Annotated in this window: 54 protein-coding genes, 11 tRNA genes and 3 rRNA genes (1 of these 68 running past the window's edge); 63 read left to right on the forward strand and 5 right to left on the reverse strand. The window is 40.8% G+C overall.

From position 1 onward, the window contains the following. The first annotated feature begins 47 nt into the window (after positions 1–47). The 8 genes from UKS_RS00920 to pcp all read left to right on the forward strand — a co-directional run bounded on the left by UKS_RS00920 (position 48) and on the right by pcp (position 7,978). On the forward strand, positions 48–1,325 hold the full coding sequence (locus UKS_RS00920; protein ID WP_156011409.1) for a gamma-glutamylcysteine synthetase: 1,278 nt from the start codon (positions 48–50) through the stop codon (positions 1,323–1,325). 74 nt (positions 1,326–1,399) lie between these two features. Beyond that, positions 1,400–2,884: a threonine synthase gene (thrC, locus tag UKS_RS00925; protein ID WP_156011410.1), complete on the forward strand. Its 1,485-nt coding sequence runs from the start codon at positions 1,400–1,402 to the stop codon at positions 2,882–2,884. Positions 2,885–2,944: 60 nt separating this feature from the next. Further along, on the forward strand, positions 2,945–4,225 hold the full coding sequence (locus UKS_RS00930) for an MATE family efflux transporter (protein WP_156011411.1): 1,281 nt from the start codon (positions 2,945–2,947) through the stop codon (positions 4,223–4,225). Positions 4,226–4,228: 3 nt separating this feature from the next. After that, positions 4,229–4,849: an HAD family hydrolase gene (locus UKS_RS00935; RefSeq protein WP_156011412.1), complete on the forward strand. Its 621-nt coding sequence runs from the start codon at positions 4,229–4,231 to the stop codon at positions 4,847–4,849. A 165-nt stretch (positions 4,850–5,014) separates the two neighbouring features. Further along, the gene (locus UKS_RS00940; protein ID WP_156011413.1) at positions 5,015–6,217 is read left to right on the forward strand and encodes a LysM peptidoglycan-binding domain-containing protein; all 1,203 of its coding nucleotides are present in this window, start codon (positions 5,015–5,017) and stop codon (positions 6,215–6,217) included. Between the two features lie 205 nt (positions 6,218–6,422). Next, a complete protein-coding gene (locus tag UKS_RS00945) occupies positions 6,423–6,848 on the forward strand; it encodes a MarR family winged helix-turn-helix transcriptional regulator (RefSeq protein WP_173020427.1) in 426 nt (141 codons plus the stop codon). Positions 6,849–6,858: 10 nt separating this feature from the next. After that, the gene (locus UKS_RS00950) at positions 6,859–7,221 is read left to right on the forward strand and encodes a DUF1304 domain-containing protein (RefSeq protein WP_156011414.1); all 363 of its coding nucleotides are present in this window, start codon (positions 6,859–6,861) and stop codon (positions 7,219–7,221) included. Positions 7,222–7,333: 112 nt separating this feature from the next. After that, the gene (pcp, locus tag UKS_RS00955; protein ID WP_156011415.1) at positions 7,334–7,978 is read left to right on the forward strand and encodes a pyroglutamyl-peptidase I; all 645 of its coding nucleotides are present in this window, start codon (positions 7,334–7,336) and stop codon (positions 7,976–7,978) included. A 26-nt stretch (positions 7,979–8,004) separates the two neighbouring features. Here the strand turns inward: pcp and UKS_RS00960 are convergent, their stop codons facing one another. Beyond that, positions 8,005–8,862: a DUF975 family protein gene (locus UKS_RS00960; protein WP_156011416.1), complete on the reverse strand. Its 858-nt coding sequence runs from the start codon at positions 8,860–8,862 to the stop codon at positions 8,005–8,007. Positions 8,863–8,991: 129 nt separating this feature from the next. Here UKS_RS00960 and tgt point away from each other — a divergent pair, with 129 nt between their 5' ends. The 32 genes from tgt (at position 8,992) to adhE (ending at position 38,975) form a co-directional block, all read left to right on the forward strand. Next, a complete protein-coding gene (gene tgt / locus UKS_RS00965; RefSeq protein ID WP_001285237.1) occupies positions 8,992–10,134 on the forward strand; it encodes a tRNA guanosine(34) transglycosylase Tgt in 1,143 nt (380 codons plus the stop codon). Positions 10,135–10,234: 100 nt separating this feature from the next. Continuing rightward, positions 10,235–12,052 (forward strand): acyltransferase family protein, encoded by a 1,818-nt coding sequence (locus tag UKS_RS00970; RefSeq protein ID WP_156011417.1) that lies wholly within the window; start codon positions 10,235–10,237, stop codon positions 12,050–12,052. 265 nt (positions 12,053–12,317) lie between these two features. After that, a complete protein-coding gene (gene nagA, locus UKS_RS00975; RefSeq protein ID WP_156011418.1) occupies positions 12,318–13,469 on the forward strand; it encodes an N-acetylglucosamine-6-phosphate deacetylase in 1,152 nt (383 codons plus the stop codon). A gap of 162 nt (positions 13,470–13,631) precedes the next feature. Beyond that, a complete protein-coding gene (locus tag UKS_RS00980; RefSeq protein ID WP_000649461.1) occupies positions 13,632–14,690 on the forward strand; it encodes a zinc-dependent alcohol dehydrogenase family protein in 1,059 nt (352 codons plus the stop codon). Between the two features lie 151 nt (positions 14,691–14,841). Next, complete coding sequence (locus UKS_RS00985; protein ID WP_156011419.1) at positions 14,842–15,207, forward strand: DUF1033 family protein; 366 nt, start codon at positions 14,842–14,844, stop codon at positions 15,205–15,207. Positions 15,208–15,283: 76 nt separating this feature from the next. After that, on the forward strand, positions 15,284–16,225 hold the full coding sequence (gene comGA / locus UKS_RS00990) for a competence type IV pilus ATPase ComGA (protein ID WP_156011420.1): 942 nt from the start codon (positions 15,284–15,286) through the stop codon (positions 16,223–16,225). Further along, positions 16,173–17,189, forward strand: a complete 1,017-nt coding sequence (gene comGB, locus UKS_RS00995) for a competence type IV pilus assembly protein ComGB (RefSeq protein ID WP_156013011.1) — start codon at positions 16,173–16,175, stop codon at positions 17,187–17,189. Before comGA ends, comGB begins: the two co-directional genes overlap by 53 nt. 1 nt (position 17,190) lies before the next feature. After that, positions 17,191–17,514, forward strand: coding sequence for a comG operon protein ComGC (gene comGC, locus UKS_RS01000; RefSeq protein ID WP_049496909.1), 324 nt, complete (start codon positions 17,191–17,193; stop codon positions 17,512–17,514). Then, the gene (gene comGD / locus UKS_RS01005; RefSeq protein ID WP_049496906.1) at positions 17,477–17,911 is read left to right on the forward strand and encodes a competence type IV pilus minor pilin ComGD; all 435 of its coding nucleotides are present in this window, start codon (positions 17,477–17,479) and stop codon (positions 17,909–17,911) included. Before comGC ends, comGD begins: the two co-directional genes overlap by 38 nt. Continuing rightward, a complete protein-coding gene (gene comGE / locus UKS_RS01010) occupies positions 17,874–18,176 on the forward strand; it encodes a competence type IV pilus minor pilin ComGE (RefSeq protein WP_153197443.1) in 303 nt (100 codons plus the stop codon). Before comGD ends, comGE begins: the two co-directional genes overlap by 38 nt. Then, positions 18,139–18,600 carry a competence type IV pilus minor pilin ComGF gene (gene comGF, locus UKS_RS01015; RefSeq protein ID WP_049496903.1) on the forward strand — a complete coding sequence of 154 codons (462 nt, stop codon included), beginning with the start codon at positions 18,139–18,141 and terminating at the stop codon, positions 18,598–18,600. Before comGE ends, comGF begins: the two co-directional genes overlap by 38 nt. Continuing rightward, positions 18,578–18,991 (forward strand): competence type IV pilus minor pilin ComGG, encoded by a 414-nt coding sequence (gene comGG / locus UKS_RS01020; protein WP_156011421.1) that lies wholly within the window; start codon positions 18,578–18,580, stop codon positions 18,989–18,991. The genes comGF and comGG overlap by 23 nt, the downstream gene beginning before the upstream one ends. Before the next feature lie 32 nt (positions 18,992–19,023). After that, a complete protein-coding gene (locus tag UKS_RS01025; RefSeq protein ID WP_156011422.1) occupies positions 19,024–19,611 on the forward strand; it encodes a class I SAM-dependent methyltransferase in 588 nt (195 codons plus the stop codon). A 61-nt stretch (positions 19,612–19,672) separates the two neighbouring features. Continuing rightward, positions 19,673–20,626, forward strand: coding sequence for a class I SAM-dependent methyltransferase (locus tag UKS_RS01030; RefSeq protein ID WP_156011423.1), 954 nt, complete (start codon positions 19,673–19,675; stop codon positions 20,624–20,626). Positions 20,627–20,675: 49 nt separating this feature from the next. After that, entirely contained in the window at positions 20,676–21,866 is a 1,191-nt protein-coding gene (locus UKS_RS01035) for an acetate kinase (protein ID WP_156011424.1), read from the forward strand. A gap of 148 nt (positions 21,867–22,014) precedes the next feature. After that, a complete protein-coding gene (gene rnpA, locus UKS_RS01040; protein WP_117306632.1) occupies positions 22,015–22,386 on the forward strand; it encodes a ribonuclease P protein component in 372 nt (123 codons plus the stop codon). Then, entirely contained in the window at positions 22,361–23,185 is an 825-nt protein-coding gene (locus UKS_RS01045) for a membrane protein insertase YidC (protein WP_232049747.1), read from the forward strand. Before rnpA ends, UKS_RS01045 begins: the two co-directional genes overlap by 26 nt. Positions 23,186–23,202: 17 nt before the next feature. Beyond that, complete coding sequence (gene jag, locus UKS_RS01050; protein WP_156011426.1) at positions 23,203–24,189, forward strand: RNA-binding cell elongation regulator Jag/EloR; 987 nt, start codon at positions 23,203–23,205, stop codon at positions 24,187–24,189. A 50-nt stretch (positions 24,190–24,239) separates the two neighbouring features. Then, on the forward strand, positions 24,240–24,863 hold the full coding sequence (locus UKS_RS01055; protein ID WP_156011427.1) for a ribonuclease P: 624 nt from the start codon (positions 24,240–24,242) through the stop codon (positions 24,861–24,863). A gap of 130 nt (positions 24,864–24,993) precedes the next feature. After that, complete coding sequence (locus tag UKS_RS01060) at positions 24,994–26,451, forward strand: PTS ascorbate transporter subunit IIC (RefSeq protein WP_049496884.1); 1,458 nt, start codon at positions 24,994–24,996, stop codon at positions 26,449–26,451. 22 nt (positions 26,452–26,473) lie between these two features. Continuing rightward, positions 26,474–26,755, forward strand: coding sequence for a PTS sugar transporter subunit IIB (locus UKS_RS01065; RefSeq protein WP_000241466.1), 282 nt, complete (start codon positions 26,474–26,476; stop codon positions 26,753–26,755). Positions 26,756–26,831: 76 nt separating this feature from the next. Beyond that, positions 26,832–27,317 carry a PTS sugar transporter subunit IIA gene (locus UKS_RS01070; RefSeq protein WP_156011428.1) on the forward strand — a complete coding sequence of 162 codons (486 nt, stop codon included), beginning with the start codon at positions 26,832–26,834 and terminating at the stop codon, positions 27,315–27,317. A gap of 16 nt (positions 27,318–27,333) precedes the next feature. Then, positions 27,334–27,999 carry a 3-keto-L-gulonate-6-phosphate decarboxylase UlaD gene (locus UKS_RS01075; RefSeq protein ID WP_049548839.1) on the forward strand — a complete coding sequence of 222 codons (666 nt, stop codon included), beginning with the start codon at positions 27,334–27,336 and terminating at the stop codon, positions 27,997–27,999. 3 nt (positions 28,000–28,002) lie between these two features. Continuing rightward, on the forward strand, positions 28,003–28,866 hold the full coding sequence (locus tag UKS_RS01080) for an L-ribulose-5-phosphate 3-epimerase (protein WP_156011429.1): 864 nt from the start codon (positions 28,003–28,005) through the stop codon (positions 28,864–28,866). Position 28,867: 1 nt separating this feature from the next. Then, the gene (locus UKS_RS01085; protein WP_049496875.1) at positions 28,868–29,575 is read left to right on the forward strand and encodes an L-ribulose-5-phosphate 4-epimerase; all 708 of its coding nucleotides are present in this window, start codon (positions 28,868–28,870) and stop codon (positions 29,573–29,575) included. 166 nt (positions 29,576–29,741) lie between these two features. Beyond that, positions 29,742–31,415, forward strand: coding sequence for a BglG family transcription antiterminator (locus UKS_RS01090; RefSeq protein WP_156011430.1), 1,674 nt, complete (start codon positions 29,742–29,744; stop codon positions 31,413–31,415). Positions 31,416–31,526: 111 nt separating this feature from the next. Continuing rightward, positions 31,527–32,618: an L-ascorbate 6-phosphate lactonase gene (gene ulaG / locus UKS_RS01095; RefSeq protein ID WP_156011431.1), complete on the forward strand. Its 1,092-nt coding sequence runs from the start codon at positions 31,527–31,529 to the stop codon at positions 32,616–32,618. Between the two features lie 113 nt (positions 32,619–32,731). Continuing rightward, on the forward strand, positions 32,732–34,708 hold the full coding sequence (tkt, locus tag UKS_RS01100) for a transketolase (RefSeq protein ID WP_156011432.1): 1,977 nt from the start codon (positions 32,732–32,734) through the stop codon (positions 34,706–34,708). 128 nt (positions 34,709–34,836) lie between these two features. After that, positions 34,837–35,136 (forward strand): preprotein translocase subunit YajC, encoded by a 300-nt coding sequence (gene yajC, locus UKS_RS01105; RefSeq protein ID WP_049492702.1) that lies wholly within the window; start codon positions 34,837–34,839, stop codon positions 35,134–35,136. Positions 35,137–35,182: 46 nt separating this feature from the next. Beyond that, complete coding sequence (locus UKS_RS01110) at positions 35,183–35,626, forward strand: low molecular weight protein-tyrosine-phosphatase (RefSeq protein ID WP_156011433.1); 444 nt, start codon at positions 35,183–35,185, stop codon at positions 35,624–35,626. After that, positions 35,613–36,023: an MORN repeat-containing protein gene (locus tag UKS_RS01115; protein WP_049496862.1), complete on the forward strand. Its 411-nt coding sequence runs from the start codon at positions 35,613–35,615 to the stop codon at positions 36,021–36,023. Before UKS_RS01110 ends, UKS_RS01115 begins: the two co-directional genes overlap by 14 nt. A 300-nt stretch (positions 36,024–36,323) precedes the next feature. Beyond that, positions 36,324–38,975: a bifunctional acetaldehyde-CoA/alcohol dehydrogenase gene (adhE, locus tag UKS_RS01120; protein WP_156013013.1), complete on the forward strand. Its 2,652-nt coding sequence runs from the start codon at positions 36,324–36,326 to the stop codon at positions 38,973–38,975. Positions 38,976–39,061: 86 nt separating this feature from the next. Here the strand turns inward: adhE and UKS_RS01125 are convergent, their stop codons facing one another. Beyond that, on the reverse strand, positions 39,062–40,318 hold the full coding sequence (locus UKS_RS01125; RefSeq protein ID WP_156011434.1) for an ISL3 family transposase: 1,257 nt from the start codon (positions 40,316–40,318) through the stop codon (positions 39,062–39,064). Positions 40,319–40,526: 208 nt separating this feature from the next. Between UKS_RS01125 and UKS_RS01130 the strand changes: the two genes are divergently transcribed. The 4 genes from UKS_RS01130 to gap all read left to right on the forward strand — a co-directional run bounded on the left by UKS_RS01130 (position 40,527) and on the right by gap (position 44,786). Further along, on the forward strand, positions 40,527–41,438 hold the full coding sequence (locus UKS_RS01130) for a helix-turn-helix domain-containing protein (RefSeq protein WP_156011435.1): 912 nt from the start codon (positions 40,527–40,529) through the stop codon (positions 41,436–41,438). Positions 41,439–41,648: 210 nt separating this feature from the next. Continuing rightward, entirely contained in the window at positions 41,649–42,332 is a 684-nt protein-coding gene (locus tag UKS_RS01135; protein WP_156013016.1) for an ABC transporter ATP-binding protein, read from the forward strand. Next, the gene (locus tag UKS_RS01140) at positions 42,301–43,602 is read left to right on the forward strand and encodes an ABC transporter permease (RefSeq protein ID WP_173020428.1); all 1,302 of its coding nucleotides are present in this window, start codon (positions 42,301–42,303) and stop codon (positions 43,600–43,602) included. Before UKS_RS01135 ends, UKS_RS01140 begins: the two co-directional genes overlap by 32 nt. Positions 43,603–43,778: 176 nt before the next feature. Further along, positions 43,779–44,786: a type I glyceraldehyde-3-phosphate dehydrogenase gene (gene gap, locus UKS_RS01145; protein ID WP_049496850.1), complete on the forward strand. Its 1,008-nt coding sequence runs from the start codon at positions 43,779–43,781 to the stop codon at positions 44,784–44,786. A gap of 53 nt (positions 44,787–44,839) precedes the next feature. Here the strand turns inward: gap and UKS_RS01150 are convergent, their stop codons facing one another. Beyond that, positions 44,840–46,096 carry an ISL3 family transposase gene (locus UKS_RS01150; RefSeq protein WP_173020489.1) on the reverse strand — a complete coding sequence of 419 codons (1,257 nt, stop codon included), beginning with the start codon at positions 46,094–46,096 and terminating at the stop codon, positions 44,840–44,842. 177 nt (positions 46,097–46,273) lie between these two features. Then, on the reverse strand, positions 46,274–47,149 hold the full coding sequence (locus tag UKS_RS01155) for an RluA family pseudouridine synthase (protein ID WP_080977087.1): 876 nt from the start codon (positions 47,147–47,149) through the stop codon (positions 46,274–46,276). Between the two features lie 86 nt (positions 47,150–47,235). Between UKS_RS01155 and pbp2a the strand changes: the two genes are divergently transcribed. The 19 genes from pbp2a (at position 47,236) to UKS_RS01250 (ending at position 57,196) form a co-directional block, all read left to right on the forward strand. Further along, positions 47,236–49,431: a penicillin-binding protein PBP2A gene (pbp2a, locus tag UKS_RS01160; protein WP_156011437.1), complete on the forward strand. Its 2,196-nt coding sequence runs from the start codon at positions 47,236–47,238 to the stop codon at positions 49,429–49,431. Positions 49,432–49,483: 52 nt separating this feature from the next. Further along, the gene (gene rpmG / locus UKS_RS01165; protein WP_001809375.1) at positions 49,484–49,636 is read left to right on the forward strand and encodes a 50S ribosomal protein L33; all 153 of its coding nucleotides are present in this window, start codon (positions 49,484–49,486) and stop codon (positions 49,634–49,636) included. A gap of 9 nt (positions 49,637–49,645) precedes the next feature. Beyond that, positions 49,646–49,822, forward strand: a complete 177-nt coding sequence (secE, locus tag UKS_RS01170) for a preprotein translocase subunit SecE (protein ID WP_001210990.1) — start codon at positions 49,646–49,648, stop codon at positions 49,820–49,822. Positions 49,823–49,875: 53 nt separating this feature from the next. Next, the gene (gene nusG, locus UKS_RS01175; protein WP_033687381.1) at positions 49,876–50,412 is read left to right on the forward strand and encodes a transcription termination/antitermination protein NusG; all 537 of its coding nucleotides are present in this window, start codon (positions 49,876–49,878) and stop codon (positions 50,410–50,412) included. 118 nt (positions 50,413–50,530) lie between these two features. After that, positions 50,531–51,010, forward strand: coding sequence for a sigma-70 family RNA polymerase sigma factor (locus UKS_RS01180; protein WP_156011438.1), 480 nt, complete (start codon positions 50,531–50,533; stop codon positions 51,008–51,010). A gap of 92 nt (positions 51,011–51,102) precedes the next feature. Beyond that, positions 51,103–51,174 (forward strand) — tRNA-Glu (locus UKS_RS01185). A 242-nt stretch (positions 51,175–51,416) separates the two neighbouring features. Further along, positions 51,417–52,964 (forward strand): 16S ribosomal RNA (locus UKS_RS01190). A 51-nt stretch (positions 52,965–53,015) separates the two neighbouring features. Continuing rightward, a tRNA-Ala gene (locus UKS_RS01195) sits at positions 53,016–53,088 on the forward strand. 125 nt (positions 53,089–53,213) lie between these two features. Further along, positions 53,214–56,115, forward strand: a 23S ribosomal RNA gene (locus UKS_RS01200). A gap of 76 nt (positions 56,116–56,191) precedes the next feature. After that, positions 56,192–56,307 (forward strand): 5S ribosomal RNA (gene rrf, locus UKS_RS01205). Together the 16S, 23S and 5S rRNA genes with 11 tRNA genes alongside form the textbook arrangement of a ribosomal RNA operon. A 105-nt stretch (positions 56,308–56,412) precedes the next feature. Further along, positions 56,413–56,485: transfer RNA gene (locus UKS_RS01210), tRNA-Val, on the forward strand. A gap of 2 nt (positions 56,486–56,487) precedes the next feature. Continuing rightward, positions 56,488–56,560 (forward strand) — tRNA-Asp (locus tag UKS_RS01215). 24 nt (positions 56,561–56,584) lie between these two features. Continuing rightward, positions 56,585–56,657: transfer RNA gene (locus UKS_RS01220), tRNA-Lys, on the forward strand. A gap of 5 nt (positions 56,658–56,662) precedes the next feature. Next, a tRNA-Leu gene (locus UKS_RS01225) sits at positions 56,663–56,744 on the forward strand. Between the two features lie 18 nt (positions 56,745–56,762). Beyond that, positions 56,763–56,835 (forward strand) — tRNA-Thr (locus UKS_RS01230). Between the two features lie 22 nt (positions 56,836–56,857). Next, positions 56,858–56,929 (forward strand) — tRNA-Gly (locus UKS_RS01235). Positions 56,930–56,936: 7 nt separating this feature from the next. Then, positions 56,937–57,022, forward strand: a tRNA-Leu gene (locus UKS_RS01240). Positions 57,023–57,033: 11 nt separating this feature from the next. Then, positions 57,034–57,107: transfer RNA gene (locus tag UKS_RS01245), tRNA-Arg, on the forward strand. 15 nt (positions 57,108–57,122) lie between these two features. Continuing rightward, positions 57,123–57,196 (forward strand) — tRNA-Pro (locus UKS_RS01250). Between the two features lie 152 nt (positions 57,197–57,348). Here the strand turns inward: UKS_RS01250 and UKS_RS01255 are convergent. After that, positions 57,349–57,671, reverse strand: the end of a protein-coding gene (locus UKS_RS01255) for an ISL3 family transposase (RefSeq protein WP_156011439.1). It continues 934 nt past the right edge of the window; the window shows 323 of its 1,257 coding nt (coding positions 935–1,257); its start codon lies off the right edge, out of view; it ends in the stop codon at positions 57,349–57,351.

A 57,671-nucleotide genomic window follows, 5' to 3' on the forward strand; every position in this document is an offset into this window, starting at 1 on the left:
TAGTTTGCTCTTTGATTTTCATTGAGTATAAGAAAGAGTAGGATAGTATGTCTCGTTCTATCGATTTATTAAAACATCGGTATTTGAAAAATATTAAAGAAAACCCTGAATTGTTTGTTGGGATTGAGCTGGAATATCCTGTTGCAAATTTGGAAGGGGATGCTACAGATGTTGAAGTTATCAAACACTTATTCCGATATTTAGTTTCTACTTTTGATTTTACTGTCGAAAAGGTTGATGATTTTGGGACTCCTATTCAGTTAGTGGACCCAGCAAGTCAAGATGCTATTTTATTTGAAGTTTCCTATACTACGATTGAGTTTGCATTTGGTAAAGCTGAAACGATACAAGAGGTTAAAAATCGTTTTAGTATTTATCTGGAATCAATCCAGAAAAAGTTAGCTGAATCAAACCATGCTATTGTTGGCTGTGGTATCCATCCCAACTGGGATAAAAATGAGAATAGTCCAGTTTCTTACTCACGGTATCGCATGTTGATGGACTATTTGAATTTGAGTAGCACTGTGACTAAATCAGACTTGCACCAATTCCCTGAATATGGAGCTTTTATCTGTGGGAGTCAGGTTCAGCTGGATGTTTCAAAGTCTAACTACTTACGGGTAATTAATGCTTTTACCCAAATTGAAGCAGTTAAGGCTTATTTATTTGCCAATTCTGAGTTTTCGGGTGCAGATTGGGATACGAAAATTTCAAGGGACATTTTCTGGGAAGAATCGATGCATGGTATCTATCCAGAAAACGTCGGGGTCAATTCTAGGCTCTTTAAAGATGAGGATGATTTTTTTGGCTATTTAAATCACTCTGCGATTTTTACTGCGGAACGTGATGGGAAAACCTATTATTTTTATCCGATTCAGGCAAGGGACTATTTGTCTACACCTGAAGTTCAAGCATATGCACTTACTGGGGATGAGATTATTATTTATCCTCAAGAGAAGGATTTTGAAACACATCGTAGTTACCAGTACCAAGATTTAACCACTCGCGGAACAGTTGAGTTTCGTAGTGTGTGTACTCAACCTCTAGATAGCACCTTCGCTTCAGCAGCTTTTCACCTGGGGTTGTTGGTTAATTTAGATAAGTTAGAGCCTTACTTAGAAACAGCACCTTTCTTTAAAGAATTTGGGCGAAATTATAAGTTTTTAAGACGACAATTTTCTAAGAAAAAGCTTACAGATGAGGAAGAAACTGCGATTATTGAATTTTCTAAAGTCTTAGTCCTTTTAGCGGAGGAAGGACTGGAGATGAGAAATAAGCAAGAAATGACCTACTTACAACCTTTGAAAGAAAAATTGACTCTATAATTTTCTTATAAAGGGAGAATTTTCTGAAAAATCATGTTATAATGGATGAGACTATAGATAAAGGATAGAGATTTATGACATTAGTTTATCAATCAACGCGTGATGCGAAAAATACAGTAACAGCCAGCCAAGCGATTTTACAAGGTTTGGCGACGGATGGTGGTTTATTTACACCGGTTACTTATCCAAAGGTAGATTTGGACTTTGACAAATTGAAAGATGCATCTTATCAGGAAGTTGCTAAGTTAGTTTTGCCAGCATTTTTAGATGACTTTACAGCTGAGGAGTTGGACTACTGTATCAACAATGCCTACGATAGCAAGTTTGATACTCCAACTATTGCGCCATTAGTGAAATTAGACGGACAATATAACTTGGAGCTTTTCCATGGTTCAACGATTGCCTTTAAGGATATGGCCTTGTCTATCTTGCCATACTTTATGACAACAGCTGCCAAGAAACATGGCTTGGAAAACAAGATTGTCATCTTGACAGCGACGTCTGGAGATACTGGGAAAGCTGCCATGGCAGGTTTTGCGGATGTTCCTGGAACTGAAATCATCGTCTTTTATCCAAAAGATGGTGTCAGCAAGGTGCAAGAATTGCAAATGACCACTCAGACTGGTGACAATACCCATGTTATCGCTATTGATGGAAACTTTGACGATGCTCAAACAAATGTGAAGCATATGTTCAATGATGTGGTTCTTCGTGAGAAATTAACAGCTAACAAGTTGCAATTTTCATCAGCTAACTCTATGAATATCGGTCGTCTGGTGCCACAGATTGTCTACTATGTTTATGCTTATGCTCAGTTGGTCAAGACTGGTGAGATTGTGGCTGGTGATAAGGTCAACTTTACCGTACCAACAGGAAACTTTGGTAATATCTTGGCTGCCTTTTATGCTAAGCAAATTGGTTTGCCAGTCGGCAAGCTAATCTGTGCTTCAAATGACAATAATGTTTTGACAGACTTCTTTAAAACACGTGTTTACGATAAGAAACGTGAGTTTAAGATAACAACTAGTCCATCTATGGATATTTTGGTATCTTCAAACTTGGAGCGCTTGATTTTCCATCTTTTGGGGAATGATGCTGAAAAGACAGCTGAACTCATGAATGCTTTGAATAACCAAGGTCAGTATGAATTGACAGATTTTGATGGAGAGATTCTTGACCTCTTTGCGGCTGAATATGCGACTGAAGAAGAAACGACAGCAGAAATCAAACGTGTTTATGAGTCAGATTCTTATATCGAGGACCCTCATACAGCTGTTGCCTCAGCAGTGTATAAAAAATACCAAGCGGCTACTGGAGATGTGACTAAGACAGTCATTGCATCAACAGCTAGTCCATACAAGTTCCCAGTAGTTGCAGTAGAAGCTGTGACTGGAAAATCAGGTTTAAGCGATTTTGAAGCCTTGGCTCAATTACATGAAATCTCAGGAGTGGCTGTACCACCTGCAGTTGATGGGCTTGAGACAGCTCCTGTTCGTCACAAGACAACAGTAGCAGCTGCTGATATGCAAGCAGCGGTGGAGGCTTATCTAGGACTTTAAGACAGAGAGAGTAAACTCGGTTGGGAAACCAACTGGGTTTCTTTTCATCAGGAGGAAGGATTGTTTAAGAAAAATAAAGATATTCTTAATATTGCATTGCCAGCTATGGGTGAAAACTTTTTGCAGATGCTCATGGGGATGGTGGATAGTTACTTGGTCGCTCACTTAGGCTTAATCGCTATTTCAGGTGTTTCGGTAGCCAGCAATATCATCACGATTTACCAGGCGATTTTCATTGCTCTGGGAGCTGCTATTTCCAGCGTTATTTCAAAAAGCATGGGGCAGAAGGATCAGTCTAGACTAGCCTACCATGTGACAGAAGCTCTCAAGATAACCTTGATAGTAAGTTTGCTTTTAGGGGCCTTGTCCATCTTTGCTGGGCAAGAGATGATAGGACTTTTGGGGACGGAGAGAGATGTAGCTGAGAGTGGTGGTCTCTACCTATCTTTGGTTGGCGGATCGATTGTTCTCTTGGGTTTAATGACTAGTCTGGGAGCCTTGATTCGTGCAACGCATAATCCACGTTTGCCCCTCTATGTGAGTCTTTTATCCAATGCCTTGAATATTCTTTTTTCAAGTCTAGCTATTTTTGTCCTGGATATGGAGATAGCTGGTGTTGCTTGGGGGACTATTCTGTCTCGCTTGATTGGTCTTGCAATTTTATGGTCGCAATTAAAGCTGCCTTTTGAGAAACCGACTTTTGGTTTAGATAAGGAACTATTGACCCTAGCTTTGCCAGCAGCTGGAGAGCGGCTCATGATGCGGGCTGGTGATGTCGTTATCATTGCTTTGGTTGTTTCTTTTGGAACGGAGGCAGTGGCGGGAAATGCAATCGGAGAAGTTTTGACCCAGTTTAACTATATGCCTGCCTTTGGTGTCGCTACGGCAACGGTCATGCTGGTGGCTCGAGCAGTTGGAGAGGATAATTGGAAAAGGGTAGCTAGTATGAGCAAGCAAACCTTTTGGCTTTCTCTGGTCCTCATGTTGCCCTTAACCTTCAGTATCTATGCTTTGGGTATACCACTAACTCATCTCTATACGACTGATTCTCTAGCGGTGGAGGCTAGTGTGCTAGTGACACTTTTTTCACTACTTGGTACTCCTATGACGATAGGAACAGTCATTTATACGGCAGTCTGGCAGGGCTTGGGCAATGCTCGGCTTCCCTTTTATGCGACAAGTATAGGAATGTGGTGTATCCGCATTGGGACAGGATATCTGATGGGGATTGTTCTTGGTTGGGGCTTGCCTGGTATTTGGGCCGGAACCCTCTTGGATAATGGTTTTCGCTGGTTATTTCTACGCTATCGTTACCAGCGCTATATGAGCTTGAAAGGATAGGAAATGCAAAAAACAGCTTTTATTTGGGATTTAGACGGGACTTTATTGGACTCTTACGAAGCGATTTTGTCAGGGATCGAGGAGACGTTTAGTCAATTTTCTATTCCTTATGATAAGGAGCAGGTGAGAGAGTTTATCCTAAAGTATTCTGTGCAGGATTTGCTTGTGCAGGTGGCAGAAGAGAGAAAATTGGATGTGGAAGTGCTAAATCAGGTGCGGGCCCAGAGTCTGGCTGAGAAGAATGCTCAGGTAGTTTTGCTGCCAGGTGCGCGTGAAGTGCTAGTTTGGGCAGACGATGCAGGGATTCAGCAGTTTGTCTATACTCATAAGGGGGACAATGCTCTTACTATTTTAAGAGACTTGGGGTTGGAATCCTATTTCACAGAGATTCTAACCAGTCAGAGTGGTTTTGCGCGCAAGCCTAATCCAGAAGCGGCTGATTATCTGCTAGACAAGTATCAGTTGAATCCTGAGAAGACTTATTATATAGGGGATCGGACTCTGGATGTGGAATTTGCCCAGAATAGTGGAATTCAAAGCCTCAACTTTTTAGAGTCGTCTTATGAAGACGATCACAGGATTCAAACGTTAGCAGATATTCCCCTTATTTTTAAGGCTAAGTGATAAAAAGACTGTGTCAGTTTTGTGACAGAAACTTAACAAACTATTTCAAGTAATCGAGTTTATTACAAGGAATAGACAGTTTTGTTAAATAGGCCCGAGAGGGCTTTTTTTCTGGTCTTTTTGTGTTATGATAGACAGGTACTCATTTGAAAGGAATTTGAAAGAATGAAGAAAAGAATATTATTAGCCTCAACAGTAGCCTTGTCATTTGCCCCAGTATTGGCAACTCAAGCAGAAGAAGTTCTTTGGACTGCACGTAGTGTTGAGCAAATCCAAAATGATTTGACTAAAACAGACAACAAAACAAGTTACACCATTCAGTATGGTGATACCTTAAGCACTATTGCAGAAGCCTTGGGTGTAGATGTCACAGTTCTTGCGAATTTGAATAAAATCACTAATATGGACTTGATTTTCCCAGAAACTGTTTTGACAACGACTGTCAATGAAGCAGAAGAAGTAACGGAAGTTGAAATTCAAACTCCTCAAGCAGACTCTAGTGAGGAAGTGACAACTGCGACAGCAGATTTGACAACCAATCAAGTGACCGTTGATGATCAAACTGTTCAAGTTGCAGATCTTTCTCAACCAATTGCAGAAGCTCCAAAAGCGGTAGAAACTACAAGTACAAAAGAAGTAGCAACAAGTTCAGAAGTTACAGAGACAGTGACTGCTTCAGAAGAAGTCGCGCCATCTACAGGGACTTCTGTTTCAGACGAGCAAACAGCCGAAACAAGCAGTGCAGTTGCAGAAGTAGCTCCTCAGGCAACGACTCCAGCTGAGAAACAGGAAACACAAGCAAGTCCTCAAGCTGAGCCAACAGTGGAAACAACTACAAGGTCAGTAGAAGAAAAAGCAACTGAAACCACTGTAACAAGTTCAGAAGAAGCAAAAGAAGCATCATCAAGTGAAGCTACAACAGCAGTTTCTACTTATCAACCAGAAGAGGCGAAACCAGTTTCAACGACTTACGCAGCTCCAGCAGCCCCTGATTATGCTGGACTGGCAGTAGCAAAGGCTGAGAATGCAGGCCTTCAACCACAGACGGCTGCCTTTAAAGAAGAAATTGCCAACTTGTTTGGTATCACATCCTTTAGTGGTTACCGTCCAGGAGACAGTGGAGATCACGGAAAAGGTTTGGCTATCGACTTTATGGTACCAGAAAGCTCAGAACTAGGAGATAAGATTGCGGAATACGCTATTCAAAATATGGCCAGCCGTGGAATTAGTTACATCATTTGGAAACAACGTTTCTATGCTCCATTCGATAGCAAATATGGACCAGCTAATACTTGGAACCCAATGCCAGACCGTGGTAGTGTGACAGAAAATCACTATGACCACGTTCACGTTTCAATGAATGGATAAACCAGACTTTGTAATATCATTTTGACGAATGAGATCTAGCTTTCGTGATAGGAAGCAAGTCTCATTCGTTTTTTCTTTATCAATATAAATGGGAAATGGAAAGTCACCATCTTGTAATGACTCAAGCAACATTCTTGCAATCTATTTTACTTTGCACTATAATTGATTAGTCAACTATTGATAAGTCAATAGATAGGAGGAAGAAATGTTAGAGATTCAAGATCTGCTTTATCAACTCCGCTTGTCTGAGCAAGCGAGTACGCAATTATTTGAAAAAAGACTTGGGATTAGTTTGACACGGTATCAGATTTTATTATTTTTGCTGAAGCATTCCCCTTGTAAACAAATAGCGGTTCAGGAGCGTTTGAAGATTGATCAGGCTGCTTTGACCCGACATTTCAAGATTTTAGAAATGGAAGGTTTGGTGGAGCGTCATCGCAATCCTAAAAATCAGCGAGAAGTGTTGGTAGAGGCCACGAAGTATGCCAAGGAGCAGTTAGTGATGAATCCGCCTCTGCAGCATATCAAGGTTAAGGAAGCGATGGAAAGTATTTTAACAGAGTCTGAAAGAACAGAACTCAGCCGTTTAGTAAATAAATTAGTTTCAGGTATTGAAAATATAGAAATTTAAGGAGAAATAGATGTCAATTATGACAATCATTTTAGCAACGCTTGTTGCTGTGGAGCATTTTTACATCTTTTATTTGGAAAGTATTGCTACGCAATCAGATGCAACTAGTCGTGTCTTTAACATGGAAAAGGAAGAACTGGTTCGTCCGTCAGTAAGTTCATTGTTTAAAAATCAAGGGATTTATAATGCTCTGCTAGGAGTTTTTCTCTTGTATGGGATTTATTTCTCACAGAATTTAGAAATTGTGACTATTTTTGTCTTGTTTGTGATTGGTGCTGCGGCTTATGGCTCTCTCACAGCAGATAAGAAAATTATTTTGAAGCAAGGTGGACCAGCTATTTTGGCCTTAATTAGTATTTTATTCTTTAAATAAACTCAAAAATCAATCCTAGCCTCGCTAGTCCTTTTTACTCCAGAATAAGGGAAATATGTTATACTTGTTTTTAAGAAAATAGTTTCATGGAATTGGTTGTAAGGAGTTAGAAATGAAAGTATTAGTGACAGGTTTTGAGCCCTTTGGAGGGGAAAAGGTCAATCCAGCCTTGGAAGCCATTAAAGGTTTACCAGCTGAAATCCATGGTGCTGAGGTCCGTTGGCTAGAAGTGCCGACAGTCTTTCACAAATCGGCTCAAGTATTGGAAGAAGAGATGAACCGCTATCAACCTGACTTTGTCCTTTGTATAGGTCAAGCTGGTGGAAGGTCTAGCTTGACACCTGAGCGAGTAGCTATTAATCAAGATGATGCACGCATTCCTGATAATGAGGGTAATCAACCGATTGACCTTCCCATTCGCACAGACGGTGCTCCGGCCTACTTTAGTAGTTTGCCGATTAAAGCGATGGTTCAAGCTATAAAAAAGGAGGGATTGCCGGCCTCTGTTTCCAATACAGCAGGGACTTTTGTCTGCAATCATTTGATGTATCAGGCCCTCTATTTGGTAGAAAAGAAATTTCCACATGTTAAGGCAGGGTTTATGCATATTCCTTATATGATGGAACAGGTGGTGAATCGACCGACTACTCCAGCTATGAGTTTAGTGGACATTAGGCGAGGGATAGAAGCGGCAATCGGCGCCATGATAGAACATGGAGATCAGGATCTCAAGTTGGTAGGCGGAGAAACTCATTGATAGAAAAAAGCTTGAGGGAACAACCTTCAAGCTTTTGGACGTTTTCGAGCCAGTACTGCTCGGTAAAAAATCATTTTATTGATTTGAATATAGGGTAGGAGTGAGAAACTAGCAATCCCAAAAGTAATCCAATTGAGGACGTACCAAGGAAGGAGTTGTAAGTCTAGAACAAAGCGCTGAAATTTGTAGCCTTTCATCAGGAAACGGCTGGTTTTTAGGACTTGTCCTGGTCTAGCTTGTCCCAAGTCTAGGGTGTCACACAGGAGAAATTCTACCTGTGAATAGGCATAGTATTGTGGAATATAGAGACTATTTCCTATAATCATCAAGAAGATACTTGCTAGAAGGTAAAGACCAAAGGTGATGAGGAAGCGTTCAGTTTCAATTGATGTGAGATCCAGATTGGGAAACTCAGGGTGAAGGGCAACGAATTTCTTTGCGATAAAGCTACTGTAAAAAAGGAAGTAAATTCCAAGCAAACTAGGAATGCTCCATAAGAAGAGATAGAAACGTTTGAGAAGTAGAGTCAAAAAGGTTTGTGAAAAAAGCTCTTCGTTAAAGAGAGTGAGACTATTTTTGACTGATAGTTCTGTATCAGGATTCTTGATGAGTTTCAGCGTGGTATAGACGGAACTGGTTAGAAGTATTGTTCCAATAAAGGAGACTAATAGTGGAAAGAGGTAGGCTTGGGATACATGGCCAAACACGCTTAAAAAGGGTTGTTCTAAAATAGCCTCGTTGATGCGCTCTAAGGGATTGAGAAAGCCAGACAAGATGACCAGTATGCTAGGTAAGAGATAGACGAGAAAGAGGCGGGGATTTTCAGCTTGAAATTGTCTAGCCTGCAGACGAACGGTTTTTAAATCAATTTTTGGGTATTTCATTCTTTCATTATATCATAGTTCTTATACATAGTTCGTGACAGTTCCTACTTTTTTTGATAGAATCATACAGTATGCCCTTGGGCGCAAAGTAAGAACTGGGACTGTCTTTCCCAGCTTCGGAGGTAAAAAATGTCGGATTCACCAATCAAATACCGTTTGATTAAAAAAGAAAAACACACGGGAGCTCGCCTGGGTGAGATTATCACACCACACGGAACCTTCCCAACGCCTATGTTCATGCCAGTTGGTACTCAGGCAACTGTCAAAACACAGTCGCCAGAAGAGTTGAAGGAGATGGGTTCGGGAATTATCCTGTCAAACACTTATCATCTCTGGCTTCGTCCAGGAGATGAACTCATCGCTCGCGCAGGTGGTCTTCACAAGTTCATGAATTGGGACCAGCCTATTTTGACAGATAGTGGTGGTTTTCAGGTTTATTCTTTAGCAGATAGTCGCAATATCACAGAAGAAGGGGTAACCTTTAAAAACCATCTTAATGGTTCCAAGATGTTCCTATCACCAGAAAAAGCTATTTCTATTCAGAATAATTTGGGCTCAGACATCATGATGTCCTTTGATGAATGCCCCCAGTTTTATCAACCATACGACTACGTTAAGAAATCAATCGAGCGTACCAGTCGTTGGGCTGAGCGTGGTTTGAAGGCTCACCGTCGTCCACATGACCAAGGTTTGTTTGGAATTGTGCAGGGGGCTGGATTTGAAGACCTTCGTCGCCAATCGGCTCATGACCTTGTCAGCATGGACTTCCCAGGCTACTCTATCGGAGGACTAGCAGTTGGAGAAACCCACGAAGAGATGAATGCAGTTTTGGACTTTACGACCCAACTGCTTCCTGAGAACAAACCTCGTTACTTGATGGGAGTAGGAGCGCCAGATAGCTTGATTGATGGTGTTATTCGTGGGGTCGATATGTTCGACTGTGTCTTGCCAACTCGCATTGCTCGTAACGGAACTTGTATGACCAGTCAGGGACGTTTGGTTGTAAAAAATGCCCAGTTTGCTGAGGACTTTACGCCACTGGATCCTGAGTGTGATTGCTACACATGTAAGAACTATACACGCGCCTACCTTCGTCACCTGCTCAAGGCTGATGAAACCTTCGGTATCCGCTTGACGAGCTACCATAACCTTTATTTCTTGCTTAACCTGATGAAGCAAGTACGACAAGCCATCATGGATGACAATCTCTTGGAATTCCGTGAGTATTTTGTTGAAAAATATGGCTATAATAAGTCAGGACGCAATTTCTAAAATGGAATTGATATAAGCTAAAAATCCTAAGTTTTCTCTTGGGATTTTTCTTCTTTTTTTGATAGAATAAAGTGTATAATGAAAGGGAGAATAAACTCGTATGCGCATTAAATGGTTTTCCTTGATTAGGATTACAGGTTTACTACTGGTACTCTTGTATCATTTCTTTCAGACTATCTTTCCTGGAGGATTTTTCGGGGTAGATGTCTTTTTCACGTTTTCAGGCTTCCTGATTACGGCTCTACTCATCGAAGAATTTTCTAAAAATCATGAAATTGATTTGGTTGGATTTTTTAGGAGACGCTTTTATCGTATTGTGCCACCTGTGGTTTTGATGGTCTTGGTAACCATGCCCTTTACTTTTCTAGTTCGGCAAGATTATGTGGCTGGAATTGGGGGTCAGATTGCGGGTGTCTTAGGCTTCATGACCAACTTCTATGAACTACTAACAGGTGGGAGTTATGAATCACAGTTCATTCCTCATTTGTTTGTTCATAATTGGAGCTTGGCTGTTGAGGTGCACTACTATATTCTTTGGGGATTGGCAGTTTGGTTCTTATCCAAAAAGGCTAAATCAAATGGTCAGTTAAAAGGGATGGTCTTTCTTTTATCTGCTGCGGCCTTCTTGATTAGTTTCTTCTCCATGTTTATTGGTAGTTTTCTAGTAACTTCCTATTCTTCTGTATACTTCTCTAGTTTAACTCATGTCTATCCATTCTTTTTGGGAAGTGTGTTAGCAACTACTGTAGGCGTTCGTCAGACGACTTCCCTCGTCAAGCAGTTGGATAAAATTTGGGATTTACGCAAGACCCTGTTGATTTTTGCAGGAGGTTTTGGCTTCTTACTTATTTTGACCTTCTTTGTCAAATTCACTTATCTTTTTGCCTATCTTATTGGCTTCTTACTCGCCAGTCTGGCAGCCCTTGCTATGATACTGGCGGCGCGTGTCTTACATGAAAAGACTCCTAATGTGCAGGAGCCAAAGATTATTAGCTTTTTAGCAGATACTAGCTATGCAGTTTATCTCTTCCACTGGCCTTTCTATATCATATTCTCACAGTTGACATCAAATCTTTTTGCTGTGTTACTGACTTTGCTTTTTTCTTATGGATTCGCTAGTCTATCATTTTATGTGTTGGAACCGTGGATTGCAGGAAAGAGTACACCTATTATACAGGCCCTTCGTCGCCTGCCTTATATCCATACAATCTTTGCAGCAAGTACTGGAATTTTGGCCTTTATTGTCTTCTTAGTGACTTTCTTGGCACCACAAGTGGGAGCATTTGAAACAGACTTAACTGTCAATGGATTGAAGCAAGCTGCAACAAATATTAGCCAGACCAAGGTGATGGCAGAACGGGCAGATGCGGACAGTTTGGGAATTGCTGATGGAACTATGTTAATTGGTGACTCGGTGGCTTTAAGGGCAAATACTGCACTACAGACAGCCCTTCCTGGAGCACAGCTGAACGCGCAGGTCAGCAGGACAACCAAGACCGCCAATGAAATCATGCTAAATAATAGCCAAAATAAATTTCTACCAAAGATGGTGGTTATTGCAACAGGTGTGAATAATCCTGAAAATTACAAGGAAGATTGGGACAGTATCGTGAAAAATCTTCCTAAGGGCCATCATATGATTTTAGTGACTCCTTATGAGGGGGATAAGACAAAAGAGACTTATGCAATCGTTGAGAAGTCGGCTGCCTATATAAGAGAATTGGCAGAGAATACACCTTATATCACAGTTGCTGATTGGAATCAAGTCGCTAAGGAACATCCAGAAATCTGGGTAGGTACAGACCAAGTCCATTTCGGAAGTGACACTAGCAAAATTGAAGAAGGAGCTAAATTGTATGCGGATACGATTGCTACAGCTTTACAAACAGCCCAAGACAAGCCAGTTAAATCAAAATAACTTGTATTAAAAAGAGAAGAGTTGGAGAAATCCAGCTCTTTTATACTCTTTGAAAATCTCTTCAAACCACGTCAACTTCATCCACAACCTCAAAACAGTGCTTTGAGCAACCTGCGGCTAGTTTCCTAGTTTGCTCTTTGATTTTCATTGAGTATTAAAATATCTCTAGAAAATAGGTCTATACCATTTACAAATAAAAAAGAAAGGTTTATAATATAATTGACATAATAAATTGTAGAATCAATCTTTTAAGGAGGTTAACATTATGCCTAACTATATTAAAGCGGATCAGTTTTTCTACCCACACGGAGTTCGTCGTGGTGGTTACTTGGAACTTGTGGACGGTAAGTTTGGAAAACATGTCGAGCAGATTCCTGAAGGAGCTGAGGTGATTGACTATACAGGTTATAGAATTGCTCCAGGACTTGTAGATACCCACATTCATGGATTTGGCGGTGTGGATGTTATGGACAATAATATCGAAGGAACCCTTCATACCATGAGTGAAGGATTGCTTAGTACAGGTGTCACCAGCTTCTTGCCAACCACTTTGACATCAACTTATGAGCAATTGCTTGCGGTAACAGAAAATATCGGTGCTCGTTACCAGGAAGCAAGTGGCGCGAAGATTCGTGGAATTTATTTTGAAGGGCCTTATTTCACAGAGAAATATAAGGGAGCTCAAAACCCTGTCTACATGAAAGATCCTCGCATGGATGAGTTTCGTGCTTGGCAAAAAGCAGCTAATGGTTTGCTTAATAAAATTGCCCTTGCGCCAGAACGTGAAGGTGTAGAAGACTTTGTTCGTACAATTACGGGTGAAGGAGTGACCGTTGCTCTTGGACACTCAAATGCGACTTTTGATGAAGCTAAAAAGGCAGTAGATGCTGGAGCGAGTGTTTGGGTACATGCCTACAATGGGATGCGTGGGTTGACTCACCGTGAACTAGGTATGGTGGGGGCTATGTATGAATTGCCACATACTTACGCAGAGTTGATCTGTGACGGTCACCACGTAGATCCAAAGGCCTGTGATATTTTGCTCAAGCAAAAAGGAACTGAAAATATTGTCCTTATCACAGACTGTATGACAGCGGGTGGTTTGGAAGATGGAGACTACATGTTGGGAGAATTTCCAGTAGTGGTTGCCAATGGAACTGCACGTCTCAAATCGACAGGTAACTTGGCAGGTTCTATCCTCAAACTCAAAGACGGTTTGAAAAATGTGGTTGAATGGGGCATTGCGAATCCGCATGAAGCCGTCATGATGGCTAGCCTCAACCCAGCAAAATCTGTTCATATTGATGATGTCTGTGGCCAAATCCGTGAAGGCTACGATGCAGACTTTATCGTACTAGATAAAGATTTGGAATTGGTAGCAACCTATCTAGATGGTGTGAAACGTTATCAAGCATAAGAGAGAAAGCAGAAGTTAGAGATTAGCTTCTGCTTTTTTATCTATATTACTTTACCGGTAAATAAAAAAGTTAAAAAAATCACAAAAAATCTTGAAGAAACAAATGAAAAGGCTTACAATTACATTATAAATAGAACAAATAAAAAAACGGAGGAATGCTTTATGAAAGCCTATACTTATGTTAAACCAGGACTTGCTTCTTTTGTTGATGTTGACAAACCAGTGATTCGCAAGCCAACAGACGCTATTGTGCGTATCGTAAAAACTACTATTTGTGGTACAGACCTCCATATTATCAAAGGGGATGTTCCTGCTTGCCAAAGTGGTACCATTCTTGGTCACGAAGGGATTGGGATTGTTGAAGAAGTTGGAGAAGGAGTTTCTAACTTCAAAAAAGGTGACAAGGTCTTGATTTCTTGTGTCTGTGCCTGTGGTAAATGCTACTACTGTAAAAAAGGAATTTATGCCCATTGTGAAGACGAAGGGGGCTGGATTTTTGGTCACTTGATTGATGGTATGCAGGCTGAATATCTACGTGTCCCTCATGCAGATAACACTCTATACCATACTCCAGAAGATTTGTCAGATGAAGCTTTGGTTATGCTATCAGACATTCTGCCTACTGGATATGAAATTGGTGTCTTGAAAGGGAAAGTAGAACCTGGTTGTAGCGTTGCGATTATTGGTTCAGGACCAGTTGGACTGGCTGCACTTTTGACAGCTCAGTTTTACTCACCAGCCAAATTGATTATGGTTGACTTAGACGATAACCGCTTGGAAACTGCTGTATCATTTGGTGCGACTCACAAGGTTAATTCTTCAGACCCTGAAAAAGCTATTAAAGAAATTTATGATTTAACAGATGGCCGTGGTGTAGACGTAGCTATCGAAGCTGTTGGTATTCCTGCAACATTTGACTTCTGTCAAAAGATTATCGGTGTAGACGGAACAGTTGCCAACTGTGGTGTGCATGGTAAACCAGTTGAATTCGATTTAGACAAACTTTGGATTCGCAACATCAATGTAACAACCGGTTTGGTATCTACAAATACAACTCCACAATTGTTGAAGGCACTTGAAAGTCATAAGATTGAACCAGAAAAATTGGTAACCCACTATTTTAAACTCAGTGAAATTGAAAAAGCCTATGAAGTCTTCAGTAAGGCAGCAGACCACCATGCAATTAAGGTCATTATCGAAAACGATATCTCAGAAGCTTAAGTAATAAAAACATTTTGGAACATAAGCCAATAGAAATTCAGTCATCTATCAGATGACTGAATTTTTTATCTGAAAAACAAGAAATGAGCATATTTCTTTTCTTGTTTGGCGGAATTGGTTATAATATACGGTACAAAGGAATTGAATGAATATGTATCGTGTTATAGAAATGTATGGAGATTTTGAACCCTGGTGGTTCCTAGAAGGTTGGGAAGAAGATATTGTAGCAAGTAGAAAATTTGACCAGTATTATGATGCTCTCAAATACTACAAAACTTGCTGGTTTAGATTGGAGAAAGAATCCCCTCTTTATAAAAGTAGAAGCGATTTGATGACCATTTTTTGGGATCCAGAGGACCAACGCTGGTGTGACGAATGTGATGACTATTTACAACAATACCATTCTTTGGCTCTTTTGCAGGATGAGCAGGTTATCCCAGATGAAAAATTACGCCCAGGCTATGAAAAACAAACAGGTAAGGAAAGGCACCGTTCTTGCCGTATGCAATTAAGATAGAGAAAAAGTAACTTTTTTGGAGTTGCTTTTTTTATTTTCCCAAATCTTTGCGAATAGTATAGGTGAGGAGGTAAGTATGGTTCAAGAAATTGCACAAGAAATCATTCGTTCGGCCCGGAAAAAAGGGGCGCAAGACATTTATTTTGTCCCTAAGTTCGATGCCTATGAGCTTCATATGAGGGTGGGAGATGAGCGCTGTAAAATCGGTTCTTATGATTTTGAAAAGTTTGCGGCCGTCATCAGTCACTTTAAGTTTGTAGCGGGTATGAATGTTGGGGAGAAGAGACGTAGTCAACTTGGTTCCTGTGATTATGCCTATGACCAGAAGATAGCATCTCTACGCTTATCTACCGTGGGTGATTATCGAGGACATGAGAGTTTAGTTATTCGCTTGTTGCATGATAAGGAGCAGGACTTGCATTTTTGGTTTCAGGATATTGGAGAACTGGGCCAGCAGTACAGGCAACGTGGTCTCTATCTCTTTGCTGGCCCAGTCGGAAGTGGCAAGACGACCCTGATGCACGAATTAGCTAAATCCCTCTTTAAGGGACAGCAAGTCATGTCCATCGAGGATCCTGTCGAAATCAAGCAGGACGACATGCTCCAGTTGCAGCTAAATGAAGCCATCGGACTAACCTATGAAAATCTGATAAAACTTTCCTTGCGTCATCGTCCAGACCTCCTGATTATCGGAGAAATTCGAGACAGCGAGACGGCGCGTGCAGTGGTTAGAGCTAGTTTGACAGGTGCGACAGTATTTTCAACCATTCATGCCAAGAGTATTCGAGGTGTTTATGAACGCCTGCTGGAGTTGGGTGTGAGTAAGGAGGAATTAGCAGTCGTTCTGCAAGGAGTCTGCTACCAGAGATTAATCGGGGGAGGAGGAATCGTTGACTTTGCAAACAAAGACTATCAAGAACACCAGCCAACTAGCTGGAATGAGCAGATTGGCCAGCTTCTTAAAGATGGACATATCACAAGCCTTCAGGCTGAGACGGAAAAAATTAGCTACAGCTAAGCAAAAAAATATCATTACCTTGTTTAACAATCTCTTTTCCAGCGGTTTTCACCTGGTAGAGACCATCTCCTTTTTAGATAGGAGTGCTTTGTTGGACAAGCAATGTGTGACCCAGATGCGCACGGGCTTGTCTCAGGGGAAATCATTCTCAGAAATGATGGAAAGTTTGGGCTTTTCAAGCGCTATTGTCACTCAACTATCTCTAGCTGAAGTTCATGGGAATCTTCATCTGAGTTTGGGAAAGATAGAAGAGTATCTAGACAATCTAGCCAAGGTCAAGAAAAAATTAATTGAAGTAGCGACCTATCCCTTGATTTTGCTGGGTTTTCTTCTCTTAATTATGCTGGGGCTACGCAATTATCTACTACCACAACTGGATAGTGGCAATATTGCTACCCAAATCATTGGCAATCTGCCACAAATTTTTCTAGGCATGCTAGGGTTTGTTTCCATACTTGCCCTTTTAGCACTAACTTTTTATAAAAGAAGTTCCAAGATGCGCGTCTTTTCTATCTTAGCACGCCTTCCCTTCTTTGGAATTTTTGTGCAGACCTATCTGACAGCCTATTATGCGCGTGAATGGGGCAATATGATTTCACAGGGAATGGAGCTGACACAGATTTTTCAGATGATGCAGGAACAAGGTTCCCAGCTCTTTAAAGAAATCGGTCAAGATCTGGCTCGAGCCCTGCAAAATGGTCGAGAATTTTCTCAGACGATAGGAACCTATCCTTTCTTTAAGAAGGAGTTGAGTCTTATTATCGAGTATGGGGAAGTTAAGTCCAAGCTTGGGAGTGAATTGGAGATTTATGCTGAAAAAACTTGGGAAGCCTTTTTTACCCGAGTCAACCGCACCATGAACTTGGTGCAGCCACTGGTTTTTATCTTTGTGGCTCTGATTATCGTTTTACTTTATGCGGCAATGCTCATGCCCATGTATCAAAATATGGAGGTAAATTTTTAACATGAAAAAAATGATGACATTCTTGAAAAAAGCTAAGGTTAAAGCTTTCACATTGGTGGAGATGTTGGTGGTCTTGCTCATCATCAGCGTGCTTCTATTACTCTTTGTACCTAATTTGACCAAACAAAAAGAAGCAGTCAATGATAAAGGAAAGGCTGCTGTTGTTAAGGTGGTGGAAAGCCAGGCAGAGCTTTATAGCTTGGATAAGAATGAAGATGCTAGCCTAAGTAAGTTACAAGCAGATGGGCGAATCACAGAAGAACAGGCTAAAGCTTATAAAGAATACCATGCTAAACAAAATACCAGTCAAAGTGTTGCAGATTAAGGCCTTTACCATGCTGGAAAGTCTCTTGGTTTTGGGACTTGTGAGTATCCTTGCCTTGGGCTTATCCGGTTCTGTCCAGTCCACTTTTTCAGCGGTAGAGGAGCAGATTTTCTTTATGGAGTTTGAAGAACTCTATCGGGAAACTCAAAAACGCAGTGTAGCCAGTCAGCAAAAGACTAGTCTAAACTTAGATGGGCAGACGATTAGCAACGGCAGTCAAAAGTTGACAGTTCCTAAAGGAATTCAGGCACCATCGGGACAAAGTATCACATTTGACCGAGCTGGGGGCAATTCGTCCCTGGCTAAGGTTGAATTTCAGACCAGTAAAGGAGCGATTCGCTATCAATTATATCTAGGAAATGGAAAAATTAAACGCATTAAGGAAACAAAAAATTAGGGCAGTGATTTTACTGGAAGCAGTAGTTGCTCTAGCCATCTTTGCCAGCATAGCAACCCTCCTTTTGGGACAAATTCAAAAAAATAGGCAAGAAGAAGCAAAAATCTTGCAAAAGGAAGAAGTCTTGCGTGTAGCTAAGATGGCTCTGCAGACAGGTCAAAATCAGGTAAAGATCAACGGAGTTGAGATTCAGGTGTTTTCTAGTGAAAAGGGATTGGAGGTCTACCATGGTTCAGAACAGTTGTTGGCAATCAAAGAGCCATAAGGTAAAGGCTTTCACTTTGTTGGAATCCCTGATTGCCCTTATTGTCATCAGTGGAAGCTTACTCCTCTTTCAAGCCATGAGTCAGCTCCTTATTTCAGAAGTTCGCTACCAGCAACAAAGCGAGCAAAAAGAGTGGCTCTTGTTTGTAGATCAGCTGGAGGCAGAATTAGATCGTTCGCAATTCGAAAAAGTGGAAGGTAATCGCCTCTATCTGAAGCAGGATGGCAAGGAAATTGCGATAGGTAAGTCCAAGTCAGATGATTTTCGGAAAACCGATGCCAGTGGACGAGGCTATCAGCCTATGGTTTATGGCCTCAAATCAGCTCAGATTACAGAGGAGAATCAGCTAATTCGTTTTCGTTTCCAGTTTCAAAAAGGCTTAGAAAGGGAGTTCATTTATCGTGTGGAAAAAGAAAAAAGTTAAGGCAGGTGTTCTCCTCTATGCGGTCACTATGGCAGCCGTCTTTAGTCTTTTGTTACAATTTTACTTGAACCGCCAAGTCGCCCACCATCAAGACCATGCTTTAAATAAAGAAAAGCTGATTGCTTTTGCCATGGCAAAGCGAACCAAAGATAAGGTTGATAAGAAAAGTGGGGAACAGGCCTTTAATCTGGGCCAGGTAAGCTATCAAAACAAGAAAACAAGCTTGGTGACAAGGGTTCGTACGACTAAGAGTCAATATGAATTTCTATTTCCTTCAGTCAAAATCAAAGAAGAGAAAACGGATAAAAAGGAAGAGGTAGTGACTGATTCAAGTAATCAAGCAGAGAAGAACAAATCAGAAGAGAAATCTGAAAAGAAAGAGAATTCCTAGCCAATCAAGCTACTTTGTGCTAAACTAAAAATATGAAACATGATTTTAACCACAAAGCAGCAACTTTTGATTCACCTAAAAATATCTTCCTTGCAAACTTGGTTTATCAAGCTATCGAGAAACAGATTGCTCTTCTATCAGACAAAGAAATTTTGGATTTCGGTGGTGGCACGGGTTTGTTAACCTTGCCCCTAGCCAAGCAGGTCAAGTCTGTAACATTAGTGGACATTTCTGAGAAAATGCTGGAGCAAGCTCGTTTGAAAGCGGAGCAGCAAGACATCAAGAATATCCAGTTTTTGGAGCAAGATTTACTGGAAAAACCCTTGGAGAAAGAGTTTGATCTCATTGTTGTTTGTCGGGTTCTTCATCATATGCCTGATTTGGATGCGGCGCTCTCACTGTTTCATCAACATTTGAGAGAAAATGGACAACTCCTCATTGCTGATTTTACCAAGACAGAAGCCAACCATCATGGATTTGAATTGGTTGAGCTGGAAAACAAGCTAGTCCAGTTTGGTTTTTCGAGCATTGATAGTCAGATTCTTTATAGTTCTGAAGACCTGTTTCAAGGAAATTACTCAGAACTCTTTTTAACAGTAGCCCAAAAATCACTCGCCTAGTCAGGGAGTGATTTTTTCTATAAGGATGGAAAAAAGAAGGGAAATTTGATAAGATAGGAATATGGATTTTGAAAAAATTGAACAAGCTTATACCTATTTACTAGAGAATGTCCAAGTCATTCAAAGTGACTTGACGACCAACTTTTATGACGCCCTGGTGGAGCAAAACAGCATCTATCTGGATGGTGAGACGGAGCTAAAACAGGTCAAAGAGAACAATCAAGCCCTTAAGCGTTTAGCACTTCGCAGAGAAGAATGGCTCAAGACCTACCAGTTTCTCTTGATGAAGGCTGGGCAGACAGAGCCCCTACAGGCCAATCACCAGTTTACGCCAGATGCTATTGCTTTACTTTTGGTGTTTATTGTGGAAGAGTTGTTTAAAGAAGAGGAAATTACTATCCTCGAAATGGGTTCTGGGATGGGAATTCTAGGCGCTACTTTCTTGACCTCACTTGATAAAAAGGTGGATTATTTGGGAATGGAAGTGGATGATTTGCTGATTGATTTGGCAGCTAGTATGGCAGATGTAATTGGTTTGCAGGCTGGCTTTGTCCAAGGAGATGCCGTTCGTCCACAGATGCTCAAAGAAAGCGATGTGGTCATCAGCGACTTGCCTGTTGGCTATTATCCTGATGATACCATTGCGTCGCGCCATCAAGTTGCTTCTAGCCAAGAACATACTTACGCGCATCACTTGCTCATGGAACAAGGACTTAAGTATCTCAAGTCAGATGGATACGCTATTTTTCTCGCTCCTAGTGATTTGTTGACCAGTCCTCAGAGTGATTTGTTGAAAGGGTGGTTGAAAGAGGAAGCGAGTCTGATTGCCATGATTAGTTTACCTGAAAATCTCTTTGCCAGTGCTAACCAATCTAAGACTATTTTTATCTTACAGAAGAAAAATGAAATAGCAGTAGAGCCTTTTGTTTATCCACTTGCTAGCTTGCAAGATGCGAGTGTTTTAATGAAATTTAAAGAAAATTTTCAAAAATGGACTCAAGGTACTGAAATATAAAATAGATTTTGTTATAATAGATGAAAACGCTTAAAAGGGGTATCATGTTATGACAAAAACAATTGCAATCAATGCAGGAAGTTCAAGTTTGAAATGGCAATTATACTTAATGCCAGAAGAAAAAGTATTGGCGAAAGGTTTGATTGAACGTATCGGTTTGAAAGATTCAATTTCAACTGTAAAATTTGATGGCCGTTCTGAACAACAAATTTTGGATATTGAAAATCACACACAAGCTGTTAAAATCTTATTGGATGACTTGATTCGTTTTGATATTATCAAGGCTTATGATGAGATTACAGGTGTTGGACACCGTGTTGTTGCCGGTGGAGAATATTTCAAAGAATCAACAGTCGTTGAGGGAGATGTTTTAGAAAAAGTTGAAGAGTTGAGCTTGTTGGCCCCTCTCCACAATCCAGCCAATGCAGCAGGTGTTCGCGCCTTCAAAGAATTGTTGCCAGACATTACCAGTGTAGTTGTTTTTGATACTTCATTCCACGCAACTATGCCAGAGAAAGCTTATCGCTACCCTCTACCAACAAAATATTACACAGAAAACAAGGTTCGTAAATATGGTGCCCACGGTACAAGTCATCAGTTTGTAGCAGGAGAAGCAGCAAAACTCTTGGGCCGTCCATTAGAAGACTTGAAATTGATTACTTGCCACATCGGTAATGGTGCTTCTATTACAGCTGTTAAGGGTGGTCAATCTGTCGATACTTCAATGGGATTCACTCCACTTGGTGGTGTGATGATGGGAACTCGTACAGGGGATATTGACCCAGCTATCATTCCTTACTTAATGCAATATACAGAGGACTTTAATACTCCTGAAGATATTAGTCACGTCCTTAATCGTGAATCAGGACTAATGGGGGTTTCAGGTAAATCTAGTGATATGCGTGATGTGATTGCTGCTATGGAAGAAGGGGATCACGATGCCACTTTGGCCTATGAAATGTATGTTGACCGTATCCAAAAACATATCGGTCAATACCTTGCGGTCCTAAATGGAGCAGATGCTATTATCTTCACAGCAGGTATCGGTGAAAATGCAGCAAACGTACGTGAAGATGTTATCTCAGGTATCTCTTGGTTTGGCTGTGATGTTGATCCAGAAAAGAACGTCTTTGGCGTGACAGGAGACATCTCAACAGAGGCAGCGAAGATCCGTGTATTGGTTATTCCAACTGATGAAGAATTGGTTATTGCCCGTGACGTTGAACGCTTGAAAAAATAACTAAAATCAGAAAAAATATTTAGGACAAGGAGTTGGGAAAGAGATTTTCCAGCTTCTTTTTCTGATGAAATTGTGCAAAACCTTGCTATGATTGGCTTTTTTGAAAAATATGGTATAATAGTAGTAATTTAATAGATGGAGTTGAGTTTTGAAGAAAAACTTTCGTGTAAAAAGAGAGAAAGATTTTAAGGCGATTTTCAAGGAGGGGACAAGTTTTGCCAATCGCAAATTTGTGGTCTACCAACTAGAAAACCAGAAAAACCATTTTCGAGTAGGTCTATCAGTTAGCAAAAAACTGGGGAATGCCGTCACTAGAAATCAAATCAAGCGACGGATTCGGCATATTATCCAGAATGCAAAAGGGAGTCTGGTAGAAGATGTAGACTTTGTTGTTATTGCTCGAAAAGGTGTTGAAACCTTGGGATACGTAGAGATGGAGAAAAATCTACTCCATGTATTAAAATTATCAAAGATTTACCAGGAAGGAAATGGGAGTGAAAAAGAAACTACAGTTGACTAGTTTGCTAGGACTGTCTCTATTGATCATGACAGCCTGTGCAACAAATGGGACAACTAGTGATATCACAGCCGATTCGGCTGATTTTTGGAGTAAATTTGTTTACTTCTTTGCGGAAATCATTCGCTTTTTATCGTTTGATATTAGTATCGGAGTGGGGATTATTCTCTTTACGGTCTTGATTCGTACACTGCTTTTGCCAGTCTTTCAAGTTCAAATGGTGGCGTCTAGAAAAATGCAGGAAGCTCAACCACGCATTAAGGCGCTTCGAGAACAATATCCAGGACGAGATATGGAGAGCAGAACTAAGCTAGAGCAAGAAATGCGTAAAGTCTTTAAAGAAATGGGTGTCAGACAGTCAGATTCTCTTTGGCCGATTTTGATTCAGATGCCGATTATCTTGGCCTTGTTCCAAGCTCTATCAAGAGTTGACTTTTTAAAGACAGGTCATTTCTTGTGGATTAACCTTGGTGGTGTGGATACAACCCTTGTTCTTCCGGTTTTAGCAGCTGTATTCACCTTTTTAAGTACTTGGTTGTCCAACAAAGCCTTGTCTGAGCGTAATGGCGCTACGATAGCGATGATGTATGGGATTCCGGTCTTGATTTTTATCTTTGCTGTTTATGCGCCAGGTGGAGTCGCCCTCTACTGGACAGTATCCAACGCTTATCAAGTCTTGCAAACCTATTTCTTGAACAATCCATTCAAGATTATTGCAGAGCGCGAGGCCGTAGTACAGGCACAGAAAGATTTGGAAAATAGAAAAAGAAAAGCCAAGAAAAAGGCTCAGAAAACGAAATAATAAGGAGGAATCTGATAATGGTAGTATTTACAGGTTCAACTGTTGAAGAAGCAATCCAGAAAGGATTGAAAGAATTAGATATCCCAAGATTGAAGGCTCACATCAAAGTCATTTCTCGTGAAAAAAATGGCTTTCTTGGTTTATTTGGTAAAAAACCAGCTCAAGTTGATATTGAAGCTATTAGTGAAACAACGGTCATTAAAGCAAATCAGCAGGCTGTAAAGGGCGTTCCTAAAGAAATTAATGAACAAAATGAACCAGTCAAGACGGTCAGTGAAGCGACTGTTGATTTAGGGCATGTTGTAGAAGCAATTAAAAAGATTGAAGAAGAAGGCCAAGGGGTTTCTGATGAGGTCAAGGCTGAAATCTTGAAAAATGAAAAACATGCCAGCACTATCTTAGAAGAAACTGGACATATTGAGATTTTAAATGAATTACAGCTTGAAGAAGCTGGTCTCGAAGAAGTAGAAACTCCTGTTGTTGAGAGTCAAGCTGAACAAACTGAAAGCCAAGAATTAGAAGATTTGGGCTTAAAGGTGGAACCAAGTTTTGATATTGAACAAGTAGCTACGGAAGTAACGACTTATGTTCAGACGATTATTGATGATATGGACGTTGAGGCGACGATTTCAAATGATTATAACCGCCGTAGCATCAATCTACAAATTGATACTAACGAACCAGGTCGTATTATCGGTTACCATGGCAAAGTTTTGAAGGCCTTGCAACTATTGGCTCAAAATTATCTTTACAACCGCTATTCAAGAACCTTCTACATCACAATCAATGTCAATGATTACGTTGAACACCGTGCAGAAGTTTTGCAGACCTATGCGCAAAAATTGGCGACTCGTGTTTTAGAAGAAGGTCGTAGTCATCAAACAGATCCTATGTCAAATAGTGAACGCAAGATTATTCATCGTATTATTTCACGTATGGATGGCGTGACTAGTTACTCTGAGGGTGATGAGCCAAATCGCTATGTCGTTGTAGATACAGAATAAGTAAAATCAGGTTTATCCTGATTTTTTGCTAGCTAGAGGAGGTTAATCGAATGTTGAGTAAGATAAGAGATTATCTGGACTTTGCTGGGATCCAGTATCGTAATCCAGATAAAGCGGGAGCAGAGCGAGAGAAAATGCTGGAATTGCGCCACAAAGGTCAAGAGGCACGAAAAGCTTTTACAGGGCTAGCCAAAGCCTTTCAAGTAAACCATCCAGAATGGCAACTCCAACAGACTAGCCAGTGGATGAACCAAGCCCAACGTTTGCGACCCCATTTCTGGGCCTATTTGCAGCGTGAGGGAAGAGTGACAGAACCTATGTTGGCCCTTCGTTTGTATGGAAGCCCTTCTGATTTTGGAGTTTCACTAGAAGTTAGTTTTATCGAGCGCAAGAAGGATGAGCGAACATTAGACAAACAAACCAAGGTCTTAGAAGTTCCGGTGGTAGAAGGGATTTACTATCTAGTCTACTCAGATGGAGAAAGTCAAAAGATGGAGGCTACTGAGGAAAATCGCCAAGTTTTAAGAGAAAAACTATCCCATCAGGAAGTCCGAAAAGTTTTAGTTAAGGTAGACGTTCCAGTGACTGCAAATTCATCTGAAGAAGAAATCGTAAAAGCTCTACTGAAATCTTATGACAAAATTCTTCCATTTTATCTAGCTACAAGAAAATAAGATAATCATTAAAATATCATAAATCATACAGTCCAAGAGTGAACAGTCCGCTGTGTAATTCTTGGTCTTTTTGTTTCCGTTTTCACATTATATAATAAACTTACAAAAACAATTCAAAAGGAGAACAATTATGGAAGTCATTTCAAGTGTTCTAAATTGGTTTTCTAGCAATATTTTGCAGAATCCCGCATTTTTCGTAGGTTTATTGGTGCTAATAGGATACGCACTTTTGAAAAAACCTGCTCATGACGTTTTCTCAGGTTTCGTTAAAGCAACAGTAGGGTATATGTTGCTCAACGTGGGTGCTGGTGGTTTGGTTACAACCTTCCGTCCAATCTTGGCAGCCCTTAACTATAAATTCCAAATCGGTGCAGCGGTTATTGACCCTTACTTTGGACTTGCTGCAGCAAACAACAAAATTGCAGCAGAGTTTCCAGATTTCGTTGGGACTGCAACTACAGCTCTATTGATCGGTTTTGGAGTAAATATCTTACTTGTAGCTCTACGCAAGATTACAAAAGTAAGAACCCTCTTTATTACTGGTCACATCATGGTACAACAAGCTGCGACTGTATCTCTTATGGTTCTATTCTTAGTCCCACAATTGCGCAATGCTTACGGTACAGCAGCTATCGGTATCATCTGTGGCCTTTACTGGGCAGTTAGTTCAAATATGACTGTTGAGGCAACTCAACGCTTGACTGGTGGTGGCGGATTTGCGATTGGTCACCAACAACAATTTGCAATCTGGTTTGTAGATAAAGTAGCAGGACGCTTTGGTAAGAAGGAAGAAAGTCTAGACAATCTTAAATTGCCTAAATTCCTCTCAATTTTCCACGATACAGTTGTTGCATCTGCTACCTTGATGCTCGTATTCTTCGGAGCTATTCTTTTAATCTTGGGTCCAGACATTATGTCTAATAAAGAAGTCATCACTTCAGGAACTCTATTTAATCCTGCAAAACAAGATTTCTTTATGTACATTATCCAAACAGCTTTCACCTTCTCTGTTTACTTGTTCGTTTTGATGCAAGGTGTCCGCATGTTCGTATCTGAGTTGACAAATGCCTTCCAAGGTATTTCAAACAAATTGTTGCCTGGTTCATTCCCAGCGGTTGACGTTGCAGCTTCTTATGGATTTGGTTCTCCAAATGCGGTCTTGTCAGGATTTGCCTTTGGTTTGATTGGTCAATTGATTACAATTGTCTTGCTCATCGTCTTTAAAAACCCTGTCCTTATTATTACAGGATTTGTACCAGTGTTCTTTGATAATGCAGCCATCGCGGTCTATGCTGATAAGCGTGGCGGATGGAAAGCAGCCGTTATCCTATCCTTCATTTCAGGTGTCCTACAAGTTGCTCTAGGAGCTCTCTGTGTAGCCCTTCTCGACTTAGCATCTTACGGTGGTTACCATGGAAATATCGACTTTGAATTCCCATGGCTTGGATTTGGCTATATCTTCAAATACCTCGGTATTGTTGGTTATGTACTTGTGTGTCTCTTCTTGCTTGTTATTCCTCAACTTCAATTTGCCAAAGCAAAAGATAAAGAGAAATATTACAAGGGTGAAGTTCAAGAAGAAGCTTAGTGTCTAGAAAAGGAGAAATAAAATGGTTAAAGTATTAGCAGCGTGTGGAAATGGAATGGGTTCATCTATGGTTATCAAGATGAAGGTTGAAAATGCCCTCCGTAAACTTAATCAAACAGATTTTACAGTCAATTCATGCAGTGTCGGTGAAGCAAAAGGTTTAGCAGCAGGCTATGACATCGTAATCGCTTCTCTTCATTTGATCCAAGAATTGGAAGGTCGGACTAATGGGAAGTTAATCGGGCTTGACAACTTGATGGATGATAAAGAAATCACTGAAAAACTCAGTCAAGCACTACAGTAAAAGGTTGGAGGGGGCTGGACAGAAACTGGGAGTCATCGTTTCTGTCCTTCTCCCTCTTTAAATAAAGGAGGCAGATATGAATTTAAAACAAGCTTTAATTGAAAATGACTCGATCCGACTAGGGTTAGAGGCTAAAGATTGGAAGGAAGCAGTCAGGGTAGCAGTAGATCCCTTGATTGAAAGTGGGGCGATTTTGCCAGAGTATTACGATGCTATCATCGAATCGACAGAAGAGTATGGTCCTTACTATATCTTGATGCCAGGTATGGCTATGCCCCATGCTAGACCTGAAGCTGGAGTGCAAAGAGATGCCTTTTCATTGATTACCTTGCAAAATCCTGTTGTATTTTCAGATGGGAAAGAGGTCTCTGTTCTGTTGGCACTAGCAGCAACAAGCTCAAAAATTCACACAAGTGTAGCCATTCCACAAATCATAGCCTTATTTGAATTAGAAGATTCTATTGCACGTTTACAGGCTTGCCAGACTAAAGAAGATGTCTTGGCGATGATCGAAGAATCTAAGGATAGCCCTTATCTTGAAGGATTGGATTTGGAAAGTTAGAAAGAGGAATAAAGAAATGACAAAAAGAATACCTAATTTACAAGTTGCATTAGACCATTCAGACTTGCAAGGAGCGATTAAAGCAGCTGTTTCTGTTGGTCAGGAAGTAGATATTATCGAAGCTGGAACTGTTTGCTTGCTTCAAGTTGGAAGTGAACTGGTTGAAGTCTTACGTAGCCTTTTCCCAGATAAGATTATTGTGGCAGATACAAAATGTGCTGATGCTGGTGGAACAGTTGCCAAAAATAATGCCGTTCGTGGAGCAGATTGGATGACTTGTATCTGTTGTGCAACCATCCCTACTATGGAAGCCGCTCTAAAGGCTATCAAGGCTGAACGTGGGGACCGAGGCGAAATCCAGATCGAGCTTTATGGTGATTGGACTTTTGAACAAGCTCAGCTTTGGCTAGATGCTGGTATCTCACAAGCTATCTATCACCAATCTCGTGATGCCCTTCTTGCTGGTGAAACTTGGGGGGAAAAAGACCTTAATAAGGTTAAAAAACTCATTGACATGGGCTTCCGTGTTTCTGTAACAGGTGGTCTAGATGTAGATACTCTTAAACTCTTTGAAGGCGTTGATGTCTTTACCTTTATCGCAGGTCGTGGAATTACGGAGGCTGCGGATCCAGCAGGAGCAGCGCGTGCCTTCAAGGATGAAATCAAACGAATTTGGGGGTAAACCATGGCACGTCCAATTGGAATTTATGAAAAGGCAACCCCGACCCACTTTACTTGGCTAGAACGTTTAAATTTTGCTAAGGAGTTAGGCTTTGATTTTGTCGAGATGTCTATTGATGAACGTGACGAGCGTTTAGCAAGACTTGACTGGAGCAAGGAAGAGCGCTTGGAAGTTGTCAAAGCGATTTATGAAACTGGAGTTCGTATTCCTTCTATCTGTTTTTCAGGTCATCGTCGTTACCCATTGGGATCAAACGATCCAGTTCTAGAGGAAAAATCTCTGGAACTCATGAAAAAATGTATCGAATTAGCTCAGGATTTGGGAGTTCGTACGATTCAATTAGCTGGTTACGACGTTTACTATGAGGAAAAGTCACCCCAGACACGCCAACGTTTTATCAAAAATTTGAGAAAAGCTTGTGATTGGGCAGAAGAAGCTCAGGTGCTACTTGCCATCGAAATTATGGATGATCCTTTCCTCAATAGCATCGAAAAATACTTGGCTGTAGAAAAAGAGATTGACTCTCCCTACCTCTTTGTCTATCCAGATATTGGGAATGTGTCTGCATGGCATAATGATGTCTACAGTGAATTTTATCTTGGCCATCATGCAGTCGCAGCTCTCCATCTCAAGGATACTTATGCAGTGACAGAAAGTTCAAAGGGCCAATTCCGAGATGTACCTTTTGGGCAAGGCTGTGTCAAATGGGAAGAAGCTTTCAATATTTTAAAACAAACCAATTATAATGGTCCTTTCCTCATCGAAATGTGGTCTGAAAATTGTGAAACTGTAGAAGAAACACGCGCAGCCATTCAAGAGGCGCAAGCTTTTCTCTATCCACTCATTAAGAAAGCAGGTTTGATGTAAGATGAATCAAGTAATTAATGCTATGCGTAAACGAGTCTGTGATGCCAATCAATCATTGCCAAAACATGGACTTGTTAAATTTACCTGGGGCAATGTATCTGAAGTCAATCGCGAACTCGGTGTCATTGTTATCAAACCATCAGGCGTAGATTATGACGAATTGACACCTGAAAACATGGTGGTAACTGACCTGGATGGCAAGATTCTAGAAGGAGATTTAAGACCATCTTCGGACCTTCCAACTCATGTGCAGTTATATAAGGCTTGGCCAGAGATTGATAGTGTGGTCCATACCCATTCGACAGAAGCTGTTGGTTGGGCTCAGGCAGGCCGTGATATTCCTTTCTATGGGACAACCCATGCGGATTATTTCTACGGTTCAATCCCTTGCGCTCGTAGTTTGACTAAGGATGAAGTAGAAGTGGCCTATGAAAAAGATACTGGCCTGGTCATCGTGGAAGAGTTTGAGCGTCGTGGTCTTAATCCAGTTGAAGTTCCAGGGATTGTCGTGCGCAATCACGGTCCGTTTACCTGGGGCAAAAATCCAGAAAATGCTGTTTATCACTCAGTTGTACTAGAGGAAGTATCTAAGATGAATCGCTTCACAGAGCAAATCAATCCAAGAGTTGAACCTGCTCCTCAGTACATCCTAGAAAAACACTACCAACGTAAGCATGGGCCAAATGCTTATTACGGTCAAAAGAAATAAGAAAATGAATTGAAAAGAGGCTAGGACCTTGCGATCCAAGCCTCGCTTTTGTAGTTGTAAATATCCAATGGTAAGAGTTTACAGCATATAATTGCAAAGTCTTTACGAATGTGATACCATTATAAAGTTGTTTTGGAAGCGATTGACAAATAGAGGAGTATGAATTATGGTTTTAGATAAGGCGAGCTGTGACTTGCTTCAATATTTGATGGATCAAGAAACGTCCAAAACGATTATGACGATTTCAAAAGATTTGAAAGAGTCAAGAAGGAAAATTTATTATCACATTGACAAAATCAATGCTGCTCTGGGTGACGAGGCGCTTCACATCAATAGTATTCCACGGATTGGTATTCACTTAACGGAAGAGCAGAGAGATGCTTGTTGTGAACTATTATCGGAAGTAGATTCCTACGATTATATCATGAGTGCGCATGAACGTATGATGATAATGTTACTATGGATAGGTATTTCTAAAGAACGTATTACGATTGAAAAATTGATGGAGTTAACAGAGGTATCTAGGAATACTGTTCTCAATGATTTGAATAGTATTCGTTATCAGCTAACCTTGGAACAATATCAGGTGACCTTGCAAGTGAGCAAGTCACAGGGATACCATCTTCATGCCCACCCTCTTAATAAAATTCAGTATCTTCAATCGCTTCTATATCATATTTTTATGGAAGAAAATACCACTTTTGTATCTATTTTAGAAGATAAGATGAAAGAGAGGTTAGATGATGAGTGTTTGCTTTCTGTTGAAATGAACCAATTTTTTAAGGAACAGGTTCCTTTAGTTGAACAAGATTTAGGGAAGAAAATAAACCATCATGAAGTAACTTTTATGTTGCAGATTCTACCTTATTTGCTGTTAAGCTGTCATAATGTTGAACAGTATCAAGAAAGACATAAGGATATAGAGAAAGAATTTTCTTTGATAAGAAAAAGAATAGAGTATCAGGTATCTAAGAAATTAGGAGAACGGTTGTTTCAAAAGTTTGAAATTACTTTGTCAGAACTTGAAGTTTCTCTTGTAGCTGTTCTTCTCCTCTCCTATCGTAAAGATTTGGATATTCATGCAGAAAGCGATGATTTTCGGCAATTAAAACTTGCTTTAGAAGAATTTATCTGGTATTTTGAATCACAAATCCGAATGGAGATTGAGAACAAGGATGATTTGTTACGAAATTTGATGATCCACTGTAAAGCCTTGTTATTTAGAAAGACTTACGGTATTTTTTCTAAAAATCCTCTAACAAAACAAATTCGATCCAAGTATGGAGAATTATTTTTAGTCACTAGAAAATCTGCGGAAATTTTAGAAGGAGCATGGTTTATTCGGCTAACAGACGATGATGTTGCCTATTTGACGATTCATATTGGAGGCTTTTTAAAGTATACACCATCGTCTCAAAAAAATATGAAAAAAGTTTATCTCGTTTGTGATGAAGGTGTTGCGGTTTCGAGACTTTTGCTGAAACAATGCAAACTTTATTTTCCCAATGAGCAAATTGGCACTGTATTTACAACAGAACAATTTAAGAGTGTGGAAGATATTGCACAAGTTGATGTAGTGATTACTACTAATGATGATTTGGATAGCAGATTTCCGATTTTAAAGGTTAATCCTATCCTTGAAGCAGAAGATATTTTAAAAATACTAGACTATCTTAAACACAATATATTTCGTAATGAGAGCAAAAGTTTCAGTGAAAATCTTTCTAGTCTTATTTCGTCTTATATTGTAGACAGCAAGTTGGCTAGTAAGTTCCAAGAAGAGGTTCAAACACTTATAAATCAAGAAATAGTAGTTCAAGCTTTTTTGGAAGATATTTGAAGGACAGTCCAATGATGAACACAAACCTGTGTTTTTCTTGGTCTTTTTTAGTGTTTTGAAGGGTGGTATACTAATCTCAAAGATAACAATTATATCCAAAGGAGGCAACATATGCCAAACGTCAAAGAAATTACAAGAGAGTCATGGATTTTAGCTACTTTCCCAGAGTGGGGAACATGGTTGAACGAAGAAATCGAAGAAGAAGTCGTACCTGAAGGCAACTTTGCCATGTGGTGGTTAGGCAACTGTGGTACTTGGATTAAGACACCAGGTGGTGCTAACGTTGTCATGGACCTTTGGTCAAACCGTGGAAAATCAACCAAAAAAGTGAAAGATATGGTTCGTGGGCACCAAATGGCAAATATGGCAGGTGTTCGTAAGTTGCAACCAAACTTACGTGTTCAGCCAATGGTTATCGATCCGTTTGCTATCAACGAACTAGACTATTACTTAGTTTCACACTTCCACAGTGATCATATCGACCCATACACAGCTGCAGCAATTCTCAACAATCCTAAGTTAGAGCATGTTAAGTTTATCGGTCCTTACCACTGTGGACGAATCTGGGAAGGATGGGGTGTTCCAAAAGAACGTATCATTGTTGTTAAACCAGGTGACACTATCGAATTAAAAGATATGAAGATTCATGCAGTAGAATCATTTGACCGTACTTGCTTGGTAACTCTCCCAGTGAACGGTGCTGATGAGACAGACGGTGAACTTGCTGGCTTAGCTGTTACAGATGAAGAAATGGCTCAAAAGGCTGTTAACTATATCTTTGAAACACCAGGTGGAACCATCTATCATGGTGCAGATTCTCACTTCTCAAACTATTTTGCAAAACATGGTAAAGACTTTAAAATTGATGTTGCTTTGAATAACTATGGTGAAAATCCGGTAGGTATCCAAGATAAAATGACATCTATCGACCTTCTTCGTATGGCAGAAAATCTGCGTACCAAAGTCATTATCCCAGTTCACTATGATATCTGGTCTAACTTCATGGCTTCTACTAATGAGATTCTAGAACTTTGGAAAATGAGAAAAGATCGCTTGCAATACGATTTCCATCCATTTATCTGGGAAGTTGGCGGTAAGTACACTTATCCTCAAGATCAACACTTAGTAGAATACCATCATCCACGTGGTTTTGATGATTGTTTTGAACAAGACTCTAACATTCAATTTAAAGCTTTGCTATAATATAAAAATATTCTTTGGAGGTTATCCGTATGTTGCATGATACGGATAATTTTCATATAATAGTAAAATAGAATGTGTGATCCAATAATCACCTCAAATAGAAAGGAAATTCTATGTCAAATCTATCTGTTAATGCAATTCGTTTCCTAGGTATTGACGCTATTAATAAAGCCAACTCAGGTCACCCAGGTGTGGTTATGGGAGCGGCTCCAATGGCTTATAGCCTCTTTACAAAACAACTTCGTATCAATCCAGCTAAACCAAACTGGATTAACCGCGACCGCTTTATTCTTTCAGCAGGCCATGGTTCAATGCTCCTTTATGCTCTTCTTCATCTTTCTGGTTTTGAAGATGTTAGTATGGATGAGATCAAGCGCTTCCGTCAATGGGGTTCAAAAACACCTGGTCACCCAGAATTTGGCCATACAGCGGGAATTGATGCTACGACAGGTCCTCTAGGACAAGGGATTTCAACTGCTACTGGTTTTGCCCAAGCAGAACGTTTCCTTGCAGCGAAGTATAACCGCGAAGGCTACAATATCTTTGACCACTATACCTATGTTATCTGTGGAGACGGAGACTTGATGGAAGGTGTCTCAAGCGAGGCAGCTTCATACGCAGGCTTGCAAAAACTAGATAAGCTGGTTGTCCTTTATGATTCAAATGACATCAACTTGGATGGCGAAACAAAGGATTCCTTTACAGAAAGTGTTCGTGACCGTTACAATGCCTACGGTTGGCATACTGCCTTGGTAGAAGATGGAACAGACTTGGAAGCAATCCATGCTGCTATCGAAACAGCTAAAGCTTCAGGCAAACCATCTTTGATTGAAGTGAAGACTGTTATTGGATACGGTTCTCCAAACAAGCAAGGAACTAATGCTGTACACGGTGCTCCTCTTGGAGCAGATGAAACTGCAGCAACTCGCCAAGCGCTCGGTTGGGACTATGAACCATTTGAAATCCCAGAACAAGTATATGCTGATTTCAAAGAACATGTTGCAGACCGTGGCGCATCAGCCTATGGAGCATGGACAAAACTAGTCGCAGATTATAAGGAAGCTCACCCAGAATTGGCTGCAGAAGTAGAAGCCATCATCGACGGCCGTGATCCAGTTGAAGTGACTCCAGCAGACTTCCCAGCCTTAGAAAATGGCTTCTCTCAAGCAACTCGTAATTCAAGCCAAGATGCCTTGAATATTGTGGCGGCTAAGTTACCAACCTTCCTTGGTGGATCAGCAGACCTTGCTCACTCAAACATGACTTATATCAAGACTGACGCACTTCAAGACGATGCTAATCGCTTGAACCGTAACATTCAGTTTGGTGTTCGTGAATTTGCAATGGGTACTGTCTTGAACGGAATGGCTCTTCACGGTGGACTTCGAGTTTATGGTGGAACTTTCTTCGTATTCTCAGACTACCTTAAAGCAGCAGTTCGTTTGTCCGCCTTACAAGGTCTTCCGGTGACTTATGTCTTCACTCACGATTCAATCGCAGTTGGTGAAGATGGTCCAACTCATGAACCAATTGAGCACTTGGCAGGTCTTCGTGCGATTCCAAACCTTAATGTTTTCCGTCCTGCTGATGCACGTGAAACACAAGCAGCTTGGTATCAAGCAGTTAAGAGCGAGAAAACACCGACTGTTCTTGTCTTGACTCGTCAAAACTTGACTGTTGAGGAAGGAACAGACTTTGACAAGGTTGCGAAAGGTGCTTATGTCGTTTATGAAAATGCAGCAGGCTTCGACACTATCTTGATTGCGAGTGGTTCAGAGGTTAATCTCGCTGTTGCAGCCGCTAAAGAATTGGCAAGCCAAGGTGACAAGGTGCGCGTGGTTAGCATGCCATCTACAGATGTCTTTGATGCGCAAGATGCAGCATACAAAGAAGAAATCCTACCAAATGCAGTCCGTCGTCGTGTAGCAGTCGAAATGGGAGCAACTCAAAACTGGTATAAATACGTTGGTCTTGATGGAGCCGTTCTCGGTATTGATACCTTTGGAGCCTCTGCCCCAGCACCAAAAGTATTGGCAGAGTACGGATTTACAGTTGAAAATCTAGTCAAAGTTGTTCAAAACTTGAAATAATCACAAAAATCAGAGTGAAAACTCTGATTTTTTATAACCATAAAAACAAGGCACAATCTTGTAAAAGTAGCTGAAATTTGATATAGTAGTCCTATGTAAAATACAAAGGAGAAAATACTATGGAAAATATTAGTCCAAATTTAACATTTGTGATCATGCTTGTAGGTATGTTTGCCTTGATGTTCTTTATGCAACGTTCTCAAAAGAAACAAGCACAAAAGCGTATGGAAAGTTTGAACAAGCTTCAAAAAGGCTATGAAGTGATCACAATCGGTGGACTCTACGGAACAGTGGATGAAGTAGATACTGAGAAGAGAACGATTGTTCTTGATGTAGATGGAGTTTACTTGACTTTTGAACTAGCAGCTATCAAGACCGTGTTACCGCTTAAAGAAACAGCTTCATTAGAAGGTGCAATTGAAAAATAAAACGGGATTACTAACTCCCGTTTTTCTATAAAAGAAAGGAAATGGGATGAAAAAACTAGTCTTTGTCTGTCTGGGAAATATTTGCCGTAGCCCTATGGCCGAGTTTGTTATGAAATCAATGACAGATAATTATGAAATCCAAAGTCGAGCGACGTCCTCTTGGGAACATGGCAATCCGATTCATAAGGGAACTCAAGGGATTTTTCAAGAGTATGAGATTCCTTATGAAAAAGGCAAAACATCGCTTCAGATTAGTAAGGAAGATTTTGAATCCTTTGATTATATTATCGGAATGGATGCTTCAAATGTTTCTGACTTACGTCAGATGTGTCCAGTAGGCTGTCAAGATAAGATATACTCATTTGCATCTGAAAGTGTTCCAGATCCTTGGTATACAGGAGATTTTGAGGAGACCTATCAGCGTGTTCAAGAGGGTTGTCAAGCTTGGTTAGAACGTTTAAAAAAGGAGAGTGAAGATGGAAAATCTTAAGAATTTTTACAAAAAGTATCTTGTCTATCTGACTCGTCCACTTTTAGAGACTCTAGCAGTAGTTGTCATTGTTTTTTGTGCTGTACTCGTCTTTTTTCTAAATATGCCCAGAAAAGGTGTTCTAAAGCTTGATAATGGAACGATTGTTTACGATGGCAGTCTTGTCCGTGGAAAAATGAATGGGCAAGGTACCATTACCTTCCAAAATGGAGACCAATATACAGGTGGTTTCAAAAATGGAGCATTCAATGGAAAAGGTACCTTTCAATCTAAAGAAGGCTGGACATACGAGGGTGATTTTGTAAATGGTCAGGCTGATGGAAAAGGAAAACTAACAACTGAACAAGAAGTCGTTTATGAAGGGACTTTTAAACAAGGCATTTTTCAACAAAAATAAAGCCTCCTTATCAAAGGAGGTATTGTTAGAAATAAAAAGTAAGCGCTTACTAGAAAATCTATCAATTTCCAAGTCCTTCTTCCAAACAAGTTTGTGAAATAAAAAATATTTGAAATAAATTTCACAAACTTTGAAGAAAAAGCCTGATAAGAAAAGAAAATGAAAAACATTTCACAAGGAACTAAAAATTCTTTGTGAAATGTTTATGAAACTGTTTACAAAGTTGAAATAATGCGTTATAATAAACTTGTGAAAAAATTAACAAAGGACTTGCAATCCTTGAAAGCTATGGAGGAAAATATGGCTGATAAAAAAACTGTGACACCAGAGGAAAAGAAACTTGCTGCTGAAAAGCATGTCGATGGTTTGGTGCAAAAAGCTCTCGTTGCCCTTGAAGAAATGCGTAAGTTGAACCAAGAGCAGGTTGACTACATCGTAGCAAAAGCTTCAGTGGCAGCTTTGGATGCCCACGGAGAATTGGCTTTACATGCCTTTGAAGAAACAGGGCGTGGTGTATTTGAGGATAAAGCAACTAAGAACTTGTTTGCTTGTGAGCACGTAGTAAACAACATGCGTCACACTAAAACAGTTGGCATTATCGAAGAAGACGATGTAACAGGTTTGACTCTCATCGCTGAACCGGTTGGTGTTGTTTGTGGTATCACTCCTACAACAAACCCAACTTCAACAGCAATCTTTAAAGCGTTGATTTCATTGAAGACACGTAATCCAATCGTCTTTGCCTTCCACCCATCAGCTCAAGAATCATCAGCTCACGCAGCTCAAATCGTTCGTGATGCTGCTATTAAAGCAGGAGCGCCTGAAAACTGTGTACAGTGGATCACTGAACCATCTATGGAAGCAACTAGTGCACTTATGAACCACGAAGGTGTTGCAACAATCCTTGCAACAGGTGGTAATGCCATGGTTAAAGCTGCATACTCATGTGGTAAACCAGCTCTTGGGGTAGGTGCCGGAAACGTTCCAGCTTATGTTGAAAAATCAGCTAACATCCGCCAAGCTGCACACGATATCGTCATGTCTAAATCATTTGACAATGGTATGGTCTGTGCCTCAGAGCAAGCGGTTATCATTGATAAAGAAATTTACGATGAATTTGTAGCAGAGTTCAAATCTTATCACACTTACTTTGTAAACAAAAAAGAAAAAGCCCTTCTAGAAGAATTCTGCTTCGGCGTGAAAGCAAATAGCAAAAACTGTGCTGGTGCAAAATTAAACGCTGACATCGTTGGTAAACCAGCAATTTGGATTGCAGAGCAAGCAGGATTTACAGTTCCAGAAGGAACAAACATTCTTGCTGCAGAATGTAAAGAAGTTGGCGAAAACGAGCCGTTGACTCGTGAAAAATTATCACCAGTTATCGCAGTTTTGAAATCTGAAAGTCGCGAAGACGGTATTGCAAAAGCTCGTCAAATGGTTGAATTTAACGGTCTTGGGCACTCAGCAGCTATCCATACAGCTGATGAAGAATTGACTAAAGAATTTGGTAAAGCTGTTAAAGCTATTCGTGTTATCTGTAACTCACCTTCTACTTTCGGTGGTATCGGGGATGTTTATAATGCCTTCTTGCCATCATTGACACTCGGATGTGGTTCTTACGGACGTAACTCAGTTGGGGATAACGTTAGCGCCATTAACCTCTTGAATATCAAAAAAGTCGGAAGACGGAGAAATAACATGCAATGGATGAAACTTCCTTCAAAAACATACTTTGAACGTGATTCAATTCAATACCTTCAAAAATGTCGTGACGTTGAGCGTGTCATGATCGTTACTGACCACGCTATGGTAGAGCTTGGCTTCCTTGATCGTATCATCGAACAACTTGACCTTCGTCGCAATAAGGTTGTTTACCAAATCTTTGCAGATGTAGAACCAGATCCAGATATCACTACAGTTGAACGTGGTACTGAGATTATGCGTTCCTTCAAACCAGATACAATCATTGCTCTTGGTGGTGGATCACCAATGGACGCTGCTAAAGTAATGTGGCTCTTCTACGAGCAACCAGAAGTGGACTTCCGTGACCTTGTACAAAAATTCATGGATATCCGTAAACGTGCCTTCAAATTCCCATTGCTTGGTAAGAAGACTAAATTCATCGCGATTCCAACTACATCTGGTACAGGATCTGAGGTGACACCATTTGCCGTTATCTCTGATAAAGCAAACAACCGCAAATACCCAATTGCTGACTACTCATTGACACCAACTGTGGCAATCGTAGACCCTGCTTTGGTATTGACTGTTCCTGGATTTGTAGCTGCTGATACTGGTATGGACGTATTGACTCACGCAACTGAAGCTTACGTATCACAAATGGCTAGCGACTACACTGACGGTCTTGCGCTTCAAGCTATCAAACTTGTATTCGAAAACCTTGAAAGCTCAGTTAAGAACGCAGACTTCCATTCACGCGAGAAAATGCATAACGCTTCAACAATCGCTGGTATGGCCTTTGCCAATGCCTTCCTAGGTATTTCTCACTCAATGGCTCATAAGATTGGTGCGCAATTCCACACAATCCACGGTCGTACAAATGCAATCTTGCTTCCATATGTCATCCGCTACAACGGTACGCGTCCAGCTAAGACAGCAACATGGCCTAAGTACAACTACTACCGTGCAGATGAAAAATACCAAGATATCGCTCGTATGCTTGGGCTTCCGGCTTCTACTCCAGAAGAAGGTGTGGAATCTTACGCAAAAGCTGTCTATGAACTTGGTGAGCGCGTAGGTATCCAAATGAACTTCAAAGCACAAGGTATCGACGAAAAAGAATGGAAAGAACATTCACGTGAATTAGCCTTCCTTGCTTACGAAGACCAATGTTCACCAGCTAACCCACGCCTTCCAATGGTTGACCATATGCAAGAAATCATCGAAGATTCTTACTATGGCTACAAAGAAAGACCAGGACGCCGTAAATAATTGTTATCAGCCTAGAGGCAGGAGGAATCCTGTCTCTTTTTTGTAATTCTATTGGCTCTTTGTCAACTGTAGTGGGTTGAAGTCAGCTAAGCTCGAGAAAGGACAAAATTCGTCCTTTCTTTTTTGATGTTCAGAGCGATAAAAATTCTTTTTTTGAAGTTTTCAAAGTTCCGAAATCCAAAGGCGTTACGTTTGATAAGTTTGATGAGATTATTGGTCGCTTCCAATTTTGCGTTGGAATAAGGTAATTGAAGAGCGTTGATGATTTTCTCTTTGTTCTTTAGAAAGGTTTTAAAGACAGTCTGAAAAATAGGATGAACCTGCTTTTGATTGTCCTCAATGAGTCCGAAAAATTTCTCAGGATCTTTGTTCTGAAAGTGAAAAAGCAAGAGCTGATAGATCTGATAGTGGTGTTTTAAGTCTTCTGAATAGCTCAAAAGCTTGTCTAGAATCTCTTTATTGGTCAAGTGCATACGAAAAGTAGGGCGATAAAAGCGTTTATCACTCAATTTACGACTATCCTGTTGGATGAGTTTCCAGTAGCGCTTGATAGTCTTGTATTCATGAGATTTTCGTTCAAACTGATTCATGATTTGAACACGCACACGACTCATAGCACGGCTGAGATGTTGGATAATATGGAAACGATCCAACACGATTTTAGCGTTTGGAAAAAGCTGTTTAGCCAAGTCATAGTAAGGACTAAACATATCCATCGTAATGATTTTCACTCGACATCGAACGACTCTATCATATTTAAGAAAGTGATTTCGAATGATAGCTTGTGTTCTGCCTTCAAGAATAGTGATGATATTGAGATTATCAAAATCTTGAGCAATGAAACTCATCTTTCCCTTTGTAAAGGAGTACTCGTCCCATGACATAATTTCAGGAAGACGAGAAAGATCATGCTTAAAACGGAAGTCATTGAGCTTGCGAATGACAGTTGAAGTTGAAATGCCAAGCTGATGAGCAATATCGGTCATAGAAGTTTTTTCAATCAATTTTTGCGCAATCTTTTGGTTGATGATACGAGGGATTTGATGATTCTTCTTTACTAGAGGAGTCTCAGCCACCATCATTTTTGAGCACTGATAGCACTTGAATCGACGCTTTTTCAAGAGAATTCTAGTAGGCATACCGGTCGTTTCGAGGTAAGGAATCTTAGACGGTTTTTGAAAGTCATATTTCTTCATTTGACTTCCGCAATTAGGGCAAGGTGGGTTCTCATAATCCAATTTAGCGATGATTTCCTTGTGACTATCTCTATTGATGATATCTAGAATCTTGATGTTTGGGTCTTTAATATCGAGAAGTTTTGTGATAAAATGTAATTGTTCCATATGAATCTTTCTAATGAGTTGTTTTGTCGCTTTTCATTATAGGTCATATGGGACTTTTTTTCTACAACAAAATAGCTCCATAATATCTATAGGGGATTTACCCACTACAAATATTATAGAGCCTTCTATTTGGAAAATGGTATAATCATCGCATATGTTTATTTGAAAATCAAAGCTTTGATAATCGTGCGAGGGAGAAATCTAAGAGATGAATGATTTAGGGGAAAAGGTAAGACTTCTTAGAGAAGAGAAAGGACTTAGTCGCCCTATTTTTTGCGGGGATGAGTCTGAATTATCAGTGCGTCAATTGGTGCGAATCGAAAAAGGAGAATTTCGTCCCACTATAAAAACACTGAAATATATTGCAGATAGATTAGAAATTCCGTCCTACGTCTTGATGCCAGACTATAAGGAATTACCCAAGCGTTACCAAGAATTAAAATACTTTCTTCTTCATCATCCTGACTACGGAGACAAAGAGTTGCAGGAACAAAAAGAAGAATATTTTGATGAGATTTTTGAGTGTTTTTATGATGATTTGCCACGTGATGAGAAGGGGATAGTGGATTGTCTTCAAGCTATAGATGAGGTGAGGGCGACTGATAATGAAGAGTATGGCCTTTCACTTGTAGATGAATATTTGGAAGAACTTTGTAATCAAAGCGAATTTTCGTTTTCAGATTTTTTAAAAATTAGATTGTATTTTTTATGTAGTTATTTAGAGTATATAAAAATAGGACAGTTAGCTATTAGTAAGCAGATACAACTTCAATCAATGTTTCAAAAAGTTTGTGATAGAGTAGAAAAAATTCATACTGAAGACTTATTTCTAGTTCGAGATGTATTGTTTGCTGGCTTAGGTAGTTGTGAATTGCTTAACGATTTAGAATTATTTAAGTTGGCAGTGGAAAAACTTAATTGGATTTCTGAGAAAACACGAGATTTTCAAAAACAACCGATTGTCTTGATGGTGGAGTGGAAATATTATCTTCGGACTGATTATGATACAGCCAAACAAAAGTATGAAGAAGCAAAAATGATGGCGAGGATGTTTGGTAATGAGAAGTTAATCGTTAGTTTAGATAATGAATGGGCTGAGGACCTAGAAAGATATCGTTAAAGGGTTTATAGGAGTGACATTTCTGTCATTGGTGAAATGTCGCTTTTTTGTTACAATGAATTTTACTTGATATACATCCAGAAGCAAACTAGGCAATAGAGAGAAAATTCTAAGTAGTAGGCCCATAGGAGAAATCAGTGCTGATGTCGCTTGAAGGATTTTCTGTAAGTATGATGTATGACGATAACAGTTTTAAATAAGGGGGAAAGAATGTCCATTTTATCCATTAAAAATATTTCAAAGTTTTACATTTTGGACGGTAAGCATCAAGAGCAAGCTTTAAGGAATATTAACCTGCAGATTGCAGAAGGGAAAATAACTGCAATTTACGGTCCATCAGGCTGTGGCAAAACCAGTCTACTCAATATCATCAGTGGTCTAGACAGACAATACGAAGGCGTTTTAGAGTTTAAAGGGGAATCCCTCCGTGACTTATCAGAGATTGAACTAACTCAATTTCGCAAAGATAAGATTGGATTTGTATTTCAAAATTTTAACCTCATTCCTCATCAGTCTGTCTTGGACAATGTCAAGTTACCTCTCTATGTCAAAAATTTATCTGACAGGGAGATGACAATGATTGCAAAGGAACAATTAAGTAACTTGGGCATGGAGCCTTTTATGGCTAAAAATGTTAAACAGCTTTCTGGCGGGCAAAAGCAACGCGTAGCAATAGCGCGTGCATTGGTAAATCAGCCAGATATGATTGTAGCAGATGAGCCGACGGGTTCGCTGGATTCTCAATCCCAAGAAAAGGTATTGGAGGTATTTAAAAATTTAGCCCAAACAGGAAAAACAGTATTGATTGTAACTCATAACCCAGAGGTTGCTGAATATGCAGACGTGATTATCAAAATGAAGGATGGTGAAGTCGTTGAAGAAGTCAAAAAATAAAGGATTATCATTGAAAAATAAATTCAAACTTTCTTTAAATAACTTTCTGGAAAGAAAGTGGCGTAATCTATTGATTGCGCTAGCAACCTCAATCGGTTTTGTAGGAGTCTTAATTTCTTTCGGCTTGGGAAATGCTTTGATTTCGATGATTGATGAAAATACGAATGGAGGTCAAATTCCTTCTCAAGTTCAGATTGCTTTAAACACAGAGAATGCTGGACGAGGCTTTTTGAACCAAGATGATAAGAACTATATCGTGGATACAGTTGGGAAAGAAGCTATTAAATATTTGGAGAGTCCTTTTGGGATGATCATGTCAACTATTACTATAGATGGACAAGAAATGGATCTGAGCCAAACGATGCCATCTTATGCTCAAGTTGTGAGTTTATATGAGGATACAAGTATCTCCGTTAGCAGTAATGAGAAAGAAAAAGTGCTAGCAGGGCCTATATACACTGATGCAAAGGAGCAGGGTTTGACGATTCCGATGAGTCTACTGAAAAATTGGAATGAACAAACAGGGAAAAATCTGACAGCTAGTGATGTTATAGGCAAAACAGTATCGGCAAGCATTGTAGAAAATGGGGCTGAAGGTAGCAAGACTTCTCAATTTCAAACTCAGATTGTACGTGTGATTAATGATGAAGATGACATGGAGGACAGCAACAGTTTCATGCCGTCTAATCAAATGGAAACGATTTTGAAAGAAGCTGGATTTACAAAAGCTGTATCTTATTTTATCTTGGAACTCAAAGATCCATCACAGACAAAAGCGGTAACAGAAGAATTACAGAAAAATAAGAAGTATACTGTTCTTTCTCAGCAGAAGATTCTTGATATTGTGATTACCTTTATTCGTGTCATTCAAGGATTGTTGATTGTGCTTTCATCACAAGCTATTGTGGTAGCAGCGGTCATGATTGGTATTATCATTTACATCAATATCATGCAACGTTCTAAGGAAATAGGTGTCATGAAGGCAGTTGGTTATCAAAATCGTGATGTCAAAGGAATTTTTATTTACGAGGCTATCTGGATTGTAGGAATCGCCTTGCTATTGGCATTTTTGGTTGCACAAGGGGTGGGAAGTTTGGCGAATGCGATTGTGAGCCATTTTTACCCATCCATCACGAAGGTTTTTGAATTAAATCTTCTATCTATTTTAGGAACTCTAGCTTTCGCTCTATTACTTGGTTATGTCTCAGCCTACTTCCCAGCACGTAAAATTAGTAAAATGGATCCTGTAGAATCGCTACGATATGAATAGTAAGGGAGTTCTTGATTTATAGCCTTAAAAAGAAACTAACATAGAAAAACAATGCCCGTACTTGCAATTAAACTCAAATAGTTATATAATAGGTTTGTTGAAAGGTGATTTGTAGTGATTCAAGTTACTCTTTTCACAATAAAATTTTCATGATTTTCATAAGGAGGAAATCACTAATGGTAGTTAAAGTTGGTATTAACGGTTTCGGACGTATCGGTCGTCTTGCTTTCCGCCGTATCCAAAACGTAGAAGGTGTTGAAGTTACTCGCATCAACGACCTTACAGATCCAGTTATGCTTGCACACTTGTTGAAATACGACACAACTCAAGGTCGTTTCGACGGTACTGTTGAAGTTAAAGAAGGTGGATTTGAAGTTAATGGTAAATTCATCAAAGTTTCTGCTGAACGTGATCCAGAACAAATCGACTGGGCTACTGACGGTGTAGAAATCGTTCTTGAAGCTACTGGTTTCTTTGCTAAGAAAGAAGCAGCTGAAAAACACCTTAAAGGTGGAGCTAAAAAAGTTGTTATCACTGCTCCTGGTGGAAACGACGTAAAAACAGTTGTATTCAACACTAACCACGACGTTCTTGACGGTACTGAAACAGTTATCTCAGGTGCTTCATGTACTACAAACTGCTTGGCTCCAATGGCTAAAGCTCTACATGATAACTTTGGTGTTGTAGAAGGATTGATGACTACTATCCACGCTTACACTGGTGACCAAATGATTCTTGACGGACCACACCGTGGTGGGGACCTTCGTCGTGCTCGCGCTGGTGCTGCAAACATCGTTCCTAACTCAACTGGTGCTGCAAAAGCTATCGGTCTTGTTATCCCAGAATTGAACGGTAAACTTGACGGATCTGCACAACGTGTTCCAATCCCAACTGGATCAGTTACTGAATTGGTAGCAGTTTGTGAAAAGAACGTTACTGTTGATGAAGTAAACGCAGCTATGAAAGCAGCTTCAAACGAATCATATGGTTACACAGAAGATCCAATCGTATCTTCAGATATCGTAGGTATGGCTTACGGTTCATTGTTTGACGCAACTCAAACTAAAGTTCTTGACGTTGACGGTAAACAATTGGTTAAAGTTGTATCATGGTACGACAACGAAATGTCATATACTGCACAACTTGTTCGTACTCTTGAATACTTCGCAAAAATTGCTAAATAATTCTTGAGTCGATAAAAAACGGCTCTTTGTCAACTGTAGTGGGTTGAAGTCAGCTAAGCTCGAGAAAGGACAAAATTCGTCCTTTCTTTTTTGATGTTCAGAGCGATAAAAATCCTTTTTTTGAAGTTTTCAAAGTTCCGAAATCCAAAGGCGTTTCGTTTGATAAGTTTGATGAGATTATTGGTCGCTTCCAATTTTGCGTTGGAATAAGGTAATTGAAGAGCGTTGATGATTTTCTCTTTGTTCTTTAGAAAGGTTTTAAAGACAGTCTGAAAAATAGGATGAACCTGCTTTTGATTGTCCTCAATGAGTCCGAAAAATTTCTCAGGGTCTTTGTTCTGAAAGTGAAAAAGCAAGAGCTGATAGATCTGATAGTGGTGTTTCAAGTCTTCTGAATAGCTCAAAAGCTTGTCTAGAATCTCTTTATTGGTCAAGTGAATACGAAAAGTAGGACGATAAAAACGTTTATCGCTGAGTTTTCGACTATCCTGTTGGATGAGCTTCCAGTAACGCTTGATAGCCTTGTATTCATGGGATTTTCGTTCAAACTGATTCATGATTTGAACACGCACACGACTCATAGCACGGCTGAGATGTTGGATAATATGGAAACGATCCAACACGATTTTAGCGTTTGGAAAAAGCTGTTTAGCCAAGTCATAGTAAGGACTAAACATATCCATCGTAATGATTTTCACTCGACATCGAACGACTCTATCATATTTAAGAAAGTGATTTCGAATGATAGCTTGTGTTCTGCCTTCAAGAACAGTGATGATATTGAGCTTATCAAAATCTTGAGCAATGAAACTCATCTTTCCCTTTGTAAAGGAGTACTCGTCCCATGACATAATTTCAGGAAGACGAGAAAAATCATGCTTAAAACGGAAGTCATTGAGCTTGCGAATGACAGTTGAAGTTGAAATGGACAGCTGATGAGCAATATCGGTCATAGAAGTTTTTTCAATCAGCTTCTGAGCAATTTTTTGGTTGATGATACGAGGGATTTGATGATTCTTCTTGACGAGAGAAGTCTCAGCAACCATCATTTTTGAACAATGATAGCACTTGAATCGACGCTTTCTAAGGAGAATTCTAGTAGGCATACCAGTTGTTTCAAGGTAAGGAATTTTCGAAGGTTTTTGAAAGTCATATTTCTTCATTTGACTTCCGCAATTAGGGCAAGGTGGGTTCTCATAATCCAATTTAGCGATGATTTCCTTGTGACTATCTCTATTGATGATATCTAGAATCTTGATGTTTGGGTCTTTAATATCGAGAAGTTTTGTGATAAAATGTAATTGTTCCATATGATTCTTTCTAATGATGGTTTGATCGCTTTTCATTATAGATGATATGGAACTTTTTTTCTACAACAAAATAGGCTCCATAATATCTATAGGGGATTTACCCACTACAAATATTATAGAGCCTAAAAAACAAGGCCTCTTGGTCTTGTTTTTTATATGGAAAAATGGATGATAGTGTCATCCATTCTTTTTTAATTCTTTTTCAAAAGTATCTGAAAGAGCAGTGAAACTTAACTTTTCTAAAGTAAGCGGGTGGGTAAAGGACAAACGGAAGGCATGAAGCATAAGCCGACTTGTTTTTAATTTACTATTATAGAGAGGGTCACCTAAAATAGGGAGGTTATGATGTGAAAGGTGCACACGAATCTGATGGGTTCGCCCTGTCTTTAGCTTGCAACGAACCAAGGAAGTTTTATTTGGAAATTGTTTTAATCTGCTTACATGCGTTTCAGCATATTGCCCATTTTTTCTATCAACTATTCGTTTTCTGCGGTCATGGCGATCACGCCCAATTTTGTCTTTGAAGACAAGTTCTTTTTTATTGATATTTCCATCAACTAGTGCCCAATATTCTCTAGCAATCTCTTTTTTCTCCAATAAGCGATTGAGAATAGGCAGGATAAAAGGATTTTTAGCAAAAAGGACTAAACCGCTGGTCTCCATGTCCAGACGATGAACGACATAGCAGGTTTGGCCAACATAGGCACTGACATGGTTAAGAAGGGCGATTTCATTTGGCTGGTTACCGTGGGTTTTAATACCCTCTGGTTTGTTGACAATAATCAAGTGTTGATCTTGATAAATTTCTTGAACGAGATTTGGATTGCCCCAAGGGATTTCTTTTTCAGGATACTCTTCCTCGTCAAAAGTCAATTGGCAAACATCTCCAGAATTTACGATTACGTTCCAGTGGACTTCTTCTTGATTTATCAAAATATGTTTCTTGATTCTCAAAAAATGCCGGATTTTTCTAGGAATGAGGAGTTGCTCCTCAAGTAATTGCTTTACTGTCATTTGAGGTAGAGAGTCTGGTAATGTAAATGTGAATTTCATACAGATATTGTAACAAAAAAGCTCTTATTTGGATAGGAAATAGCTAAATTCTTGTCTTCCTATGATGAAGATGATAAAATAAACGCATGAAATTAGATAAATTATTTGAGAAATTTCTTTCTCTTTTTAAAAAAGAAACAAGTGAATCAGAGGCTTCGGATTCGACTAGCTTACGTCGCTCTCGTAGTGATCGAAAAAAATTAGCCCAAGTGGGTCCAATTCGAAAATTCTGGCGCCGCTATCATCTAACAAAGATTGTCCTTATACTAGGTTTGGGTGCAGGCTTGCTAGTTGGAACCTATTTGTTTGCTGTAGCCAAATCAACTAATGTCAATGATTTGCAAAATGCCTTGAAAACTCGAACGCTCATTTTTGACCGTGAAGAAAAAGAAGCTGGTGCCTTGTCTGGTCAAAAGGGAACCTATGTTGAGCTGACTGACATCAGTAAAAATTTGCAGAATGCTGTTATTGCGACAGAAGACCGTTCTTTCTATAAAAACGACGGGATTAACTATGGTCGTTTCTTCTTGGCGATTGTCACTGCTGGTCGTTCAGGTGGTGGTTCTACTATTACCCAACAGCTAGCTAAAAATGCCTATTTGTCGCAGGATCAAACCGTTGAGAGAAAAGCGAAAGAATTTTTCCTTGCCTTAGAATTAACAAAAAAATATAGTAAGGAACAGATATTAACCATGTACCTTAACAATGCCTATTTTGGAAATGGTGTGTGGGGTATAGAAGATGCGAGTAAGAAATACTTTGGAGTTTCTGCATCAGAAGTGAGTCTGGATCAAGCTGCGACTCTGGCAGGGATGCTTAAAGGACCGGAACTGTATAATCCCTTGAATTCCGTAGAAGATTCGACCAATCGTCGTGATACTGTTTTGCAAAATATGGTTGCAGCGGGTTACATTGATAAAAATCAAGAAACCGAAGCTGCAGAAGTTGATATGACTTCGCAATTGCACGATAAGTATGAAGGAAAAATCTCAGATTACCGCTATCCTTCTTACTTTGATGCGGTTGTTAATGAAGCTGTTTCCAAGTATAATCTAACAGAGGAAGAAATTGTCAATAATGGCTACCGCATTTACACAGAGCTGGATCAAAACTACCAAGCAAATATGCAGGTTGTCTATGAAAATACATCGCTATTTCCGAGGGCAGAGGATGGAACAGTTGCTCAATCAGGAAGTGTAGCTCTCGAACCAAAAACAGGGGGGGTTCGTGGAGTTGTCGGTCAAGTTGCTGACAATGATAAAACTGGATTCCGGAATTTCAACTATGCAACTCAATCAAAACGTAGCCCTGGTTCTACAATTAAGCCCTTAGTTGTTTATACACCTGCAGTTGAAGCAGGCTGGGCTTTGAATAAGCAGTTGGATAACCATACCATGCAGTATGACAACTATAAGGTTGATAACTATGCAGGGATCAAAACGAGTCGAGAAGTTCCTATGTATCAAGCCTTGGCAGAATCGCTTAATCTACCTGCTGTTGCCACTGTTAATGATCTGGGCGTCGACAAGGCTTTTGAGGCAGGCGAAAAATTCGGACTCAACATGGAAAAGGTCGATCGTGTTCTTGGTGTCGCCTTGGGAAGCGGTGTTGAAACCAACCCTCTTCAAATGGCTCAAGCATATGCTGCCTTTGCAAATGAAGGTTTAATGCCGGAAGCTCATTTTATTAGTAGAATTGAAAATGCTAGTGGTCAGGTCATTGCTAGCCATAAAAATTCACAAAAACGGGTGATTGATAAGTCTGTAGCAGACAAAATGACCAGTATGATGTTGGGAACATTTACAAACGGAACCGGTATCAGTTCATCGCCTGCGGACTATATCATGGCAGGGAAAACTGGTACAACTGAAGCTGTTTTCAATCCGGAGTACACAAGTGACCAGTGGGTAATTGGTTATACTCCGGATGTGGTAATCAGTCATTGGCTTGGTTTCCCGACGACTGATGAAAATCACTATCTAGCAGGATCTACTTCAAACGGTGCAGCCCATGTCTTTAGGAATATTGCAAATACCATTTTACCTTATACGCCAGGAAGTACCTTTACAGTTGAAAATGCCTATAAGCAAAATGGAATCGCGCCAGCTAACACAAAAAGACAAGTACAAACGAATGATAATAGCCAGACAGATGATAATTTGTCTGATATTCGAGGACGTGCGCAAAGTCTAGTAGATGAGGCTAGCCGTGCTATCTCGGATGCGAAGATTAAGGAAAAGGCTCAAACGATATGGGATTCGGTAGTCAATCTATTTCGCTAAGATGCTTGTCAAAGCCTAGCTTTCTTGTTATAATAGATAAGATGGAGGCGTTATGGCATTAAAAAAAGCAAGCCTAGCTTGTGCGGTTTGTGGTTCTAGAAACTATTCAATCAAGATCAGCGGAAACCCCAAGCCAACACGACTAGAAGTAAACAAATTTTGTAAGCATTGTGGCAAGTATACTACACATAGAGAAACGAGATAGGAGAGAGCGATGCGTTTTATTGGAGATATTTTTAGACTTCTTAAAGACACAACATGGCCAACTCGCAAGGAAAGCTGGAGAGATTTTCGTTCTATCATGGAATACACTGCTTTCTTTGTTGTGATTATTTATATTTTTGACAAGTTGATTGTTTCAGGTTTGATTCGATTTATTAACATTTTTTAGAAGAACTGAGGAGTTATTCACGCTAAAAGTCTTCTATTATGAAAGGAAGTATCATGGATAGTTTTGATAAAGGATGGTTTGTTTTACAAACTTATTCTGGTTATGAAAATAAGGTAAAAGAAAATCTATTGCAACGTGCACAAACCTACAATATGTTGGATAATATTTTACGTGTTGAAATTCCAACACAAACCGTGCAAGTTGAAAAAAATGGAAAGAGAAAAGAAGTAGAAGAAAATCGCTTTCCAGGTTATGTTCTTGTAGAAATGGTTATGACGGATGAAGCTTGGTTTGTTGTTCGAAACACACCAAATGTTACAGGATTCGTCGGATCTCACGGAAATAGATCAAAACCAACTCCATTATTGGAACAAGAAATCCGTGATATCTTGGTTTCTATGGGACAAACTGTACAAGAGTTTGATATCGATGTTGAAGTTGGTCAAACTGTACGTATTATTGATGGTGCTTTTGCAGACTATACTGGTAAAATTGCAGAGATTGATAACAATAAAGTGAAGATGATTATCTCTATGTTTGGCAATGACACAGTTGCAGAAGTAAACCTAAACCAAATTGCAGAACTATAACCCAAAGAGAGGCAAGCCCTCTCTTTTTGTGCAGTTGAGGAGGCAGAGAGAACAGAACAGAGAAAAGAACCCAATAAGCTTCTTTATTTGTTAAACTGTATCTAGAAAGGGGAACGTTATGTTTAAAGAATTGTATAAAGAAGTCCAAGGAATTGTGTATAAGTGTAGAAATGAGTATTACCTTCATTTATGGGAGCTATCGGATTGGGATCAAGAAGGTATGATTTGCTTGCATGAATTAATTAGTAGAGAAGAAGAGCTGGCAGAAGATATTCCTCGATTAAGGAAGTACTTCAAAACTAAGTTCCGGAATCGTATTTTAGATTATATCCGTAAGCAGGAAAGTCAAAAACGAAGATATGATAAAGAACCGTATGAAGAAGTGGGTGAGATCAGTCATCGTATCAGTGAGGAAGGTCTTTGGCTAGATGACTATTATCTCTTTCATGAAAGACTAAGAGATTATAGAAGTAAACAAAATAAAGAGAAACAAGAGGAGTTAGAACGCCTCCTCAGAAATGAACGCTTTCGAGGCCGTCAAAGGGTCCTAAGAGACTTACGGATTGTGTTTAAAGATTTTGACATCCGTACATACTAGGAAGTCATGCAAAAAACTTAAAAAAGTTTAAAAAAGGTGTTGACAAAGAAAAAAAAGTCGGTATAATAGTAAGAGTTGAAAATAGCAACTCCGGTCCGTTGGTCAAGGGGTTAAGACACCGCCTTTTCACGGCGGTAACACGGGTTCGAATCCCGTACGGACTATGGTATGTTGCGGTTGAAACACTTGATGAAAAAAATTAAAAAAAGTTTCAAAAAAGTGTTGACAAGCGAAAGCGGCTGTGATATACTAATATAGTTGTCGCTTGAGAGAAGCGAGTGACAAAGACCTTTGAAAACTGAACAAGACGAACCAATGTGCAGGGCACTACAACTGAGGTTGTAGTACTGAACAATGAAAAAAACAATAAATCTGTCAGTGACAGAAATGAGTGAGAACTCAAACTTTTAATGAGAGTTTGATCCTGGCTCAGGACGAACGCTGGCGGCGTGCCTAATACATGCAAGTAGAACGCTGAAGGAGGAGCTTGCTCTTTCCGGATGAGTTGCGAACGGGTGAGTAACGCGTAGGTAACCTGCCTGGTAGTGGGGGATAACTATTGGAAACGATAGCTAATACCGCATAATAGTAGATGTTGCATGACATTTGCTTAAAAGGTGCAATTGCATCACTACCAGATGGACCTGCGTTGTATTAGCTAGTTGGTGAGGTAACGGCTCACCAAGGCAACGATACATAGCCGACCTGAGAGGGTGATCGGCCACACTGGGACTGAGACACGGCCCAGACTCCTACGGGAGGCAGCAGTAGGGAATCTTCGGCAATGGACGGAAGTCTGACCGAGCAACGCCGCGTGAGTGAAGAAGGTTTTCGGATCGTAAAGCTCTGTTGTAAGAGAAGAACGAGTGTGAGAGTGGAAAGTTCACACTGTGACGGTATCTTACCAGAAAGGGACGGCTAACTACGTGCCAGCAGCCGCGGTAATACGTAGGTCCCGAGCGTTGTCCGGATTTATTGGGCGTAAAGCGAGCGCAGGCGGTTAGATAAGTCTGAAGTTAAAGGCTGTGGCTTAACCATAGTACGCTTTGGAAACTGTTTAACTTGAGTGCAAGAGGGGAGAGTGGAATTCCATGTGTAGCGGTGAAATGCGTAGATATATGGAGGAACACCGGTGGCGAAAGCGGCTCTCTGGCTTGTAACTGACGCTGAGGCTCGAAAGCGTGGGGAGCAAACAGGATTAGATACCCTGGTAGTCCACGCCGTAAACGATGAGTGCTAGGTGTTAGACCCTTTCCGGGGTTTAGTGCCGTAGCTAACGCATTAAGCACTCCGCCTGGGGAGTACGACCGCAAGGTTGAAACTCAAAGGAATTGACGGGGGCCCGCACAAGCGGTGGAGCATGTGGTTTAATTCGAAGCAACGCGAAGAACCTTACCAGGTCTTGACATCCCTCTGACCGCTCTAGAGATAGAGTTTTCCTTCGGGACAGAGGTGACAGGTGGTGCATGGTTGTCGTCAGCTCGTGTCGTGAGATGTTGGGTTAAGTCCCGCAACGAGCGCAACCCTTATTGTTAGTTGCCATCATTCAGTTGGGCACTCTAACGAGACTGCCGGTAATAAACCGGAGGAAGGTGGGGATGACGTCAAATCAGCATGCCCCTTATGACCTGGGCTACACACGTGCTACAATGGCTGGTACAACGAGTCGCAAGCCGGTGACGGCAAGCTAATCTCTTAAAGCCAGTCTCAGTTCGGATTGTAGGCTGCAACTCGCCTACATGAAGTCGGAATCGCTAGTAATCGCGGATCAGCACGCCGCGGTGAATACGTTCCCGGGCCTTGTACACACCGCCCGTCACACCACGAGAGTTTGTAACACCCGAAGTCGGTGAGGTAACCTTTTAGGAGCCAGCCGCCTAAGGTGGGATAGATGATTGGGGTGAAGTCGTAACAAGGTAGCCGTATCGGAAGGTGCGGCTGGATCACCTCCTTTCTAAGGATAAGGAACTGCGCATTGGTCTTGTTTAGTCTTGAGAGGTCTTGTGGGGCCTTAGCTCAGCTGGGAGAGCGCCTGCTTTGCACGCAGGAGGTCAGCGGTTCGATCCCGCTAGGCTCCATTGGTGAGAGATCACCAAGTAATGCACATTGAAAATTGAATATCTATATCAAATAGTAACAAGAAAATAAACCGAAAACGCTGTAGTATTAATAAAGAGTTTATGACTGAAAGGTCAAAAAATAAGGTTAAGTTAATAAGGGCGCACGGTGGATGCCTTGGCACTAGGAGCCGAAGAAGGACGTGACAAACGACGATATGCCTTGGGTAGCTGTAAGTAAGCGATGATCCAGGGATTTCCGAATGGGGGAACCCAACAGGTACTACCTGTTACCCATATCTGTTAAGGATGTGAGGAGGAAGACGCAGTGAACTGAAACATCTAAGTAGCTGCAGGAAGAGAAAGCAAAAGCGATTGCCTTAGTAGCGGCGAGCGAAACGGCAGGAGGGCAAACCGAAGAGTTTACTCTTCGGGGTTGTAGGACTGCAATGTGGACTCAAGGACTATAGAAGAATGATTTGGGAAGATCAGCCAGAGAGAGTAATAGCCTCGTAATTAAAATAGTCTTTGTGCCTAGCAGTATCCTGAGTACGGCGGGACACGCGAAATCCCGTCGGAATCTGGGAGGACCATCTCCCAACCCTAAATACTCCCTAGTGACCGATAGTGAACCAGTACCGTGAGGGAAAGGTGAAAAGCACCCCGGGAGGGGAGTGAAATAGAACCTGAAACCGTGTGCCTACAACAAGTTCGAGCCCGTTAATGGGTGAGAGCGTGCCTTTTGTAGAATGAACCGGCGAGTTACGTTATGATGCGAGGTTAAGTTGAAGAGACGGAGCCGTAGGGAAACCGAGTCTGAATAGGGCGAATTAGTATCATGACGTAGACCCGAAACCATGTGACCTACCCATGAGCAGGTTGAAGGTGCGGTAAGACGCACTGGAGGACCGAACCAGGGCACGTTGAAAAGTGCTTGGATGACTTGTGGGTAGCGGAGAAATTCCAAACGAACTTGGAGATAGCTGGTTCTCTCCGAAATAGCTTTAGGGCTAGCGTCGACATTAGAGATTCTTGGAGGTAGAGCACTGTTTGGGTGAGGGGTCCATCCCGGATTACCAATCTCAGATAAACTCCGAATGCCAATGAATTATGGTCGGCAGTCAGACTGCGAGTGCTAAGATCCGTAGTCGAAAGGGAAACAGCCCAGACCACCAGCTAAGGTCCCAAAATAATTGTTAAGTGGAAAAGGATGTGGGGTTGCACAGACAACTAGGATGTTAGCTTAGAAGCAGCTATTCATTCAAAGAGTGCGTAATAGCTCACTAGTCGAGTGACCCTGCGCCGAAAATGTACCGGGGCTAAAACAATTTACCGAAGCTGTGGATACCTTTTATAGGTATGGTAGGAGAGCGTTCTATGTGTGAAGAAGGTATACCGTGAGGAGTGCTGGAACGCATAGAAGTGAGAATGCCGGTATGAGTAGCGAAAGACAGGTGAGAATCCTGTCCACCGTAAGACTAAGGTTTCCAGGGGAAGGCTCGTCCGCCCTGGGTTAGTCGGGACCTAAGGAGAGACCGAAAGGTGTATCCGATGGACAACAGGTTGATATTCCTGTACTAGAGTATGTAGTGATGGAGGGACGCAGTAGGCTAACTAAAGCAGACGAATGGAAGAGTCTGTCTAAGCAGTGAGGTGTGATATGAGTCAAATGCTTATATCTATAACATTGAGCTGTGATGGGGAGCGAAGTTTAGTAGCGAAGTTAGTGACGTCACACTGCCAAGAAAAGCTTCTAGCGTTTAAACATACTCTACCCGTACCGCAAACCGACACAGGTAGTCGAGGCGAGTAGCCTCAGGTGAGCGAGAGAACTCTCGTTAAGGAACTCGGCAAAATGACCCCGTAACTTCGGGAGAAGGGGTGCTGACATATGTCAGCCGCAGTGAATAGGCCCAAGCAACTGTTTATCAAAAACACAGCTCTCTGCTAAATCGTAAGATGATGTATAGGGGGTGACGCCTGCCCGGTGCTGGAAGGTTAAGAGGAGTGCTTAGCGTAAGCGAAGGTATGAATTGAAGCCCCAGTAAACGGCGGCCGTAACTATAACGGTCCTAAGGTAGCGAAATTCCTTGTCGGGTAAGTTCCGACCCGCACGAAAGGCGTAATGATTTGGGCACTGTCTCAACGAGAGACTCGGTGAAATTTTAGTACCTGTGAAGATGCAGGTTACCCGCGACAGGACGGAAAGACCCCATGGAGCTTTACTGCAGTTTGATATTGAGTGTCTGTACCACATGTACAGGATAGGTAGGAGTCTAAGAGATCGGGACGCCAGTTTCGAAGGAGACGTTGTTGGGATACTACCCTTGTGTTATGGCCACTCTAACCCAGATAGGTGATCCCTATCGGAGACAGTGTCTGACGGGCAGTTTGACTGGGGCGGTCGCCTCCTAAAAGGTAACGGAGGCGCCCAAAGGTTCCCTCAGAATGGTTGGAAATCATTCGCAGAGTGTAAAGGTATAAGGGAGCTTGACTGCGAGAGCTACAACTCGAGCAGGGACGAAAGTCGGGCTTAGTGATCCGGTGGTTCCGTATGGAAGGGCCATCGCTCAACGGATAAAAGCTACCCTGGGGATAACAGGCTTATCTCCCCCAAGAGTTCACATCGACGGGGAGGTTTGGCACCTCGATGTCGGCTCGTCGCATCCTGGGGCTGTAGTCGGTCCCAAGGGTTGGGCTGTTCGCCCATTAAAGCGGCACGCGAGCTGGGTTCAGAACGTCGTGAGACAGTTCGGTCCCTATCCGTCGCGGGCGTAGGAAATTTGAGAGGATCTGCTCCTAGTACGAGAGGACCAGAGTGGACTTACCGCTGGTGTACCAGTTGTCTTGCCAAAGGCATCGCTGGGTAGCTATGTAGGGAAGGGATAAACGCTGAAAGCATCTAAGTGTGAAACCCACCTCAAGATGAGATTTCCCATGATTTTATATCAGTAAGAGCCCTGAGAGATGATCAGGTAGATAGGTTAGAAGTGGAAGTGTGGCGACACATGTAGCGGACTAATACTAATAGCTCGAGGACTTATCCAAAGTAACTGAGAATATGAAAGCGAACGGTTTTCTTGATTTGAATAGATATTCAATTTTGAGTAGGTATTACTCAGAGTTAAGTGACGATAGCCTAGGAGATACACCTGTACCCATGCCGAACACAGAAGTTAAGCCCTAGAACGCCGGAAGTAGTTGGGGGTTGCCCCCTGTGAGATAAGGAAGTCGCTTAGCTAAAGGGAGTTTAGCTTAGTTGTAATTGAGAGGGAATCGAAATTACAATCGGCGGATGAGAGAAACGAAGTTTCTCACCGTTGGCTGAGCTAGGCTCCATCCTTTGGGAGTTTAGCTCAGCTGGGAGAGCATCTGCCTTACAAGCAGAGGGTCAGCGGTTCGATCCCGTTAACTCCCATAGGTCCCGTAGTGTAGCGGTTATCACGTCGCCCTGTCACGGCGAAGATCGCGGGTTCGATTCCCGTCGGGACCGTTTAAAATAATGAAAGTTATTTTAGACTCGTTAGCTCAGTTGGTAGAGCAATTGACTTTTAATCAATGGGTCACTGGTTCGAGCCCAGTACGGGTCATATATGCGGGTTTGGCGGAATTGGCAGACGCACCAGATTTAGGATCTGGCGCTTAACGGCGTGGGGGTTCAAGTCCCTTAACCCGCATTAAGGTATAATAAATGAGCCGGCTTAGCTCAGTTGGTAGAGCATCTGATTTGTAATCAGAGGGTCGCGTGTTCAAGTCATGTAGCCGGCATTTTTAGATAGAAGGAAACAGTGCGAACGTAGTTCAGTGGTAGAACATCACCTTGCCAAGGTGGGGGTCGCGGGTTCGAATCCCGTCGTTCGCTTAGAGAGGCCGGGGTGGCGGAACTGGCAGACGCACAGGACTTAAAATCCTGCGATTGGTAACGATCGTACCGGTTCGATTCCGGTCCTCGGCATAATATAATGAGCACCCTTAGCTCAACTGGATAGAGTACCTGACTACGAATCAGGCGGTTAGAGGTTCGACTCCTCTAGGGTGCATTTTTCTTTTTAACTCGGGAAGTAGCTCAGCTTGGTAGAGTACTTGGTTTGGGACCAAGGTGTCGCAGGTTCGAATCCTGTCTTCCCGATTAATGATTTGGATACCTAAGGTGTTTTTTTATATTTAACGAATGACTTCTTTGTCAACTGTATTGGGATGAAGTCAGCTAAGCTCGGGAAAGGACAAATTTCGTCCTTTCTTTTTTGGGCTCTTTGTCAACTGTAGTGGGTTGAAGAAAAGCTAAGATCTAGAAAGGACGGATTTCGTCCTTTCTTTTTTGATATTGAGAGCGATAAAAATCCGTTTTTTGAAGTTTTCAAAGTTCCGAAACCCAAATGCATTTCGTTTGATAAGTTTAACGAGATTATTAGTCGCTTCTAATTTGGCGTTGGAATAGGGTAATTGAAGAGCGTTGACAATCTTCTCTTTATCCTTTAGAAAGGTTTTAAAGACAGTCTGAAAAAGAGGATGAACCTGCTTTAGATTGTCCTCAATGAGTCCAAAAAATTTGTCAGGTTCCTTGTTCTGAAAGTGAAAAAGCAAGAGTTGATAAAGATTATAGT

The organism is Streptococcus sp. 116-D4 (assembly GCF_009731465.1).
GTDB lineage: Bacteria > Bacillota > Bacilli > Lactobacillales > Streptococcaceae > Streptococcus > Streptococcus pseudopneumoniae_E.

What these genes read in the sequence shown, in the direction of transcription:
- UKS_RS00920 (WP_156011409.1), top strand. Translation starts at nt 48, where the DNA reads ATGTCTCGTTCTATCGATTTATTAAAACATCGGTATTTGAAAAATATT.
- thrC (WP_156011410.1), top strand. Translation starts at nt 1,400, where the DNA reads ATGACATTAGTTTATCAATCAACGCGTGATGCGAAAAATACAGTAACA.
- UKS_RS00935 (WP_156011412.1), top strand. Translation starts at nt 4,229, where the DNA reads ATGCAAAAAACAGCTTTTATTTGGGATTTAGACGGGACTTTATTGGAC.
- UKS_RS00940 (WP_156011413.1), top strand. Translation starts at nt 5,015, where the DNA reads ATGAAGAAAAGAATATTATTAGCCTCAACAGTAGCCTTGTCATTTGCC.
- UKS_RS00945 (WP_173020427.1), top strand. Translation starts at nt 6,423, where the DNA reads ATGTTAGAGATTCAAGATCTGCTTTATCAACTCCGCTTGTCTGAGCAA.
- UKS_RS00950 (WP_156011414.1), top strand. Translation starts at nt 6,859, where the DNA reads ATGTCAATTATGACAATCATTTTAGCAACGCTTGTTGCTGTGGAGCAT.
- pcp (WP_156011415.1), top strand. Translation starts at nt 7,334, where the DNA reads ATGAAAGTATTAGTGACAGGTTTTGAGCCCTTTGGAGGGGAAAAGGTC.
- UKS_RS00960 (WP_156011416.1), bottom strand. Translation starts at nt 8,862, where the DNA reads ATGAAATACCCAAAAATTGATTTAAAAACCGTTCGTCTGCAGGCTAGA.
- tgt (WP_001285237.1), top strand. Translation starts at nt 8,992, where the DNA reads ATGTCGGATTCACCAATCAAATACCGTTTGATTAAAAAAGAAAAACAC.
- UKS_RS00970 (WP_156011417.1), top strand. Translation starts at nt 10,235, where the DNA reads ATGCGCATTAAATGGTTTTCCTTGATTAGGATTACAGGTTTACTACTG.
- nagA (WP_156011418.1), top strand. Translation starts at nt 12,318, where the DNA reads ATGCCTAACTATATTAAAGCGGATCAGTTTTTCTACCCACACGGAGTT.
- UKS_RS00980 (WP_000649461.1), top strand. Translation starts at nt 13,632, where the DNA reads ATGAAAGCCTATACTTATGTTAAACCAGGACTTGCTTCTTTTGTTGAT.
- UKS_RS00985 (WP_156011419.1), top strand. Translation starts at nt 14,842, where the DNA reads ATGTATCGTGTTATAGAAATGTATGGAGATTTTGAACCCTGGTGGTTC.
- comGA (WP_156011420.1), top strand. Translation starts at nt 15,284, where the DNA reads ATGGTTCAAGAAATTGCACAAGAAATCATTCGTTCGGCCCGGAAAAAA.
- comGB (WP_156013011.1), top strand. Translation starts at nt 16,173, where the DNA reads ATGGACATATCACAAGCCTTCAGGCTGAGACGGAAAAAATTAGCTACA.
- comGC (WP_049496909.1), top strand. Translation starts at nt 17,191, where the DNA reads ATGAAAAAAATGATGACATTCTTGAAAAAAGCTAAGGTTAAAGCTTTC.
- comGD (WP_049496906.1), top strand. Translation starts at nt 17,477, where the DNA reads ATGCTAAACAAAATACCAGTCAAAGTGTTGCAGATTAAGGCCTTTACC.
- comGE (WP_153197443.1), top strand. Translation starts at nt 17,874, where the DNA reads ATGGAAAAATTAAACGCATTAAGGAAACAAAAAATTAGGGCAGTGATT.
- comGF (WP_049496903.1), top strand. Translation starts at nt 18,139, where the DNA reads ATGGTTCAGAACAGTTGTTGGCAATCAAAGAGCCATAAGGTAAAGGCT.
- UKS_RS01025 (WP_156011422.1), top strand. Translation starts at nt 19,024, where the DNA reads ATGAAACATGATTTTAACCACAAAGCAGCAACTTTTGATTCACCTAAA.
- UKS_RS01030 (WP_156011423.1), top strand. Translation starts at nt 19,673, where the DNA reads ATGGATTTTGAAAAAATTGAACAAGCTTATACCTATTTACTAGAGAAT.
- UKS_RS01035 (WP_156011424.1), top strand. Translation starts at nt 20,676, where the DNA reads ATGACAAAAACAATTGCAATCAATGCAGGAAGTTCAAGTTTGAAATGG.
- jag (WP_156011426.1), top strand. Translation starts at nt 23,203, where the DNA reads ATGGTAGTATTTACAGGTTCAACTGTTGAAGAAGCAATCCAGAAAGGA.
- UKS_RS01055 (WP_156011427.1), top strand. Translation starts at nt 24,240, where the DNA reads ATGTTGAGTAAGATAAGAGATTATCTGGACTTTGCTGGGATCCAGTAT.
- UKS_RS01060 (WP_049496884.1), top strand. Translation starts at nt 24,994, where the DNA reads ATGGAAGTCATTTCAAGTGTTCTAAATTGGTTTTCTAGCAATATTTTG.
- UKS_RS01065 (WP_000241466.1), top strand. Translation starts at nt 26,474, where the DNA reads ATGGTTAAAGTATTAGCAGCGTGTGGAAATGGAATGGGTTCATCTATG.
- UKS_RS01070 (WP_156011428.1), top strand. Translation starts at nt 26,832, where the DNA reads ATGAATTTAAAACAAGCTTTAATTGAAAATGACTCGATCCGACTAGGG.
- UKS_RS01075 (WP_049548839.1), top strand. Translation starts at nt 27,334, where the DNA reads ATGACAAAAAGAATACCTAATTTACAAGTTGCATTAGACCATTCAGAC.
- UKS_RS01080 (WP_156011429.1), top strand. Translation starts at nt 28,003, where the DNA reads ATGGCACGTCCAATTGGAATTTATGAAAAGGCAACCCCGACCCACTTT.
- UKS_RS01085 (WP_049496875.1), top strand. Translation starts at nt 28,868, where the DNA reads ATGAATCAAGTAATTAATGCTATGCGTAAACGAGTCTGTGATGCCAAT.
- UKS_RS01090 (WP_156011430.1), top strand. Translation starts at nt 29,742, where the DNA reads ATGGTTTTAGATAAGGCGAGCTGTGACTTGCTTCAATATTTGATGGAT.
- ulaG (WP_156011431.1), top strand. Translation starts at nt 31,527, where the DNA reads ATGCCAAACGTCAAAGAAATTACAAGAGAGTCATGGATTTTAGCTACT.
- tkt (WP_156011432.1), top strand. Translation starts at nt 32,732, where the DNA reads ATGTCAAATCTATCTGTTAATGCAATTCGTTTCCTAGGTATTGACGCT.
- UKS_RS01110 (WP_156011433.1), top strand. Translation starts at nt 35,183, where the DNA reads ATGAAAAAACTAGTCTTTGTCTGTCTGGGAAATATTTGCCGTAGCCCT.
- UKS_RS01115 (WP_049496862.1), top strand. Translation starts at nt 35,613, where the DNA reads ATGGAAAATCTTAAGAATTTTTACAAAAAGTATCTTGTCTATCTGACT.
- adhE (WP_156013013.1), top strand. Translation starts at nt 36,324, where the DNA reads ATGGCTGATAAAAAAACTGTGACACCAGAGGAAAAGAAACTTGCTGCT.
- UKS_RS01125 (WP_156011434.1), bottom strand. Translation starts at nt 40,318, where the DNA reads ATGGAACAATTACATTTTATCACAAAACTTCTCGATATTAAAGACCCA.
- UKS_RS01130 (WP_156011435.1), top strand. Translation starts at nt 40,527, where the DNA reads ATGAATGATTTAGGGGAAAAGGTAAGACTTCTTAGAGAAGAGAAAGGA.
- UKS_RS01135 (WP_156013016.1), top strand. Translation starts at nt 41,649, where the DNA reads ATGTCCATTTTATCCATTAAAAATATTTCAAAGTTTTACATTTTGGAC.
- UKS_RS01140 (WP_173020428.1), top strand. Translation starts at nt 42,301, where the DNA reads ATGGTGAAGTCGTTGAAGAAGTCAAAAAATAAAGGATTATCATTGAAA.
- gap (WP_049496850.1), top strand. Translation starts at nt 43,779, where the DNA reads ATGGTAGTTAAAGTTGGTATTAACGGTTTCGGACGTATCGGTCGTCTT.
- UKS_RS01150 (WP_173020489.1), bottom strand. Translation starts at nt 46,096, where the DNA reads ATGGAACAATTACATTTTATCACAAAACTTCTCGATATTAAAGACCCA.
- UKS_RS01155 (WP_080977087.1), bottom strand. Translation starts at nt 47,149, where the DNA reads ATGAAATTCACATTTACATTACCAGACTCTCTACCTCAAATGACAGTA.
- pbp2a (WP_156011437.1), top strand. Translation starts at nt 47,236, where the DNA reads ATGAAATTAGATAAATTATTTGAGAAATTTCTTTCTCTTTTTAAAAAA.
- rpmG (WP_001809375.1), top strand. Translation starts at nt 49,484, where the DNA reads ATGGCATTAAAAAAAGCAAGCCTAGCTTGTGCGGTTTGTGGTTCTAGA.
- secE (WP_001210990.1), top strand. Translation starts at nt 49,646, where the DNA reads ATGCGTTTTATTGGAGATATTTTTAGACTTCTTAAAGACACAACATGG.
- nusG (WP_033687381.1), top strand. Translation starts at nt 49,876, where the DNA reads ATGGATAGTTTTGATAAAGGATGGTTTGTTTTACAAACTTATTCTGGT.
- UKS_RS01180 (WP_156011438.1), top strand. Translation starts at nt 50,531, where the DNA reads ATGTTTAAAGAATTGTATAAAGAAGTCCAAGGAATTGTGTATAAGTGT.